Consider the following 47396-nt stretch of genomic DNA (forward strand, 5'->3'; position numbering starts at 1 on the left):
TCCGCGGCGAGGCCGGCCCGGGCCAGGTCACCAAGCCCGGCGACCGCCTCCCGGAGGTAGCCCTGGCCTCGGGCACGGGCGGCTGGTTCTGCTCGTCGGGGACGGTGATCCTGGGGCGGGGGTGAGGGGCCCGCTCCTGTGGCCCGCTCCCGTGGCCCGCTCCCGTGGCCCGCTCCCGGCCCGCTCCCGTGGCCCGCTCCCGTGGCCCGCTCCCGTGGCCCGCTCCCGGAGCCCGCTCCCGTGGCCCGGGCCGACCCGGACGGCCTTGATCCGTCGGGCCGCCTCGTGGTGTTCCATGGGTGGCATGACCCGTGAGATCGGCACCGACGAGTTCCGCGAGACCCTGCACTCCCTGCGGGTGTGGGACGGCCCGCTTCCCGGATTCGATGCCGGGCAGGCGCCCGAGGAGCCGTTGGCGCTGTTCCGGGAGTGGTTCACGCACGCCGCGCGGGCGGGGCAGGCCGAGCCGCACACCATGAGCCTGGCGACCGTGGACGGCGACGGGCGGCCCGACGTACGGACGCTGATGCTGCACGACGCCGACGAGCGCGGCTGGCACTTCGCCTCGCACGCCACCAGCGCCAAGGGCAGGCAGCTGGCCGGGCAGCCGGAGGCCGCGCTCGGGTTCTACTGGCCGGCCGTGGCCCGGCAGGTGCGGATCCGGGGGCGGGTGACCGCCTGCGGACCCGAGGAGAGCCGGGCCGACCTGGCCGTGCGGTCGCGCGGGGCGCTGGCCGCCGCGCTCACGGGCCACCAGAGCGAGGTCCTCGGCTCCGCCGAGGAGCTGACGCAGGCTTCGACGGCCGCCTGGGAGCGGGCCGGGGCCGAGCCGGACGCCCCGGCCCCGACCTGGACGCGCTACGTGCTCGACCCCGCGGAGGTCGAGTTCTTCCAGGGCGACGCCGCCCGCCGCCACGTCCGCCTGCGCTACCGCCGCACCGCCGACGGCTCCTGGGTCCGCGAACTGCTCTGGCCGTAGGACCTGCCCGGGAGAGCGATCGGCGCGGCGGCCCGGCAAGAGCCTGGTCCTGGCCCAACACGCCCGCATCACGGCCGACTGATGCTCAGTCAGGCGATTTCACGCCACGAGCCGGGGACTTGAGGTGCCCGCAATGTCCACCTGCCGAGGCGCGGGTGCAGCCCCCCTGACCGCTTCCCGCAAGGAGTCGCGCGTCGAACCGGTCTCACCCGGACGCTCCCATCGGGGATGAGATCAGGCCACAGGAAGAACAAACCCGAACGTCGATGAATTGGCGTGTTCCTTTCGCAAGTTGACCAAATCCAAAGAAAAGATCAAGATCATCTCCTGCTGGGTGTCGATGACGGCACGCAGTGCACAGACTCCACCGGGGAAGGTGGAGCAATCGGGAGGGAACCCCATGCGTACTCGCATGAAGTCGGCCGCGATGACGGCCGCGCTCGCAGCAGGACTCGTTGGCGCACTCGCGCCGAACGCCTTCGCCGCGTACACGCAGACCAAGTACTTCTCCTTCACCGACGAGGGCGTGGGTGCGGAGACCGGCCGTTGGTCGGCCCCGGGCAACAGCCAGGCGGCATCGCAGGACGCGTGCGCCACGAGCAACGGCGCTCAGGGCCGGGTCGGCTACGACTTCAAGATCGACAAGTCCTGGCAGCCCGACCAGTGGGTCGCCTGGCGTGACTGGTCCTGCGACAACGGCACGTTCTGGAAGGAGTTCAACAACGCCCCCGCCGGCAGCTACTACATGCAGATCGCGAACGCCCCGGCCTTCGTCCACTCGTCGGGTCGCGTCGTCTACGACTGGAAGTAATCTCAGACGATGAGCGTCCTTTCCTGTCACGAAGTGACCAAGAGCTTCCGGAAGCACTCCGTGCTGGAAGGGGTCCATCTCAGCCTGGAGGCCGGCGAGATCGTCGGCCTCCTCGGGCTCAACGGCGCGGGCAAGACCACCCTGATGCGGGTGATCACCGGGCTGTCCACCCCCGATTCCGGTGAGGTGCGGCTGTTCGGGGAGGCCTTGCCGATGCGGCCGCGGCAGCTCGACCGGCTCGGGGCCGCGCTCGACGCTCCCGCCTTCCACCGGTGGTCCACCGGACGCGCCATGCTGCGCACCCTGCTCGACACCGCCGGGCTTCCCGACGGCGGGCGCATCGCCCGCACGCTCGACCGCGTCGGGCTCAGCGGCGCCGCCGACCGGCGGCTCGGGACGTACTCGCAGGGCATGCGGCAGCGGCTGGCCATCGCCGCGGCGCTGCTCAAGCAGCCCGATCTGCTGATCCTCGACGAGCCCACCAACGGGCTCGACCCCGAGGGACTGCGCATGGTGCGGCGGATCGTGGCCGAGGAAGCCGCCCGCGGAGCCGCCGTCCTCGTCTCCAGCCACCAGCTCGACGAGATCCAGCGCATCTGCCACCGCGTGATCATGCTCGCCCAGGGACGTATCGTCGCCGCCGGCACCCTCGACGCACTCGGCTACGACCCCGAGAGCGGTCCGGCCGCCTTCGAAGACTGGTTCTTCGGGCTCGTCGGAGACGGCGGCCGCCGGTGAACCGCCTCGTCCGGGCCGAGACCCGCCGGCTGCTGCGGCACCCGCTGGCCCTCACCCTCGCCGCGCTGTTCGTCTTCGGCTCCCTCTACTGCGCCTGGGTGAGCCAGAACATGGCCTCGTACAACATCCAACAGGTGCAGTCCAACCTCGACTTCCTCCCCGCCTCGTGCGAGTCCAAGCGGAACACCCCGGAGCAGAAGGCCAAGTGCCTCGCCGAGGTGCCCCTGCAGGCCGTCGGGCTGGAGCGGATCCAGGACCGCTTCGTCGCGGAAGGGGTGCGTGCCGCGCAGGCCCAGCATCCCGCGGGTGCCCTGCTGTGGACCGTACGGCTGATGACGTCCGTCCCGGGGCTCGCGCTCCTCGTCATGCTGGCGGCCTTCTCCGTCGCGGGCGAGTGGACCCGGGGCAGCATCGTGCCGCTGCTCCTCTACGAGTCCCGCCTCAGCCGGCTCCTCGCCGCCAAGGCCCTGGCCGTCTGGGTGTGGAGCCTCGCGCTGCTGTGCGCGTCCGCCGCCGTGACGGCCGCGTTCGGCCTGCTGTACGGCCGTGGCGCCTATCCGCTGCCTTCGCCCGGCGCCCTCGGCACCGTCCTCGCCGACACCGCACTCGGCGTACTGGCCGGGGCTGCCGTGCTGGCCGGGGCCGCAGCCGTCGCGGTCGCCCTCGGCGCACTGCTGCGCCAGCCGATGCGCACCTTCCTCGCCGGGATGCTGCTGCTCGTCCTGGTGGTCCGCACCTCCGCCGCCCCGGGGCTGGGCGCCTGGCTTCCCGGCGGCGCGCTGGCCGACCTCGTCGGCTTCGGCGCGGTCGACGGGGTCTGGGACCACTTCTGGATCTCGACCGACCCCTCCACCGTCCCCGTCCTGCTCCGTGTCCTGCCGACCCTGGCCCTCATCGGCCTGCTCTGGCTCGGGCTGGACCGCCTCAACCGGACCCGGGACCGCGCCTGATGGCCGGTACCCGGCGGCGGCCGGTGCGCGGGGAAGGGGCCGCCTGGGCCGGCGAGCTGCGGGCCCTGTGGACCGTTCCCGTGTGGGGCGTGACCGCGGCCGTGGTGCTGCTGGCCCTGGCGCTCGTCGGCCGGCTCTGGATCTCGGGCGCCTCGTACGGGGTGCTCGACCCCTCGGTGTCGGCACTCACCTCGCTACCGTCCGCACTGCGGGCGGCGGCCTGGCAGTTCGCGACCCTGCTGGGGCTCGTCCTCACGGCGGTGGTCGTCGCGACGGGACTCGGCCAGACCCTGGAGGGCGGCACCTGGAGCGCCCTGCGCCTGTTCGAGAACCGCGTCGGGGTGCTGTGGGCGCGCAAGGCGGGCGCCGCACTCGCCCTGTCGCTCGCCGGTCAGATCGTCACCGGCGTGCTGCTGTGGCTGGCCGCTTCGGCGCTCGCCCGGCTGTGGCCGGTGCGGCCCCGCGCGGTGCCCCCGGGGTTCGGCGGCGGGGCCGTCCACACTCCGCCTCCCCTGCCCGTCGAGTCCGCGACCTGGGGCCAGGCGATCGGCGCCATCGCCGCCGCCCTCCTGGTCCAGGTCCTCTTCGTCTCCCTCGCCGGGCTCGCGGCGGCCCTGCTGCGCAGCGTCATCGGGACCCTCGCGCTCGGGGTCGGACCCCTGCTGGTGACCGCTCCGCTCGTGCTGCTTCCGGCGGCGCCGTTCCTGCCGCACCGCTGGATCGCCGATCTGCTGAACCTGCCCGCCGAGGCCCAGTACCAGCTGTACCTCTGGAACCAGGCCCCGCCCGATCCCTCGCCCCTGACCGGAGGCCTCGCCCTCGCCGCGGTCGCGGCCCTGGCCGCCGTGGCCGCCTGGGCGGCGCTGCGGTCCGAGCGGGCGCTACGGCCCGTCGACTGACCCCGTCGACTGACCCCGTCGACTGGCCCCCGGGGTCAGTCCGCCGGGCGGAAGACCGCCACCCACACCCCGTCCGCCACCTCGCGGAAGGTGACCGTGAGCGGCATGCCGATGCGCAGGTCCGCCGCCCCGCAGCCGACGACCTCCGTCATCATCCGCGGGCCCTCGGCCAGGTCGACGACCGCCGCCGTGTACGGGACGCGCGTGCCGAACGGCGGGAGGTCGTTGCGGTGGATCACCGACCAGGTGTAGAGGGTCGCCCGGCCGCTCGCCGCCTCCCACGCCACCCGGTCCTCCCCCGCCCAGCAGAACGGGCAGAACTCCCGCGGGTAGTGGTGCGCCCGCCCGCACTGCGCGCAGCGGCGCAGCAGGAGCCGGCCCTCGGCGGCCGCGTCCCAATAGGGGCGGGTGAAGTCGTCCGCCTCGGGGAGGTCGTACCGTACGGCGCTCGCGGGTGCGTTCACAGGAACAGTCCGATCGCCGCGTCGAGGGACCAGGTCTGCCAGGCCATCGCGAAGAGCGCGACGAGCGAGATGAGCGCCATCATGGCGTTCTGGCCCTGCTCGGCCCAGTCGTGGATCATCAGGACGAGGTAGAGCAGGTTCAGCAGCAGCCCGCCGATCAGCGCGACCGGGGTCAGGAACCCGAACACCAGGCCCAGCCCGAGGGCGAGTTCCGCGTAGACGACGATGTACGCCATCACCTTCGGCCGCGGCCCCACGACCAGCTCGAAGCCGCCCTTGACGAAGGTCCAGCGGTGCTTGCCCGCGACGTCGGCGGCCCAGGCGATGCCGGTGCCCCGCTCGAACCAGCCCTTCTTGTCCTTGTGCCGCCAGCTCTCCAGCCACCACAGGCCGAGGCCTATCCGGAGCACGGCGAGCCACTCTGCCCCACTGAGCCAGATGGTCTGCATCCCACCCTCACCCACCCAATCGATCTGACGGTACGTCAGTTCAGCGGATCGGAGGCGATCACGCAAGGGCCCGGCCGGGGTCGGGCGCCGCGACATCACGGACCCAGACCGGGAAGGGCGGGAACTCGGGCTCGGCGTGATCCGTTACGTCGTCGAGCTCCGACCAGGCGATGAGGCCGGGATCCTCGTCGGCGAGGAAGCCCTCCACGACGGGCCCGAGGTCGGTGACGGGCAGGTAGGCGCCCCCGAACGGCAGCTCGTCCGCGGCCACCGACCCGGTCGAGCAGCGCAGCTGGCCGGCCTGCTGGTCGTGCCAGACGTAGAACGTCGCCGCCCCCACGAAGCCCCGTTCGAGGACGCGGCGCCGGATGGCTCCGGCCGTCCGCTCGAAGGCGGCGGCCACGTCGGCGACCGACAGGGACCGCCGGTCCTCGTCCTGCGCGCTCAGCCACCAGGTGTTGGTGTCCCTCTCGGCCCGCCGGTCGGCCGGGTCCAGCACGAGGGGCTCGTCCGCTATTTCCGCGATGTACGTCAGAAGCACCGCAGCAGTATCCCGGCACGCCGGGGTCCGTGACCGATCCGCAATCGATTCCCTCCTCGTCCGAGACCCATCAACCCAGCGTGGCGATACGATCACACCTCATGCCAGGAGTCCCCACAGCACCCGACATGACCACCCAGCCCCGCCCCGTGTACGTCATCGGCGGCGGTCCCGGCGGTCTCGCCGCCGCCGCCGCGCTGCGCGCCCGCGGGGTCCGCGCCGTGGTCGTGGAGAAGTCCGACGAGGTCGGCGCCTCCTGGCGGCGTCACTACGACCGGCTCCACCTGCACACCACGCGACGGCTCTCGGCCCTGCCGGGTCTGGCCATGCCGCGCCGCTTCGGCCGCTGGGTCGCCCGCGACAACGTGGTGCGGTACCTGGAGAAGTACGCCGAGTTCCACGAGCTGGAGATCGTCACCGGCGTCGAAGTGAGCCGGATCGAGCGCGAGGCGGACGGCGGCTGGACCCTGCACGCGAGCGGCGGGCGGGTGCTCACCGCAGCGGCCGTGGTCGTCGCCACCGGGTTCAACCACACGCCCGTGCTGCCCGACCTGCCGGGCCGGGACACCTACACCGGACGGCTGCTGCACGCCGCCGACTACCGCAACCCCCAGCCCTACGCCGGCCAGGACGTGCTCGTCGTCGGCGTCGGCAACACCGGCGCCGAGATAGCCGTCGACCTCACCGAGGGCGGGGCCGCCCGGGTGCGGCTCGCCGTACGCACCGCGCCGCACATCGTGCGCCGCTCCACCGCGGGCTGGCCGGCCCAGCGCACGGGGATCCTCGTACGCCGGCTGCCCGTGCGGCTCGTGGACCGGCTGTGCGTGCCCGTCGCCAAGGCCTCCGTCCCCGACCTGTCGGCGTACGGGCTCCCGCGCCCCGGCCCCGGCCTGTACAGCAGGGTCAAGGAGGGGGCGATCCCGGTCCAGGACGTCGGCCTGATCGAGGCGGTCCGCGCCGGGCGGGTCGAGCCGGTCGCGGCCGTCGAGGCCTTCGACGGCGCCGAGGTCGTACTCGCGGACGGCTCGCGCATCACCCCGGACGCGGTGGTCGCGGCGACCGGATACCGCCGCGCACTGGAGGGCCTGGTGGGCCACCTGGACGGCGTGCTCGACGAGCGCGGACGGCCCCGGACGCACGGCGCCGGCACCCCTGCCCAGGCCCCCGGCCTGTACTTCACCGGGTTCACGAACCCGATCAGCGGGATGCTGCGGGAGCTCGCCCTGGACGCCGAGAAGATCGCCAAGGCCGTGCAGCGGCATCTGCGCAGGGCGGCCTGAACGGCACTCTGGACCCCACCAGAGGAAATCTGCCACCGTTTTACACACCACCTCCACCAGCTTTCCTGCGCAGCCCTGTTCCTGACGGCACGTCAGTTCAGTAATCTGACTACGCGTCAGTTATTGAGGTTCCATCGAGGTTCATCGAGCAGGAGCGGGCGGAACGATGCTTGGATCTACTCACGGCACCCTCACCACCGACTTCCGCGCACGTGTCGAGGCCTGCGGGGAGTCCCCCAGGACGGCCGTCCACTCGACCGCGGCACCGACCCCCGAGGACGCGGTCGCCGTGGACGTCAGCGGGCGGCCCCTGCAATCCGACGCCCCCGACCTGGACCGGTTCTTCCGGCCCGAATCGGTCGCCGTCGTCGGCGCCTCCGACGCCGAGGGCAGACCGAACACCGGCATCACCCGCCAGCTCATCGCCTGGGCGCAGCGCGTCGGCGCCCGGATCCACCCCGTGCACCCGACCCGCGAGAGCGTCTTCGGGCTGCCCTGCGCGCCCTCGGTCGCGGCCCTGCCCGAACAGGTGGACCTCGCCGTCCTGCTCGTCGCCGACCCGCTCCCCGTGATCGAGGAGCTCGCCGAGACCAAGGTGAAGTTCGCCGTCGCCTTCGCCTCCGGCTTCGCCGAGACCGGCGACGCGGGCGCCGCCGCCCAGGACCGCCTCGCGGCCGCCGTCGGCCGCTCCGGCCTGCGTCTGCTGGGCCCCAACACGAACCTCAACGCCTTCGAGGAGTTCCGCGACGACCTCGACGGCCCGGCCATAGCCCTGATCACCCAGTCCGGGCACCAGGGTCGGCCCGTCTACACCCTCCAGGAGCTGGGCATCCGCCTCTCCCACTGGGCGCCGACCGGCAACGAGGCCGACCTGGAGACCTCCGACTTCATCTCCTACTTCGCCGAGCAGCCCGAGGTCGGGGCCATCGCCTGCTACGTCGAAGGCCTCAAGGACGGCCGGTCCTTCCTGCTCGCCGCCGACCGGGCGGCCCGCAACGGGGTCCCGGTCGTCGCCGTCAAGGTCGGCCGCACCGAGACCGGGGCCCGGATGGCCGCCTCCCACACGGGGAAGCTGACCGGCGCGGACACCGTCGTGGACGCCGCCATGCGCCAGTTCGGCGTGATCCGCGTCGACGGCCTGGACGAACTCCAGGACACGGCCGCGCTCCTGGCCCGCGCCCGCAAGCCCAAGGCCGACGGCGTGGTCGTCTACTCCATCTCCGGCGGCACCGGGGCCCACTTCTCCGACCTCGCCTCCGAGGCGGGCCTGACCCTCCCCGCCCTCTCCCGGGCCAAGCAGGACGAGCTCCACCAGTGGATCCCGGAGTACCTGAACGTCGCCAACCCGGTCGACAACGGCGGCCACCCCGTCGGCGACTGGCGCGGCCGCAAGATCATCGACGCGATCCTCGCCGACCCGTCCGTCGGCGTGCTGATCTGCCCGATCACCGGCCCCTTCCCGCCCATGAGCGACAAGCTCGCCCAGGACCTGGTGGACGCCGCCGAAGCCACGGACAAGCTCATCTGCGTGATCTGGGGCTCCCCGGTCGGCACCGAGGAGGCCTACCGGACCACCTTGCTCGGCTCCTCCCGCGTGGCCACCTTCCGTACCTTCGGCAACTGCATCACCGCGGTGCGCGCCTACCTCGGCCACCACCGCTTCACCGCGGCCTACCGCTCCCCCTTCGACGAGGCCCCGCGCACGCCCTCCCCCTCGTACCGCAAGGCGCAGGCCCTGATGCGCCCGGGCCAGCAGCTCAGCGAGCACGCGGCGAAGCAGCTGCTGCGGGCGTACGGGATACGGGTCCCGCGCGAGCAGCTGGTGACGAGCGCGGCGGCGGCCGTCCGCGCGGCCGGTCTGGTCGGCTACCCGGTCGTCATGAAGGCCTCGGGCCCCCAGCTCGGCCACAAGACCGAACTCGGCCTGGTCAAGATCGGCCTGACCTCCGCCAGCCAGATCCGCGACGCGTACCGCGAGCTCACCGACATAGCCCGCTACGAGAACATCCCGCTGGACGGCATCCTGGTCTGCCAGATGGTCGAGCGGGGCGTGGAGATGGTCGTCGGCGTCACCCAGGACGACCTCTTCGGTCCCACGGTCACCGTCGGCCTCGGCGGGGTCCTCGTGGAGGTCCTGCACGACGCGGCGGTCCGCGTGCCGCCGTTCGGTGAGGACCAGGCGCGCCGGATGCTCACGGAACTCCGGGGGCACGCGCTGCTGGAGGGCGTACGGGGGGCGGCGCCGGCCGACGTCGACGCCCTGGTGGAGGTCATCCTGCGGATCCAGCGGATGGCGCTGGAGCTCGGCGACGAGCTGTCCGAGCTGGACATCAACCCGCTGATGGTCCTTCCCCGCGGGCAGGGGGCGGTGGCGCTGGACGCGCTCGCCATCTGCCGCTGACCCCGCGCGGGCCACCACCGGTGTTCCGCGCAGCGCCGACCCGCACCCATGGCGCGGCATCAACCACCCTAAGCAGAACGGGAGTTCGGAACATGACCAGCGCCCCTGCGGACGAAGTCCTGCACCGCTTGGACAACGGCGTCTCCTGGATCACCTTGAACCGCCCCGACGCCATGAACGCCGTCACCTGGGAACAGCGCGAACGCGTCATCGCGCTGCTCGCCGACGCCTCCGCCGACCCCGACGTCCGCGCCGTCGTCATCACCGCCACCGGCAAGGGCTTCTGCGCAGGCGCCGACCTGCGGGGCGGCCCCGCCGCCGGCGAACGCGTCGCCGGCGACGTCGCCCGCATGATCCGCCTCGGCGCGCAGCGCCTGATCACCGCGGTCCTCGACTGCGAGAAGCCGGTCCTCGCCGCCGTCAACGGCACGGCCGCCGGTATCGGCGCCCACCTCGCGCTCGCCTGCGACCTGGTCATCGCCGCCGAACCGGCCCGTTTCATCGAGGTGTTCGTCCGCCGCGGCCTGGTCCCAGACGGCGGCGGGGCGTACCTGCTGCCCCGCCTGGTCGGCCCGCAGAAGGCCAAGGAGCTGATGTTCTTCGGCGACGCCGTCCCGGCGGCCGAGGCCGAGCGCCTCGGCCTGGTCAACAAGGTGGTCCCGGCCGAGGAGCTGGAGGCCACCGCCCGCGACTGGGCCGAGCGCCTCGCCCAGGGCCCCACCCGGGCCCTCGCCATGACGAAGCAGCTGGTCAACGCCTCCCTGGACAGTGACCGGGCGACCGCGCTGGCCGCCGAGGCCACCGCCCAGGAGCTCAACATGACCACGGCCGACGCCAACGAGGGCGTGAGCAGCTTCGTGGAGCGCCGCACGCCCAAGTACCTCGGCCGCTGAGCGTGCCCCGGCGGGCTACATCCGCGGGCTGGGCTTCAGCAGCGCGAACACGGCGCCCGCCGGGTCCGAGGCCCACGCGATGCGGCCGACGTCCGGTACGTCCGCCGCGGGCATGAGCACCGCCCCGCCGTTGCCCTCGATCGCCGAGACGGTGGCGTCCACGTCGCCCACGTGGAAGTACGGCACCCAGCGCGGCACCATGGCCGACCCGCCACCCGCGCCCTCACCCTGCTCCGCGACCCCGCCGAAGGACGTCTGCTGCTTGTCGCCCTCGGCGAGGCTCAGCACCCGGTACGTCATCCCGGGCGCCTCCATCTCCTCGTGACGCCACCCGAACAGCCCGTAGTAGAAGGCGATGGCGGCGACCGGGTCCGGGACGTGCAGCTCCACCCACACCAGGGAGTTCTCGGCGGAGGCCAGCTCCAGCCCGCCGGTCTTCCCGGGCTGCCAGGCCGCGAAATCGGCGCCCTGCGGGTCGGTGAACTGCGCCAGCCAGCCCTCGCCCATGACGTCCATGGGCTCCATCCGCACCCGTCCGCCGCCGTCCCTGACGGCCTTGGTGGTGGCCTGGATGTCGCGGCTCATGAAGTGGACCATCCACGCGGACGTGGCCCCCTCCTCGGTGAGGGGGCCCAGCGCGGCGACGGTCTTCCCGGCCGCCTTGAAGAAGCCGTACCCGCCCGCCTCGGGCCCGGCCGATTCGAAGCGCCAGCCGAAGACGGCGCCGTAGAAGCGCGCTGCGGCGTCGGTGTCGGGGCTGCCGAGATCGAGCCAGTTGGGTGATCCGGTACGGAAGTCGGTGCCGAGCATGGTTCCTCCTGCGGGTGGGGTGGACGACGACCCGGGCCACGATGCCGACCGTCCGCTGCCGCCCGCCCGCACTTCCCCCGGCGGGGCGGTGGATTCACCCGTTGGGGGGAACCGCGAGGCTCACCACTCCAGCCGCGCGATCTCCTTCAGCAAGGTCTCCTCCAGGCCTTTGCGGCAGACGAGCAGGTCCGGCAGCCGGGGGTCGCGCCGGTTGTAGCGCAGCGGGGATCCGTCGAGCCGCGAGGCGTGGGCCCCGGCAGACAGCGCCACGGCGACCGGCGCGGCGGAGTCCCATTCGTACTGACCGCCGCCGTGGACGTAGGCGTCGACCATGCCGAGGACGACGGCCGAGATCTTGACGCCGGCGGAGCCCATCGGAACCATCTCGGCGCCCAGCGCGGCGCCGAGCTTCTCGACCGACGCGGGCGGCCGTGTTCGGCTCACCGCGATGCGCAGCGGGGCGCCGGCCGCCCCGGACACCGGCGCGGGCACCGACAGCCCGGTCCCGGTGGCGAGCACCCGGCCCCGGGCGGGCAGGGCGACGGCGCCCGCCGCGAGCCGGTCCCCCTCCCAGAGGGCGACATGGACGGCCCAGTCGTCCCGGCCGTCCTCGGCGTACTCGCGGGTGCCGTCGAGCGGGTCGATGATCCAGACCCGGGGCGCGGTGAGCCGGGCGGCGGAGTCGGCCGCCTCCTCGGAGAGCACCGCGTCGCCGGGCCGACGGGCCGCCAGTTCCCGCGCGAGGAACTCCTGCGCCGCCCGGTCCCCCGCCCCGCGCAAGGCGGCGGGATCCGCGAATCCGGCCTTGGCCCGCAGTTCCATGAGAACGCCTCCCGCGCGCTCCGCCAGGTCGGCCGCGCAGGCGTGATCGTCGTACGTCATCGAGCTCCCTCTCGTGTCCGTCATCCGTCCGACAGCCCGCGCCCGCGCAGCACCCTGCGGGTCAGGGGCGCGAACACCAGCAGCTCGATCCCGACCCCCACGAGCAGGATCAGCAGGATCGACGCCAGGACCAGCGGCATGTCCTGGTTGACCCGGGCGTTCTCCAGCAGATGCCCCAGTCCCATCCCCAGGTCCGGAGAGCTGGCGATGAGTTCGGCGGCCATGAGCGAGCGCCAGGAGAAGGCCCAGCCCTGCTTGAGGCCGGCCAGGTAGCCGGGGACCGCGGCCGGGAGCAGTACGTGGCGCACCCCGGCGAGGCCGGTCGCGCCCATGGTGCGTCCCGCACGCAGATAGATCGGGGGCACCTGGTCCATGCCGGAGATCAGGCCGTTGGCGATGGACGGCACCGCTCCGAGCAGCACCACCGCGTAGATCGTGGCGTCCGTCAGGCCGAACCAGACGATGGCGGCGGGCACCCAGGCCACCGAGGGAAGCGACTGGAGCCCCGACAGGATCGGGCCGATCGCCGTCCGTACCGGTGCGACGCGGCCGACCAGCAGGCCGAGCGGCGTCGCGATGACGGCCGCGACGGCGAAGCCGAGCGCGCCGCGCCAGACGCTCTCGCCGACGACCCCCAGGATCGTTCCCTCGTACCACTGGTCCTGCAGCGCCCGCCACACGTCGATCGGCGCCGGCAGCAGGTAGCGGGGCTTGAGCTCCGCCTCGCAGGCCAGCTGCCACACGGCGAGGAGCAGGGCGACGGCGATCAGCGGGGGCAGCAGCCGCGTGCGCAGGGTGCGCCGCAGTGTGGACCGGCGAGCGGGGACCAGGCCGGTCTCCAGCGCGTCGAGTCCGGCCTCCAGGCCCGCGAGATCACCGGCCTCGCGCCTGCGCCTGATGTCAGTGCTGACCATGGCGGCGGATCTCCTTCCGGAGCTGTTCGGTGATCTCGACGGACAGCTCCGCTACGGCGGCGTCCTCGATGCGGCGCGGCTGCTCGATGTCCACGACCCACTCCTGGGCGATCCGGCCGGGCCGCGAGGACAGCAGGACCACCCGCTGGCCGAGCCGTACGGCCTCGCGCACGTTGTGGGTGACGAAGAGGACGGACAGCGAGCCCGCGGCGGAGCCGCTCTTGTTCGCGACCTCCCAGATGCGGGTGAGTTCGCCGTGCAGCACGTCCCGGGTGATGGCGTCGAGCGCGGCGAACGGCTCGTCCATCAGGAGCAGCCCGCTGTCCTGGGCGAGTGCGCGGGCCAGGGCGACGCGCTGGCGCATGCCGCCCGACAGCTCGTGCACGCGCTTGCCGAAGGCGTCCTGGAGCCGGACCAGTTCGAGCAGCCGCTGCGCCTCCGCCCGTCGCGCGGGCTTGGCCCGGCCGGCCAGCTTCAGCGCCAGTTCGATGTTCTGGCCCGCGGTGAGCCAGGGGAACAGGGCGTGCTCCTGGAACATCAGCGCCGGGCGCTCGCCCACCACGTCGATGGCCCCGGCCGTCGGGCGGTCGAGCCCGGCGATCAGGTTCAGGAGGGTGGACTTGCCGCAACCGGACGCACCGAGGACGGTGACGAACTCACCGGCGGCGACCGCGAGGTTGATGTCGTCGAGGACGAGCAGTTCCCCGGCGGGCGCGGGGAACGACATCGACATGTGTTCGACGCGTACGGCGGCCTCGTTCATCGGACGGGCCCCAGACCGGCCGCCGCCTCGTCGATCTCCGGCCGGTTCAGCGACCGCAGCGCGTTGTTGAGCGGCCTCAGGTCGTAGATCCCCCGCAGGTCGGGGTCCTCCAGCAGGCCCACCGCCACGGCGTGCTGCGCCTGGGTGCGCAGTGTGGAAGCCAGCGGGTCGTGCAGGAACCTCAGGCCCCCGAACGCCGCGCCCAGCACGTCCTCGGGCAGGGGCTTGCCGGTGAGTTCCGCCAGGGCACTGTTGATGCGCACTTTCGCCTCCTGCGGGTGGCCGGCGATCCAGTCGTTCGTACGGATGGAGCCGCGCAGCACCGCCTCGACCACGTCGGGGTGCTCGGCGAGGAACTTCTGCGAGACGATCACGTTCGTCGTGACGAAGTCCCCGCCGGGCCAGAGGTCCTTCTCCTCAAGGAGTCGCCTGCCGCCCTTGGCGACCAGCAGCGACGCGGTCGGCTCGGGCACCCACGCGGCGTCGATGCTGCCCCGCTCGAAGAGCCCGGGTATCTCCTTGTTGTCCGCCCGCACCACGTTCACGTCGCCCCGGCCGGTGGTGGCGTCGACGGTGAATCCCTGCTCCGCGAGGTAGGCGAGGAGCGCGACGTCCTGCGTGTTGCCGAGCTGGGGGGTGGCGATCCTCTTGCCCGCGAGCCCGTTGCCCGCCCGCTCGGTCTTCTTCGGGTCGGCGACTAGGGAGACGCCTGCGGAGGCCGCGCCGGAGATGACGCGCAGCGCCTTTCCCCGGGACTTCGCGTAGCCGTTGACCGCGGGCGACGGGCCGATGAAGCCGATGTCGACCGACCCGGCGTTGAGCGCCTCGATCTCGGAGGGTCCCGCGTTGAAGACCTGGGTACTCAGCTTCGTACCGCCCAGCTCGGCTGCGAACATGCCCTCGCGGGTGCCCAGCAGGGCGGTGGCGTGGGTGAGGTTGGCGAAGTAGCCGATCCTGACGGCGGACGCGGACAGCGGCTTGCCCGTGCCGGCCACGGCGAGCGGCTCGTGCCGTGCGCGGTCCTTGGCGCGCGAGCCGTATCCGCAGCCTGCCAGCGCCGCGATCAGCAGCGCCGTCAGGACGATCCGGGCCGCTGCGGTCCGTCCGCTAGGAGAGCGCACCGGCGCCACCCCCGGGGTTCGGGGCGAAGGATTCGCCGGCCATGCCTGCCGCGAGGGTGGTCCCGTCGGCGGGGTCGATCAGGAGGAAGGATCCGGTGCGGCGGGAGTCGGCGTACGCGTCGAGCGCGAGGGGCTCGGCGGTGCGGACGACGACGCGGCCGATGTCGTTGGCGACGAGCTGTCCGGGATCGGGGTGCTGGGACAGGTCGTCGAGGGTGAGCCGGGAGGGGATCTCCTTGACGATGGCCTTGACGGTGCGGGTGGTGTGCTTGATCAGGACGCGGGCGCCGACGGCCAGGGGCTGGTCGGCGACGTGGCAGACGGTCGCTTCGACGTCCTGGGTGGTGGCCGGGGCGCTCGCGGTGGGTGCGATCAGGTCGCCGCGTGAGATGTCGATGTCGTCCGCCAGGCGCAGGGTCACCGACTGCGGTGCCCACGCGATGTCCACGGACTCGCCGAGCGCGTCGATGCCGACGACGGTGCTGGTGCGGCCCGAGGGCAGGACGGTGACCGGCTCGCCGACGCGCAGCACGCCGGAGGCGATCTGGCCGGCGTAGCCGCGGTAGTCGGGGTGTTCGGCGGATTGCGGGCGGATCACGTACTGCACCGGGAAACGGGCCGGGCAGGCGGTGAGGTCGTGGCTGACCGGGACGGTCTCCAGGTGCTCCAGCACGGTGGGGCCGCCGTACCAGTCCATGTTCGCGGACGGCTCGACCACGTTGTCCCCGGCCAGCGCCGAGATCGGGATCGCGGTACACCACTCTTCCTGGGGGCGCCCCCCAGACCCCCAGCCCGGGACGCCCAGGCCGGTGGCGTAGGCGGTGAACTCCTGCGCGATCGACGCGAAGACCGTCTCCCGGTAGCCCACCAGGTCCATCTTGTTCACGGCCAGCACCACGTGCGGGACGCGCAGCAGGGCCGCGACAGCGGCGTGGCGGCGGGTCTGCTCGATCACGCCGTTGCGGGCGTCGACCAGGACCACCGCCAGGTCGGCGGTGGACGCGCCGGTGACCATGTTGCGGGTGTACTGCACGTGCCCGGGGGTGTCGGCGAGGATGAACCGGCGCCGGGCGGTGGCGAAGTAGCGGTAGGCGACGTCGATGGTGATGCCCTGCTCGCGTTCGGCCCGCAGGCCGTCGGTGAGGAGCGCGAGGTCGGGTGCCTCCTGGCCGCGCTGGGCGGAGACCGCCTGGACGGCCTCCATCTGGTCGGTCAGGACCGACTTGGAGTCGTGCAGGAGACGGCCGACCAGGGTGGACTTGCCGTCGTCGACGGAGCCGGCGGTCGCGAAGCGCAGCAGCGTGGTCGCCGACAGATCGGCGAACTGCTCGGTGGTGGAGGTCATTTCTAGAAGTACCCTTCGCGCTTGCGGTCTTCCATCGCGGCCTCGGACATCTTGTCGTCGGCGCGGGTCGCGCCCCGCTCGGTGAGGCGGGAGACGGCGATCTCGGCGATCACGGCGTCCAGCGTGGTGGCGTCGGAGTCGACGGCTCCGGTGCAGGACATGTCACCGACGGTGCGGTAGCGGATCAGGCGGGTCTCGGGGACCTCGCCCTCCTTGGCGCCGCCCCACTCGCCGACCGTCAGCCACATGCCGTTGCGCAGGAACACCTCGCGCTCGTGGGCGAAGTAGATCTCCGGCAGCTCGATGCCCTCGCGGGCGATGTACTGCCACACGTCCAGCTCGGTCCAGTTGGAGAGCGGGAAGACGCGCACGTGTTCGCCGGGGGCGTGGCGGCCGTTGTAGAGCTGCCACAGCTCGGGGCGCTGGCGGCGCGGGTCCCACTGGGAGAACTCGTCACGCAGGGAGAAGACGCGTTCCTTGGCGCGGGCCTTCTCCTCGTCACGGCGGCCGCCGCCGAACACGGCGTCGAACTTCAGCTGCTGGATCGCCTCGGTGAGGGGGACGGTCTGCAGCGGGTTGCGGGTACCGTCCGGGCGCTCGCGGAGCTTGCCCGCGTCGATGTACTCCTGGACGGAGGCCACGTGCAGGCGCAACCCGTGCTTCTCGACCGTGCGGTCGCGGTACTCCAGCACCTCGGGAAAGTTGTGACCCGTGTCGACGTGCAGCAGCGTGAAGGGCACCGGCGCCGGCGCGAACGCCTTCAGCGCCAGGTGCAGCATAACGATGGAGTCCTTGCCGCCGGAGAACAGGATCACCGGCTTCTCGAACTCACCCGCCACCTCACGGAAGATGTGCACGGCCTCCGACTCAAGAGCGTCGAGGTGACCGAGCTGCCGCGGCGTTTCGGACGACGGGCCCGCCATGGCGGCCGCCGCCGGTATCGGCGGGGTCATCGGAGGAAGTGCCTTTCGGCCAGCAGGCCCAGCAGCATCGAGGCCGACTCGGCCACCGACTGGGCGTGCGCCGGAATGCGCATGTCGGGCGCCACCGGCACCTCGTAGGGATCGTCGACCCCGGTCAGGCCGGAGATCTCGCCGTCGCGCTGCTTGGCGTACAGGCCCTTCACGTCACGCTCCGAGCAGGTCGCGACCGGAGTGGCCACGTGCACCTCCAGGTAGGGGGTGTCGCTCTTGGCGTGCCGCTCGCGGACCGCCGCCCGGCTGTCCGCGTACGGTGCGATGACCGGCACGAGGACGATCACCCCGTTGCGCGCCAGCACCTCGGCCACCATGCCGATCCGCCGCACGTGGGTGTCGCGGTCGGTGCGCGAGAAGCCGAGCCCCTGCGACAGCGTCTCGCGCACCGCGTCGCCGTCCAGCACCTCCACCCGGCATCCCTCGGCGCGCAGCCGCTCGGCGAGCACCTCCGCGATCGTCGACTTGCCCGCGCTCGGCAGTCCGGTCAGCCACACCGTCACACCGCAGTCGCACGGCCTGGCCGAGGCGGCGCGGGTCGTGTCCGGCCGGGCGTCGTGCTGCAGCCCATGACGTACCACCATGTTCGGTCGACCTCTTTCTGTCCTAGGCGGTTTGACCGGTGAGACGCTCGAAGTGCGTCGAGGTCCGGGCGGAGAGGAACTCCATGACCCGGTGCAGAGCGGCGAGCCGGTCGGCGTCGGGGGTCCAGAGCCAGGTCTCCCGAGGGGAGAGCCGCGCACCGCGCCGCAGCTTGGCGCTGAACGCCTCGAATCCGAGACGTACGGTGCGCAGCCCGTGGTCCGCCGCGTGGCGCAGCGGCTCGTAGAAGGTCAGGCACGGGTAGACGGGGCCGGCGTCGGAGACGGTTTCGTCCGCCCCGTACATGAGGATGCAGTAGCTGTCGTCGTCGGCCATGTGGATCCCGCAGGCGACCAGTTCGCCGTCCCCCGCGCCGGTCCGGACGGCGACCGGGACCCGGAGGTGGTCGCCCAGCAGGCCCGCCATGGCGGACCGGGCGGCGATCAGTGCCTCCCGGTCCGGGCGCCCGCCGTGCTTGGCGATGTTGCGGGTCTCCAGCTCCACGACCCGCTCCACGTTGCCGTCCAGGGGCCACACGCCGAGGCTGAGGGCGGAGTCGGCCACGGCCTGCTCCTCCTTGCGGTACATGCGGCGACGGCGGCTGGGGAGCGCGTCCAGGTACGAGTCGTACGAGGAGACCGCGCTGAGGTCGAAGTCCGAGACGCCCGTCAGCACGGCCGGGCGGAATCCGAGCTCTGCCAAGGCCGTCCGCAGGTCCGTGTCCTGCGGACGTACGTAGGGCAGGCAGACCGCCCCGGCGAGCCCGCCCCGCACGGCGTCCTGGGTGTGCGCCAGCAGCGCGTGCAGCGCGCGGCGCCGAGCCGGTGCGTCCAGGCCCTCGCGCAGTCCGGCCTCGGTCGAGTCGAAGCCACGGAAGACGACGGCCTCGCCGAGCGCGGCTGTGAGCGCGGCGGCGTCGGGGACCGCACCGGCCGGCCCGGCGGCCTCACCGGTGACCGCCCGCAGCAGTTCGGCGTGGGTCTCGCGCGCCTGCTGCCCGCCGTACTCCTCGGGCCGGCGCAGTTGCTCGGCGGTGAGCAGTTTCCAGGGGTGACTGAAGAGCGCCGACGCCGGTGTCGTCACCGCGCCGTGCAGTGCGGCGCACCACCCGGTGTCGTCCGCGGCCGTGACGAGGGCGGGCGGGCCGGCTTCCACGCGTTCCCGGAACCGGGCGTATCCGTGGCCGCGGTCGGCGCGCCCGCGGCCGTACAGTGCTTCCCACTGCGCGGTCGTCGGGTGCGCCGCGCTGTCGTACAGGTGCGTGTCCACCGGTCACCCTTCCCGTTCTTGTACCGGCTGCGGCTGCTGGGCGGCGGGGGCCGGTACGTAGGCCCGCAGGTCCGCCCCCGCCTCCTCGACCCGGCGTACGCCTTTGACGGGCGAGGCCAGCAGTGGTAGCGAGGACACCGCGAGCGAGACGGCGATGACCAGCAGCGCGTCACCCGCCCCCAGTGCGTCGGCGAGAGCGCCGCCGATCAGGGCCCCCAGCGGATTGGGCCCGAGGGCCACCAGCCGGTAGCTGGCGGTCACCGAGCCGAGGAACTCCCGCGGCGGGATGGTCTGCCGCAGGCTCATCACGTAGACGTTGTACGCGCCCAGCGCCAGGCCGTTGCTGAGGAACGCCAGGCCGTACGCCACGACCGGTGGCAGCAGCCCCGAGAGCAGCGGGCCGAGCAGCAGTGAGCCGGAGGCGATCAGCAGCCCGGTCGTGAGGGTCTTCCCCGCGTGCAGCCGGGAGGCCAGGCGTCCCACGCCCACCGAGCCGGCCAGCGCGCCGATGCTGGCGACGCCGATGATCAGGCCGACGGCGCCGGTGGACAGGTCCGCCTGCCGCACCCCGTAGATCATGAAGGCGGTGAGGAAGGCCTGTTCGTGCAGGTTGAAGAGACCGGACTGGACGCACAGGTCCCGGATGGGCCGGCAGGTCCAGGTGAACTTGAGCCCGGCGAGCAGCGCGCGGCCGCCCGGCCGGGACGGCGGCGGCACCGCGTCCTCCGCGATCCGCAGCGACCAGAAGCTGATCCCCGCGCCGGCGAACAGGGCGCAGGTCACCGTGACCGCGAACGGCAGCCCGGCGAGCTGGACGAAGACGCCGGCGAGCGCGGGCCCGGCCATCTGGGTCGCGGAGGTGCTGGCCTGGAGGATGCCGTTGCCCTCCGCCAGTTCCGCGGGCTTGAGGAGTTTGGGTACGGCCGACTGGTATCCGATGTCGTAGAAGACGGTGGCCGATCCCACGACGAAGGCGATCGCGAGGAGCATCCACAGGTTCAGGCCGAACAGGGCGTATCCGACGCCGAGCAGGGCGAGCGCGGCGCCGCGCACCACGGTGCACACCACGATGAGCGTGCGGGTGGGCGCGCGGTCCGCGAACACTCCGGCGACGAGGGAGAGGACGACCACCGGCACGAACTGCGATGCCGACACCAGTCCCGCCTGGGCGCCGCTGCTGTGCAGTTCGACGACCGCCAGCAGCGGGAAGAGGAAGAGGGCGACCTGGTATCCCAGCCGGGACACCGCGTCCCCGATCCACAGCCTGCGGAAGACGCCGAGCCGCATCAGTGAGCGGGGCTCGTGCGCCGCCGCCGAGGTCTGCCGGTTCTCCTCCATGGTCCCCTCCCCCTCCTGTGGTCCTCGTCGTCAGTTGATGAAGGGCTGCCACTCCCGCGACTGCCGCAGGGTGACGCCTTCGGTCCGGAAGTACGGGTCGGCGGCGATGAGTTCGTCGAGTGCCGGCCGGTCCGGGACGTCGAACACGAGCACCGCGCCCGAGTCGTCGGCGAGCGGGCCGGCCATCCTCAGCAGGCCCTTCTCGTGCAGAGCGGTCAGCTTCTCGCGGTGCGCGGGGCGCGCGGCGAGCCGCTCGGGGGCCTGGGTGAAGGCGAGTTCAACGATCCACATGTCTGGCTTTCCCTTTCCATACCGTGACGGACCCGGTCGCCGTCACGGCTGTGCCGGGGCGATCGAGACCTCGATGGAAGCACGTACGTCAGCCTCCAGGCGGTCCAGTTCGGCCACCGTCGGTGCGTCGATGAGGAAGGTGACCACGCGGTCCCCGGACTCGGTGAGCGGGCCGACGCGTGAGCCGCGGCGCTTGAGCGCGAGCACCGCCCGCAGGGCGGCGGGCCCGTCGGGGTCGCCCGGCTCGATCTCGGGCCAGGGTTCGCCGTTCGCGGTCCAGGTCACGTCGGTCGCCTGCGGGTGGCGTACCTTCACGTCCTCCAGTACGCCGTGCGCCGTCTCCAGGTACACCTGCCGGGCGTACCGTACGGGCGCGGTCCGGCTCACCGGCTCGCCCAGCGCGATCCGCAGGATGTCCGGTTCCACGGGCCGGCCGGTGGCGAGGTGGTACAGCGGCAGCAGTCCGTCCCCGGGCGTGCGCGCCGCCAGTTCCATCAGGACGACGCGGCCGTCGCCGGTCAGCCTCAGCTCGGTGTGGACGATGCCGTTCTCGAAGGCGAGGCGCTCCACCATGGCCCGGTTGGCGGCGAGCAGACGCTCGTTGTCCGGGGACGGGGGCGCGGGGACGGTGTGGCCCAGTTCTACGAAGAAGTCGGTCGACTCCTCGTTGGTGCGCTTGTGCGTCACCGACTCGAAGACGATCCGCCCGCCTTGGATCAGCGCTTCGACCGAGTACTCCTGGCCGGTGACCTGCTCCTCCACGAGCAGGGTCTCCGCCGGCGCGTAGCCGTCGCCGGAGATCAGGTCCAGGAGCTGCTCCCGGTCCTCGACCACCCGCACGCCGGAGCTCTCGCGGCGGCCCGACGGTTTGAGCACCGCCGGGAAGCGGACCGTGTCGTACGGTGCGCCCTCGCGCCCGCCGGGCGGGATCACCACGGTGCGCGGGCTCCACTCGGAGAGGTAGGCGCGCTGGAGGTACTTGTTGCGGCAGACCCGCGTGGCCCGCAGACCGGGTGAGGGCAGGCCGAGCAGGTCGGCGACGATGCCGGTCTGCTCGACGAGCATCTCGCCAGCCGCGAACACTCCGACGATGTCGTAGCGCTCGCGCCAGGCCATGACCTGTGCGACGACGCCGCCCGTGAAGCCCCCTTCCGTCCCCACCGTGCCGGTGACGAATCCGGCCTCCGCGATGAGCGAGCCGGGCCGCAGCCCGGACGCCATCTGGCGCGAGGTCTCCTCGCGCCACTGCTCGGAGGTCAGGACGAGGGGTGCGATGCCTCGCTGTTCCAGCTCGGTCAGGTAGCGCCAGTTCCGCAGGATGACGCGGAGCCCGCCGAGGAGGACGAAGGCGCGGGGGCGGTCACGGGCGGCGTCGTCCATCACTCGTAGCCGTACTGTTCGAGGAGATCACCGAACTGCTCGTTGAAGCGCGCCACGTTGTTCGCGGTGAAGTGTTCGCGCCACGCGCCGGAGCGGCCCCGGAAGAAGCTCCAGGAGTCCTGGTTGTAGATCTTGTCGGCGACCTGCTCCGGGTCCTCGCCCGAACCGATGTGCGTGAGCAGCCGGCCCAGCGCGTCCACCTGGCGCTCGCGGGATCCGCCGCCCTTGGGTCCGACCAGGTCCTCGAAGCGGACCTTGCACACGTCCGGGTGGCGCAGCAGCCACATGGAACGCTCGAACTGGTCGCGGCCCAGGAACGAAGGGTCGCGCAGGGCGTAGTCGATCTTCTCCTCCCACGTGGGGAGGGATCCCAGGATCTTGTGGAAGACGTCGAACTCGTAGAAGTTGCCGTAACCGGCGGCGGTGCGTCCCTCAAGGAAGTTGATCATCGAGATGACCGTGTCGCGCGGGTCGCGGTAGTTGAAGACGAGCGGCGGGGCATCGGTGGCCACCCACTCGCTGAGGAAGGTGCCGTCCACCTTGTCGATGTCCAGCTCGTGGAAGATCCAGCACAGTCCGCGCGGGGTGTCGGCGAACTTCGAGTACGAGATGTGCCGGTTGCTGATGACCTCGCGGGAGAAGTCGACGCGGGTCTGTCCGTACCGGTTGACGACGCGCTGGCCGAGCCGCTGCTGCCAGTGCCAGCCGAGGGCCGCCCAGTCGTCCCGGGTCGCCTTGCGCAGCGTCTCGGAGTCGAGGCCGAGCAGCCCCTCGTACTCCTCGCGGGAGCGGGTGATCGAGGCGATCTCCAGCAACTGCGCGTCGTCGAACTCGGGCGTGTTGCCGGGCACGGGCCGGGGCACACCGGTCATCTTGTAGCCGAGCTTGACCATGAGTCCCTGCATAAGGTGCGTGCCGGCCTTCTGCAGGGAGATCACCATGGTGCGCGGTGCCTGGGGCATGACTCTCCCTTCCTACTTCTCGTTGCCGAGGCGGCCGTCGTGGCCGACCGACCGGCGGTACAGGACGCCTTCGGACCACACCATGTCGACCTGGCCCCACTCGATCGCGGAGGCGACGTCGGGGAAGAAGCTGCGGCCGTTGTAGTTGGCGCTGGTGTTGCAGAGCACCGGGATGCCGCTCCACTTCTGGTACTCGCGCAGGATCGCGGCCAGCGTCGGGTCGTCCTCCACGCTGACGGTCTGGAGCCGCGCGGTGCCGTCCAGGTGCATGATCGCGGGCACCTTGTCGACCCACTCGGGGCGGACCCGGTGCTCGAAGAGCATGTGCGGGTCGGGCGTGCCCGGGTCGAAGATCGTGGGCGCGTGCTCGACCAGGCACAGCGGCGCGACGGGCCGGAAGTGCTCGCGCTTCTTGGCGTCGTTGAGCCGGACCTTCATCTGCGGGTCCACGGCGGGCGCGATGATGCTGCGCGCCCCGAGCGCGCGGGGACCGAGCTCCGCGGGGCCGTTGAGCAGCACGACCGGCTCACCGGTGTGGTGGATGAGCCGGGCCAGCTCCTCGGGGCGGCACGGCGACACGGTCCAGCCCTGCGGCACGTGCGGGGTGCGGACCAGCTCGGGACCCTGCCGGGTGCCCCATTCGAGGGGCCGCAGGCCCTTGCCGTCGGCGGCCCGCAGACAGGCGGTGCCGATCGAGGAGCCGGAGTCGTCGGGGAACGGCGGCACCCACATGGCCTTGATGATCGGGTGGGCGCGCAGCGCGCTGTTCCACTTGATGTTCAGCGCGCAGCCGCCGGCGAAGCACAGGTTCCACGCCTCGCCGCCCTTCCACGCGCGGATCTTGGCGGCGACCCGCTCCAGGAGGAGCTCCTCGATGAACGTGTGGACGGACGCGAGGACGTCCTCGTCGGAAACGCCCATCTGCTCGGTGCGCCCCGCCACCTCCGTGAGGAAGGCGTGGACGTAGCCGTGCGAGGGCTCGCCCGTCGAACCGCAGCCGATGATCTTCTCGCGGTACTCGCGCACCCGGGGCGTGTCCGCCTCGAAGTGCTCGTGGAACAGCTCCTTGAAGACGGCCTTGATCTCCGCCCGGGGCGTGCCCAGCGCGATGTACGCCATCATCTTCCCGGCCACCGAAAGGTCGTCCACGTTCGTGGACTTGTTCTTCCGGGCGTACGGGCCCCAGTGCTGGGAGGCCATGGAGTACGTGTGGCCGATCAGCGGGAAGACCTCGCCGCCCGGCTCGATCCGGCCGTCCGCGTCGACGCAGTACAGCCTCGGGAAGCAGCCGCCGTCCCAGACCATGACCATCGACGGCTCGCCGCGACGGGCGAACGGGCTGGTGCAGTACGCGGCCGCCAGGTGGCTGGCCACGTGCACGTAGCTCTGGTACTCCTTGGACTCGCCCGCGATGACGATCTTCCCGCTGTAGCCGGGCATGGCCGGATCGGGCACCTTGCCGGTCTCGTGGTAGGGCGCGACCATCAGGTCCAGTGGAACACCGCCGCTGAGGGTGGAGACATGGCCGTTGACGGCGCCGTCCCAGCCGTCGATCACCCACTGGCCGACGTCGCCCACGGCGTAGCCGTAGCGAGCAAGGATCTTGGTGATGTCGTCGAGTTCGTCGACGTTGCTGTAGCGGCGGCCGTTGTCCAGCTTCTGCATCTCGACGTTGAACTCGAGCTTGTCGCCGTTCAGCAGCGCGACACCACCGCTCTGGGTCAGCTTCAGACCCGCAGTAATCATGCTCGTCCCTTCACGTGAACAGCCAGGCAGCTCATGGCGTCGTGGCTTTCATGTCGTCATGGGTGTGGCGCACCGCGCAGGTTGCGGCGACCACGGCGGACCGGGCGGTGCCCAGCGCCTCACGTGCCGCTTCCAGGTCCCCGGCCCTGCTGCCCAGCAGGGCCGAGGCGTCGGCCGCGCAGTCGATCAGGTGCAATGCGACGCGTGCCAGTTGGCCGTCCGGCCCGTATGCGTCGTACGCGTCGTCGATGAACTGGCGCGCCTGCGCCAGCCTGGCCAGAACCTCGCCCAACGCCGGGTACGCATCGAGTTCGATGCGCTCGGCGGCCGCTTCAGGGCTCCTCATGGCCGGCGGGAGTCGCCACCGCGGGTGGCCGAAATCATGACCATCTCCCACAGGGCCATCTCAGGGAAACAGGAAATCCTTGGTCCCGAGTAGATGATTCGCATCACTGTCGCCACTCCCGCCATTGATTGCGTGGGCCGCTTCTTGATCACCGACTGGATTTGATCCTGCCTTGCCCCCTCCCGCCGCATCAACGAGTCGAGGCATCATGATCCGGCACTTCCGAAACAAGAAGGGGGCTCACAATGGGAATTTGTGAGGCAAATTCGGACGATACGGCCTGTAAAACGGTCTGCGAGGAGGGGGTCGCCAAATACCGCGAAGCGTGGCGGAGAGGAGGTCTGTCGGGCCGTGTTCCCCGGTGCCTGGTCAACCTCGGCCTGTTACGCCGCACGCAAGGCGCCACGGAAGCTCCGGGCGACGCGTCGGCGGAGGCGGCACCCGACCACTACCTCCCCGTGCCACCCTCGATCGCCGCCATCACCCTGGCCCGGCCCATCGACGAGGCCATTGAGAAGCTGCAGGCGGAGCTCGACGCGGTGACCGCCTCACTCGCCCCGATGGAAGCCGTCTACCAGCACGAACAGCAGCAATGGGACACCCACGTGCAGCCGGTGCACGGCCACGAGACGATCAGCGCGGCGATCCGGCTGGCCGTGGAGTCCTGCGACGGCGAGCTGCTCACCGCCCACCCGCGAGGCGGCCGCCCGGCCGAGACCCTCGCCGACGCCCTTCCTCGCGACCTGGCGCTGATCTCGCGTGGCGTCCACCAGCGGACCCTCTACAGCCACACGGTGCGCTCCCACGGCCCGACGCTCGGCTACATGGAACAAGTCACCAGCGCGGGGGCCGAAATACGTACGACCGGCGAGACTTTCGAGCGGATGATCGTCTGCGACCGGTCCGTCGCCTTCATACCGGTACTCGGGTCCGACGGAAATGAACAGCGTGCCCTGGCCATTCGCGATAATGGCTTGATTCAGTACCTTGTCAGCACGTTCGAAGCGCTCTGGGAACGGGCCGACCCGATCGAGTTCGACGCGACCCACCATTTTCCGCCACAGCTCACCGATGAAATCCAGCGGACGATTCTGGAACTCATGGTGAAGGGGCACACCGACGAGGCCATTTCGAAGCGGCTCGGTCTGAGCGCGCGCTCGATCGGCACCCACATCAAGCGCGCCTCGTCGCTGTTCGGCAGCCGCAGCAGGGCCGAGCTGGGCTACAGCCTCGCGAAGGCCGGAGTGCTCGGCATCGACTGAGGCCGGCTGAGGACGACCGCGTGGGGATCGCGGAGTGCGTCCCCGGGTCCGTCAGATCCCCACGCGGTCCAGTGCCGGCAGGAACTGGTCGTAGAAACTCACCTTGACCTGGAGCGACCGCTCCTCGGACTCCTTGAAGGCGTCGACCGCCGCCTCGCCCCCGCTCAGCAGGAATTCCCTCAGCCGGGTGGCCAGCCGGTCGGGGTGGGCCGTGGACAGCATTCCCCCGGCCGTGAGCGTGCGCGTCTTGGCGTCGTGGACGTGGTGCGGGTGGTAGAAGCGCGAGAGGTTCTCGCCGTCCCGGGTCAGCGAGGGTTCCATCCGCTGCCACAGCCGCCCGTACTCGACGGACACCAGGATCTCGCCCCAGAAGCGCAGGACCGTCAGCAGCCGCAGGTCGGCGTCGTCACGGGTGCCCGCGTCGGCGATCAGGTCGAAGGTGTCGCCGATCGCCCGCTTCGTCGCCGCCGTCGGCCTCGTGTGGACGAGATCGGTCCGCGAGACGCCGAGTGCGGACATGTCCCGCGTCATGTCCTCGCGGTGCGAGGGCGTGTTCCCGCGCCGGTCCGGATACTCCTCGCGCAGGATGACCCGGGCGATCCGCAGCCCCACCTCGTCACGCAGGAGATCGATCGCCAGGTCGTAGGCCGGCGTGAAGGCCAGCGAGAGGAAGCGCCGCTGCAGCAGGATCGCGGCGAAGTCCTCGTCCGGGAGCAGCGCGATGTTCGCCAGGACCGGGTGCTGCTCGTACCGTTCGATCAGTTCGTCCTCGAACCTGTCCAGTTCACGCACGACCGTAACCCCTCTTCCGCATCACTGATTGGTGCTCTCGATCGACCTGTGCCAGTCCCTGAGGTCCACATCGCTGCCGATGCCCCACAACGTGTTCAGCTCGTTCTGGACCTCCCGGCCCATCACGGTGTCGCACCCTTCGATCTCGGTCTGGGTGGACTCGATCGCGAGCCGGCGGTGCAGGAACGAGCTGACCAGATAGCGCTCATCGGCCTTGTACACGGCGATCGACGGCAGGGAGTTGTAGACCTTCACCCGCAGCTTGCCCCTGAGGTCCGGCGGAAGCTGGCTGTGGATCACTCCGAGGATCCGCAGACTCGCGTCCACGTCCACCACCCCGGAGCTCGGTTCGCTGCCCAGCGCCTCGTCGCGCAGCCCCGCCACGGGGGACGACGGATGCAGCAGCAAGATGTTCACCTCGACCTGCCGCTCCCTGACGGCCTGCGCCAGCTCGTCCTTGAAGCTGGTGAGGTTGGGGATCCAGGTCTGGAGAACGGCCACCTCGCGTTGGGCGGATCGCACGAGCCCGATGAACGCCTGCTCGGGGAAGGACTCGTGCACCTGGACCACGCCGAGGTAGTGCCGGCGCCGGAGGTCGCCCGTCAGGCCGTCGATGGTGAGCCCGGAGATCTGCCGGTTGATGTTGTCGAGCACCTTCAGGCGGTCGAACTCCATCAGGAGGAACAGGGTGACCGTGCTCAGGATGAGCAGCGTGATCTTCGGGAGCGTGCCCCCGGGGGCCATCTTGTCGAGCCACCCGAGGAGATCGGCGACCAGGACGGCGATGCCGGCCGCCGCCATCGTGCCCAGTGAGATCCGCTCGGCCCGGTAGCGAAAACCGTTCCCCATGCCCACCCCAGCCCCCGACGTCGTTGTCGTTGGCGACGACTGTACACAGGCACCGTCACGGGCATGAGCGGGGGCCATGTCTCTTTCGCCACAACGGAGTTGACCGTCGAGAGGCGGGGGCGGGTCCCACGCGATGCGGACGCCACACCCCTTCCAATCTGACGAACCGTCAGCTTCAATCGTCGATGTGATGGGACATGCAGGGATGGCGGCCACCGTCGTCCGGTACCTCAGGTCAGTCGGCGCCCCCACCTCCGCCGCGGCGGGTCCGGAGCCCGTGGACGTATCGCCGCGCCCGGACCTGCGGGCCGTCGGCGAGGACGAGCGCGCGCCGGTCTCTCCCGCCGATTTCCGGGCCGTGCTCGGGAACTTCGCCAGCGGGGTCACCGTCATCACCGCGCCGCCGGGCGAGGACGAGGACGGCCCGGCCGGCTTCGCCTGCCAGTCCTTCGCCTCGCTGTCCCTCGACCCGCCCCTGGTCACCTTCATGGTGGCCCGTACGTCGACCACCTGGCCGCGGATCGCCCGCGCCGGGGTGTTCTGCGTGAACGTCCTCGGCGCCGAGCAGGGCGAGCTGTGCAGGTCCTTCGCCGTCAGCGGCGCGGACAAGTTCGCCGGGGTGGCCCACGCCCCGGCCCCGGTCACCGGGTCCCCGCAGCTCGACGCCGTGCCCGCCTGGATCGACTGCCGGATCCACGCCGTCCACACCGGGGGCGACCACCTCATCGTGGTCGGGCGGGTCGTGGCCATGGGCGCGGCGGGAGAGGGCGACCCGCTCCTCTTCCACAAGGGCCGCTTCGGCCGCTTCAGCGACTGACCCGGCGCCCCGGCAGGCCCGACTGACCCGGCGCCCGGCGGACCCGGCGCCCCAGCACCCCGGCAGACCGGGACCGCTCCACCCAGGACCGTGACGACCACCCGGACCCGGGTGAGGCGGCGTTCCCTGCGCCCGCCCCGGCTAGAACGTGAGCACCCCGCGCGCCACCCTCCCGTGGTGGGCGTCGTCGGCGGCCTTGGCGAAGTCCTCGACCGGGTAGACCTCCGTCACCAGCTCGTCCAGCAGCAGCCGGCCCTGCCGGTAGAGCTCGGCGTACAGCGCGATGTCGCGCTGCGGGCGGGAGGATCCGTACCGGCAGCCCATGATCGTCTTGTCGAGGTACATCGACGAGACCAGGAAGGAGGCCTCCTCCTTGAAGCCGGGCACCCCGAGCAGGATCGCCTGACCGTGCCGGTCGAGGAGGTCGATCGCCTGGCGGATCAGTTTCACGCTGCCCACGCACTCGAAGGCGTGGTCGGCGCCGGTCGGCAGGATCTCCCGGACCGCCGCGCCCGTGTCCGCCACCGCCGACGCGTCGATGAAGTGCGTGGCCCCGAACTGCCGGGCCACCGCCTCCTTCGCCGGGTTCGCGTCCACCGCCACGATCGTCGTCGCGCCCGCGATCCGGGCGCCCTGGAGCACGTTCAACCCGATCCCGCCGGTGCCGATGACGACCACCGACTCGCCGCGGTCGACCTTCGCCCGGTTCAGCACCGCGCCCACCCCCGTCAGCACCCCGCAGCCGATCAGAGCCGCCGAGGTCAGCGGGATGTCGGCCGGGATCTTCACCGCCTGGACGGCCTTGACGATCGTCCGCTCGGCGAAAGCGGAATTGGAGGCGAACTGGAACAGCGGCTTCCCGCCCCGCGAGAACGGCTGCCCCGGCATCCCGATCGCCTTGCGGCACATCGTCGGCCGGCCCCGGTCGCAGTCCGCGCACGCACCGCAGTTGGCCAAGGTGGACAGGGCCACGTGATCGCCGGCCGCCACGTGCGTGACACTGGCGCCCACGGCTTCGACCACCCCGGCCCCCTCGTGCCCGAGCACCACCGGCGACGGGAACGGAATCGTTCCGTCGATCACCGACAGGTCGCTGTGGCAGAGTCCGGCCGCGCCTATCGCGACGAGCACCTCCCCCGGTTCCGGATCGCGGATCTCCAGGTCGTCGACCACCTGGGCCTGCTTGCCGTCGAACACGACGCCTCTCACCTGGACTCCTTAGGCAGGCCGAGCACGCGCTCGGCGATGATGTTCCGCTGGATCTCGTCCGAGCCGCCGTAAATGGTGTCGGCACGGGTGAACAGGAAGAGCCGCTGCCCCTCGTCGAGTCCGAGCTCGTACGGGAGCCCGGGCGCCCAGCCCGCCGGTCCGGCCGAGGCCGCCGCGCCGCGGACCTCCACCGCCAGCTCGCCGAGCCGCCGGTGCCACCCGCCCCACAGCAGCTTCGCCACGCTCGGGGCACCTGGATCGTCCCTGGTGCCGAGGGTGCGCAGCGCGTTCCAGCGCATCGTGCGCAGCTCGGCCCACTGGCGTACGAGGCGGCCCTGGACGATCGGATCGGCCGCGCCGGACGCCGCGTACAGTCGCACGATCCGCTCCAGTTCGGCGGCGAAGCCGATCTGCTGGACCAGCGTGGAGACCCCGCGTTCCAGGGCGAGCAGCCCCATGGCCACGGTCCAGCCGTTGCCCTCCGCACCGACGACCTCGGCCGCGACGGCCCCGTCGAAGAAGACCTCGTTGAACTCGGAGGTCCCCGACATCTGCCGGATGGGCCGTACCTCGATGCGGCCCGGCTGGTCCATCCGTACGAGCAGGAACGACAGCCCGCGGTGGCGGCGCGAGCCGGCCTCGGTGCGGGCCAGGACGAAGCACCAGTCGGCGTCCTGGGCGAGCGAGGTCCAGATCTTCTGCCCGGTGACGCGGAAGAGCCCGTCGGCCGGGTCCCGTACGGCGGCGGTACGGATGCCGGCGAGGTCGGAGCCGGCCCCGGGCTCGCTGTAGCCCTGGCACCACAGCTCCTCACCGCGGGCGATGCCGGGCAGGAAGCGGCCTTGCTGCTCAGGGGTGCCGTAGGCGATGAGGGTCGGCGCGAGGAGGTTCTCCCCGATGTGCCCGACCCGGCCGGGCGCGCGCAGCGCCGCGTACTCCTCGGCCCACACCACCTGCCCGGTCAGGGAGAGCCGGCGGTTCCCGAACCCCTCGGCCTCCCAGCCCTGCCCGATCCAGCCGCCGCGGCCCAGCTCGCGCTCCCACGCGCGCCGGACGTCGACCCCCTCGTGCTCGCTGCCCGGGCCGCCGAGGCCGAGGGCGTGCGCGTACGGGCCCACGAGGTGCTCCGTCAGCCACGCCCGGGCGCGCCCGCGCAGCTCCTCGTCCTCGGCCCCGAAGCTGAAGTCCACGCTGCTGCGCCCCTCTACGCGTTCGGGCGGTCCTTGGCGGCCGCCGCCTTGGCCATGGCCTCCAGCTGCGCGAGCATCGGCATCGGGTCGGTGCCCACCGTCCCGGGCAGGAAGTCGGCGATCTTCTCCGGGGTCCAGGAGCCCTCGGCGTAACCGGCGCGCAGCTCGCGCGGCTGCGCCCAGACGGCGATCTTCGGGCCGGCGATCGTGTAGACCTGACCGGTGATCTTCTCTCCACCGACGGCCATGGCCTTGTCGCTGAGCAGGTAGGTCACGAGCGCGGCGACGTCCTCGGGCTCGCCGATCTCCTTGAGCTCCATGGGCACGTTCGCGGACATGCGGGTACGGGCAATCGGGGCGACGGCGTTGGACGTGATCCCGTACTTGGCCAGGCCCAGCGCGGCGGACCGGACGAGGGAGATGATCCCGCCCTTGGCGGCGCTGTAGTTGGCCTGCGCCACCGAGCCCTGGTGGTTGCCGCTGGTGAAGCCGATCAGGGTGCCCGAACCCTGCCGGCGCATGACGGCGGAGGCGGCGCGGAAGACGGTGAAGGTGCCCTTGAGGTGGGTGGCGACCACCGGGTCCCACTCCTCCTCGGACATGTTGAAGAGCATCCGCTCGCGCAGGATGCCGGCTACGCACACGACGCCGTCGATGCGCCCGTAGCGGGCCAGTGCCGTGTCGACGATGCGCTGGCCGCCCGCCATCGTCGAGATGTCGTCGGCGACGGCGACGGCCTCCCCGCCGGCGGCGAGTATCTCCTTCACCACTCCCTCGGCGATCTCGCTGGTGGGTTCCCCGCCCTCGATGCCGACGCCGTAGTCGTTGACGACGACCTTGGCACCCTCGGCGGCCGCGGCGAGTGCCACGGCCCGCCCGATGCCCCGGCCGGCGCCGGTGACGGCGACGACCTTGCCTGCCAAGAAGTTCCCCACGTCCGGCCCCTTCCCGCGTTTTCTGACGGTCCGTTAGATTCTATGGGCACCTCGATACGCGAGCACAAGCCCTCGTTGCCGTTTCCACGCAAGGAGCTGTTGAGGCCCATGTCACTGCCCGCCGAGTTCCACGACATCGCCAAGCGCGTCAACAACTGGGGGCGCTGGGGCGCCGAGGACGAGATCGGCACGTTGAACCTCGTCACCGACGAGGTGGTCCGGGCCGCCGCCGCCGAGGTGCGCAGCGGCCGCCGCATCCCGCTCGCCCTCCCGCTGAAGGAGGACGGGGTGCAGGCCGGCCTGATCCCCGGCCGGATCAACCCGCTGCACACGATGGTGCAGATCAACCAGGAGATCTTCGGCCCGGGCACGGTGGCGTGCAGCGACGACGCCGTGACCATGGGCCTCCAGGCGGGCACCCACTGGGACGCCCTCACGCACGTCTCGCACTCGGGGAAGATCTACAACGGCCGCCCGGCCTCGTCGATCACCCCGCACACCCGAGCCCAGTACAGCGGCATCGACAAGGCGGGGCACATCGTCTCGCGCGGCGTCCTGCTGGACGTGGCGCGCGCCAAGGGACTGGACCGGCTGCCCGGAGGGCACGCGGTGACCCCGGAAGACCTGTCCGAGGCCGAGGAGTTCGGCGGGGTGACGGTCCGGGCCGGCGACATCGTGCTGGTCCGCACCGGCCAGATCCAGGTCTACCTGGCGGGCGACAAGCACGGCTACGGCTTCCCGTCGCCCGGGCTGTCCGTGCGTACGCCGCAGTGGTTCCACGCCCGCGACGTGGCGGCGGTCGCGAACGACACGCTCACCTTCGAGATCTTCCCGCCGGAGCTGGAGAACCTGTGGCTGCCGGTCCACGCCCTGGACCTGGTCGAGATGGGCATGCACCAGGGCCAGAACTGGAATCTCGAAAAGTTGTCCACAGCCTGTGTAGAAGAGAACCGGTACTCGTTCCTCCTCTCCGCCATGCCGGAACCCTTCGTCGGTGGAACCGGCACCCCGGTGGCTCCGGTCGCCGTCCTCTGACCCGCTCCCGGTCGCCGCGGCGCGCTTCCCGGCCGCCCCCTTCCACTCAACCCACCCTCCGGGACGCGGGGTTGGGCACTTGCCGCCGCGCTCGCCGCGCCCGCCGCGCCCGCTGCCGGACTGGTCGGCCACCGTGTTCGGCCACCGTGTCGGCCACCGCGCCGTGCGCCGGTCCGCGCGCCGGTCCGCGCATGCGCGGCTGATGCGGATCGACTCGCCGAACGGCATCGACGGGCAGGGGGTCGTCCGCATCGGCGGGGATCGACCAGTGGATCTCGATCCGCACCTCCGGGAGGATCGGACCGACCCCGTCCTCCTGGAGGTGCACGGCGGGCCCGGGGCCGCCGACTCCCCCCTACGGGGCCCGCACCCGGGAGCGGGAGAAGCACTTCACCCTCGTCCGGTGGGACATGCGCGGCGCCGGCCTGACCTTCACCCGCGGCGGCGCCGAAGGCCAGGGCCGGCCGGCCGGCCGCTCACCTTCGCCCGGTTTTACGAGGACGCCCTGGAGGTCACCCGGTACGTCCTGGACCGGATGCGCGTGGACCGGGTGGCGCTGATGCCGCACTCACTCGGCACGACCTTCGGGCTCCGCCTGGCCCGCAACCACCCCGAGCTCTACTCGGCAGGCAGGCCGGGACACCTCCGCCCACCAGGGCACGCTGGTGCGGCTGCGGGCCGCCGGGAAGGCCAAGGACGTGGCGACGGTCGAGACGACGGGCTCCGACCCGCGCCGGTGGACCTCGACGCAGCGCTCCTCGTACGACAAGCTGTGCGCCGGCAGCGACCCGCTGGTTCCCGGAGCTCCTGCTGACCCACGTCCGCGCGGCGGTCACGAGCGTCAGGCGCTAGGAGATGCCGGGAGCGGCCGCGGGCACCTGACGCTAGGCGTCCGCGGCTCCCGTCTCGCCGAGGATCTCCAGGTAGTGCGCGTTGTACATGACGCCAAGGACGTTGCCGAAGGGGTCGATCACCGAAGCGGTGACGAACCCGGGTCCGCGCTCCACCGGGGCCTCGTACTCCTTCGCCCCCATGGACAGCAGCTTCTCGAAGACCGCCCGCACATCGTCCACGTGCCAGTACACGACCGCCCCGCCGGGACCTGCCGACGCGGTGTCGCCGGGCGCGTAGCGGGCGTCGATCAGGCCCAGTTCGTGCTGGTAGTCGCCCAACCGGAACTCGGCGTAGCCGGGGCGCTCGAAGTACGGCTCGACGCCCAGCAGTTCGGAGTACCAGCGCTTCGCCGCATCCAGGTCGGCGGCCCAAAAACTGACGGTGGTGAGTCCTCGCAACATGCCTGCCTGCCCCTTCGCCGCCACGGAAATCGCGTGTCCTGGCCGCGTTCTCTGTCACGGCCAAGCCCGACTCTAGCCAGCAAGCAGGACAGATCCTGTCCTAGTTGGAGCGTGTTGCCGAGGGGCTGCGGACGGCGCGGTTCCGGTCCGGGGGCCGCCGGTCAGGCGCGGGTCCCACACCTGGAACCATGAGGTGGACATGACGCGTCCCCGTTCGCGCGCGCCACCCCCCGGCCCCCCCTCCCCGCACCCTCAGCAGCAGGAGAAAACCATGACGAACCCGTACCAGGTCTCGCCGCCGCAGCAGCCCCAGCCCCCCAGACGCCGCTCGGGCGGCGGGCTGGCCGGATTCCTGACCGTCGCCCTGATCGTCGGCGGCATCTACGGCCTCTCCCAGTGGCTCGGCAACGACGGCGGCAAGAAGCCGTCGGCCTCCGCCACCGCCTCGGCATCGCCCTCGGCCAAGCCTTCCGACCCCGGGAGCCCCGAATCCTCCTCCGACACCTCCAGTTCGTGGAAGGTGGGCGACTGCGGCGGTCCTGACCCGGCCAACAAGCCCGACGGGTACCGTCCGCAGCGCTGTTCCGACTCCGGCGCCACCTTCAAGGCCATCGACATCAAGGAGGCCAGCATCCTGCCGGGCTCGATCCAGTGCCCGGCCGGCACCGACCTGATGATCGAGGTGAGCATCTCCTACGGCGGCAAGAAGAGCGGCATCCCCACCAACACCGTCTGCGGCCGGAACCTGTCCAACGACCACCCCGGCGACGCGGGCGCCGGCGGCGGGCAGCTGGTGAAGGGCGACTGCGTGACCGACCAAGCCCAGGAAGTCGCGTGCGGCGGCTCGGGTGCGCTCAAGGTGCTCGGCCTGGTCAAGCAGAAGAGCGAATGCCCGGCGGGCACCACGGAGCCGATGCAGCTGACGATGGCCGTCGGCCGCCCCTACGACGTGATCTGCACCGACGGCTGACCCTCGGACCCCACGGGTGGCGGCGTCCACCCATCCGCCCCGATCCCACCGCCGCCGCCCCTTCCCCGCCACCCGCCACACCCGGGGGGCAGCCCCGCCACACCGACAGCAATGGACGCGGCGGGGCCGGAGGCCGGCCGCTGGTTCGGCCCCACTTGGGCATCCACGGTCGACCAGCGCCTGGAGATCGACGAGGAAGGCATCATCCTCGTCCGCGAGGACGGCAGCCTGCTCGCCTACCCGCACCCCGCCGAGCCGGGTGTCCCCGTAGTTCCGGCCCACGGACAGCGCCGGCCCCTCACCCTGGACTCGCACGGCGGCTACACGGTCACCGACCCCGAGTCCGGTCACATACGCCATTTCTCGGACGAGGGTCTACTCACCCAGCTCGACGACCGTAACGGCGCCTGGATCTCCTTCACGTACGACGAGTTGGGCGCCCCCGCCGCCCTCTCCCACAGCGGCGGCTACGAGGTCCGCTTCACCTCGTCCGAAGGCCGAATAACCAGCCTTTCCCTCGCCGGCGGCACCGAGATTCTCCGCTACGCCTACACGGACGGCCATCTCACCCACGTCACCAATTCCTCCGGTCGTCCGCTGCGCTTCGGCTACGACGAGCTGGGCCGGATCACCTCCTGGACCGACACCAACGACCGCCACTTCGATTACGTCTACGACGAACGGCACCGCTGCGTCGCACAGTCCGGCACGAACGGCCACCTGAACGTCCGTTTCACCTACGAGGACGGCGTCACTACCCTCACCGACTCCCTCGGGCACGACACCCGGTTCCTGGTCAACGACCGCGTCCAGATCACCGCGGACATCGACCCGACGGGCGCCACCACCCAGTTCACGCACGACGCGTACAACCGCCCGCTGACCCGCACGGACCCACTGGGCCACACCACCCGTTTCACCTACGACGATCAGGGCCGGCTCACCACCATCGTCCGCCCGGATGGCCGCGAGGTACTCGCGGAGTACGACGCGCTGGGCCTGCCTCTCAAGGTGATCCAACCGGACGGCCGGGTGGCCCGAATGACATACGACACCCGGGGCAACCGCACCTCCGCGACCTCCCCGGCCGGCACCACGACCCACTTCACGTACGACTCCCGTGGCCACCTCACCTCGGTCACGGACGCCCTGGGCACGGTGACAACCGTCCACTGCGACCCGGCGGGCCTGCTCCTCGAAATCACCGACCCGCTGGGCGCGACGACCCGCTACACCCGCGACGCCTTCGGCCGCCCGGCAACCGTCACCGATCCCCTCGGCCACACCACCCGTCTCACCTGGAGCGTCGAAGGCCGCCTCCTCCGACGGGAGAACCCGGACGGCACCACGGAGTCCTGGACGTACGACGGCGAGGGCAACTGCACCACCCACACCGACGCCGTGGGCGGTGTAACCGTCAGCGAGTACGGAGACTTCGACCTCCTCACCGCCCGTACCGGCCCGGACGGTGTCCGCTACTCCTTCGACCACGACACCGAGCTGCGCCTCACCGAAGTCACCAACCCCCAGGGCCTCACCTGGACCTACACCTACGACCCGGCCGGCCGCCTCGCCACCGAGACGGACTTCGACGACCGCACGCTGACCTACTCGTACGATGCCGCGGGCCGCTTGACCTCCCGTACGAACGCCCTCGGCGCAACGACCACCTACGCGCACGACTCCCTCGCCCAGCTCCTGCGCAAGGAAACGGCGGACGGGATCACGTCGTACGAGTACGACGTCTTCGGCGAGCTGGCCCGTGCCGTCTCCCCGGACGGCACCATGCTGAGCCGTGCGCGCGACTCCTACGGACGCCTCCTCTCGGAGACGACGGACGACCGCACCGTCTCGTACACCTACGACGCCCTGGGGCGCCGCACCGGCCGCACCACCCCCACCGGGGCGCAGTCCGAGTGGACGTACGACGCCGCCGGTCGCCGCACCCAGCTCATCACCTCCGGCCGCACGATCACATTCGAGCGGGACGCCGCAGGCCGCGAACTCAGCCGCACCCTCGGCCCGGACCTGTCCCTGCTGCAGGATTACGACCAGCTCGGGCGCCTCACCGACCAGCACCTGGTCGGCCAGGACGGCCGCACCCTCCAGCGCCGCGGGTACAGCTACCGCGCTGACGGCGCCCTCACCGCGGTAGACGACGCGCTGGCCGGTCCCCGCACTTTCACCCTGGACTCGGCGGCCCGGGTCACCAGGGTCGACGCCGCGAACTGGTCGGAGCGCTACGCCTACGACGAGGCGGGCAACCAGACCTCCGCGTCCTGGCCGGACCGCCACCCGGGCGGCGAGGCCCAGGGCGCTCGTAGCTACTCCGGCACCCGCATCACGCAGGCCGGTTCGATCCGCTACGAACACGACGACCTCGGTCGCGTCGTCCTCCGCCAGAAGACCCGCCTCTCCCGCAAGCCGGACAATTGGCGCTACGAGTGGGACGCGGAAGACCGCATGACCGGGGTCACCACGCCCGACGGCACGCGGTGGCGCTACCGCTACGACGCCCTCTCCCGACGCACGGCCAAACAGCGCCTCACCCCCACTGGCGAGGTGGCGGAGGAAACCCTCTTCACGTGGGACGGCACCACCCTGTGCGAGGAGACCACCGGCCCGGTCACCCTCACCTGGACCCACGACGGCCTGCACCCCCTCACCCAGGCCGAAAGCGTCCTCGGCACCACCGACGACCGCTTCTTCGCCATCGTCACGGACCTCATCGGCACGCCGAGAGAACTGATATCCGAATCAGGCGAGATCGCCTGGCGCGCCCGCTCCACCCTGTGGGGCTCCACCACGTGGACCCGCGACGCCACGGCGTACACACCCCTGCGCTTCCCGGGCCAGTACTTTGACCCCGAGTCGGGCCTCCACCACAACTACTTCCGCACGTACGACCCCGAAACGGCCCGCTACCTCACCCCGGACCCCCTGGGCCTGTCCCCGGCCCCCAACCCGGCAACGTACGTCACCAACCCCCACACCTGGGCAGATCCGCTCGGCCTCGCGCCCGGAGACTGCCCAGAGCTGGGGCTGAGCGATGCAGCTCAGCGAGCGATAGAGAAGTTGGAGAACATAAAGGTAGATCCAGTAGGTGAAATCAACTCCCAACCGAATCACAATCACTATGACGCCGCCCGAAGAGAAGCCGGTGGGGAAGTAGTAGCAAGAAAGAAGGATGGGACCCCATTTGATCACATAGCCGACCTGACGCAGGCCCGAAATGGACTCGATCACGTAAGGAGGACACTGGAGCGTGAGATTTCAAATCTCCCCGACTCCATAACCGATCGAGGACTCGAAGTATTGATCAACAAGCGGAAGGAGACAATTCAAATCCTAGATCGCCTGAATGGATTCCTTCATTCAATCGGACATAGATAGACCCCTACTGCATGCGAAGGCTGTCATGAGCAAGGAACGTGAGCGCAACCTCACCCTCGAAGACCTAGAAGGGGAAAGGTGGCCTGAGCCATCGGCCGAGTCGACGGGATTGGTCAAGACCGTCCACAGGCTGCGGCGGCGCCCGGTCGGCGAGCTGACCGCGTACGAACTAGGGCGCCTCATCGGGCAAGATGTGGGACTCCGATGGACACTTCCACCCGCGCTTGAGATTCTCCGCGAAACGGCACCCGCTCAGAACGACGGCGGCTTCTACGACGATGACTTGCTGTCGGCGGTACTCACCCGGAAAGCGTCGACCTGGGCCGCGCACCCCGACCTCACGAGGGAAATGCGGGAGATCCTGCATCTGCTCACTGATCTTTCGCCGTACATTGAGCGCGACGTGAAGAAGTTCCTGGAGGCTTCCGAGGGGATTGCTTGACTTGAGCCCCGTGAACACCGGCTGCCCGCCACCAGGGTGAGGGGGAGCCCGACGGGTCGGCTCGGAGTGCGACACCCCTCCACCCGGCATCGGCAGAGGTACTGCGGGTGGCGGCGGCGCGGGTGCACGCCCCGAGCGCGGCACCGCGGCCGCCACCCCGCGACCCGCACTCGTCAAGGCAGGCCCTTGGCGTCCCCTCGCGTCGAATCGCTCCACACCAGGGTGATCAAGATGTGACGGAACGTCAACACCTCGTTAGAGGTACACGCGCGGTTCCCTCACCGGAGGGTGAATTTCCGACGGGCCGTCCGAGGCGCAGTCCGCCGCGCAGTCCGCCGCCGCCTTCTCCGCTCGGTCGATCTCGCACCAGATCCGCTTCCCCGCACCCTCGCGCTGCCAGCCCCAGCGGTCCGCCAGGCCGTCCACCAGCTCCAGGCCGCGGCCGCCCGTGTCGTCCCCGGCGGCCTGGCGGGGGGCCGGCGCCCGGTCGCTCGCGTCGGCGACCTCGACCCGCACCCCGGGCTCGCCGAACAGCATTCTCAGCACGGCCGGACAGCCCGTGTGCACGACCGCGTTCGTGACCAGTTCGGAGATCAGGAGGATCAGGGTCTCGGCGAGCGGCTCGTCATCCCCTATGCCCGACCCCGCCAGCCGGGACCGGGCCCACCGGCGCGCCCGGCCGACTTCGGCGGGGTCCGGTCCTACCTCCAGCTGAACCTGAAGCACCTGCACCGCTCACACCATCCGAACCGGCGGACACTTCGCCTCGCGACAGGATGGAATCACCGAGTGTGATCCCCTTGCGGAGCAGCATGGTTGACATACAGTCACCACAACAAGCGCTTCGGGCATATTCCCGCGCGAAGGAGTGGGCGTGGTGCATACTGTGCGACGCCTGCGCCGCTCAACCGCTCGCATTCGTGGGAGCGTACCGGAGCAGCCCCCTGCCTTTGGGCTGCAAAGGCGTGGGCGAAGGACACAAACCGATATCAACTCTCTGTAATCGGACATGCGTCCCTCGCCGTTCCTGCCGTGCCCTCCGGTGACAACGAGCTACGAGAGAGCTAGGGCAGCGAGCCCAGCAGTTCCGCCGCCAGCAGCTCCTCCGCCTCCGCCGCGGTCCGCCACTGTTCGGCCCGCACCCAGGCCCGCTTCAGGTGCAGGTGAACGTCCGCCTCCCACGTGAAGCCCATCCCGCCGTGGATCTGGAGACAGTCCCGGGCGCCCAGCACGGCGGCCTCGTCCGCCAGGAGTTTCGCGGACGCGATCTCCCCGCCGTCCTCCGTCACCGCCGCCGCGTAGACCGCCGTACGGGCCACCTCCGCCCGCACCAGCATCTGCGCGCACAGGTGCTTGACCGCCTGGAAGCCGCCGATCGGCTGCCCGAACTGCTCGCGCTCCCCCGCGTACCGCACCGCCAGCTCCACCGTGCGCAGCGCGCTCCCCACCTGGAGCGCCGCCGTAAGCAAGGCCCCCGTGGACGCGTACGAGGACACGTCGCCGGAGGACGGCGGCGAGACCCGGTGCAGCGGGGTCAGGGGGTCCGCCGAGCGCACCGGCTGCCCCGCCGGCAGGTCCGCCGCGCCCAGCACCGCGTCCGCCTGAGCCAGGTGGGTCACCAGGCCCCCGCCCAGGTCGAAGGCGGTCACCACGGCCGTGCCCGCCGCCGCCCCCGGGACCACCCCGGCGGCCAGGTGCGTGGCCACCAGCGGCCCCGGCAGCAGGACCCGCCCGGCCTCCTCGAAGACCAGGACCGCCTCCGGCAGCCCCAGCCCCACGCCCCCGGCCGCCTCCGGCAGCCGCAGCGCGAAGAACCCGGCCTCGCCCAGCTCCCGCCACAGCCCCCGGTCCACGACGACGCCGCCGCCGTCCACCGACGCCCGCAGCGCCTCCCGCCCGTACCGCCCGGCCAGCAGGTCCCGTACGCCCGCCCGCAGGGCCCGCTGGTCCTCGGTCGGCTGGAAGTCCATGCCCCTCACCGGCCCTTCGGTAGGCCGAGGATCCGCTCGGCGACGATGTTCCGCTGGATCTGCGAGGTGCCCGCGGCGATGGTGTACGAGAGGGACGAGAGCCGGTCCAGGACCCACTCCTCCTCCATCACCAGCGAGTCCGCCCCCAGCACCTGCGCCGCCACCTCGTACAGCTCCTGGCGCGCATGCGAGTACGCCAGCTTGAAGACCGAGCCTCCGATCCCCGGGACCCCGCCGGACCGCTCCGACTCGCTGACGTTCCACTGCGTGAGCCGCCACAGCGCGCCGAACTCCCCGTGCAGCCGCCCCAGCCTGCGCCGCAGCACCGGGTCGTCCCAGCGCCCGTTCGCCCTGGCCCTGCGCGCGAGCTCGCCCAGGGTGCGGCGGCAGGCGACGACCTCGCCGACGAAGGCGGTGCCCCGCTCGAAGGACAGGGTCACCATGGTGACCCGCCAGCCGTCGTTCTCCGCTCCGACCCGGTTGGCGACCGGGACCCGTACCCCGTCCAGGAACATCTCCGCGAACTCGGTCGATCCTGCGAGGGTGCGCAGCGGCCGTACGGTGACGCCCGGCGCGTCCATCGGCATGGCCAGCCAGGAGATCCCCCGGTGCTTCGGGGCCGCGGCGCTGATGGCATCCGTCCGCACCAGCAGCTCGCACCAGTCGGCCACCTCGGCGTGCGAGGTCCAGATCTTCGACCCGGTGATCACGTACTCGTCGCCGTCGCGGACCGCCCGCGTGCGCAGGGAGGCCAGGTCGGAGCCCGCGTCCGGCTCGCTGAAGCCCTGGCACCACACCTCGTCGCCCCGCAGTACGGGCGGCAGCCAGCGCGCCCGCTGCTCCGCCGTGCCCTCGGCGGCGATGGTCGGGCCCGCGTGCAGCAGCCCGACGAAGTTCGCGCCGACGTACGGGGCACCCGCGCGCTCCGTCTCCTCCAGGAAGATGAGGTGCTGGGTCGGGGTGGCCCCGCGCCCGCCCGCGTCCACCGGCCAGTGCAGGCCCGCGTACCCGGCGTCGTACAGCCGGCGCTGCCAGCCGAGGTCGTACGCGCGGCGCCCCGGCCAGTCGTCCGGGGACGGCTTGGCGGGCAGCTCGGGCAGCACCTTGCCGAGCCATTCGCGCAGCCGCGCCCGGAAGTCCCGTTCCTCCTCGGTGTAGGTCAGGTCCATCAGCGGCTCCCCAGGTCCTGGTCGAAGGAGAGGCCGAGCATGCGGATGGCGTTGCCGCGCATCAGCTTGTAGACCGTCTCCTCGTCCAGTCCCTTCACGTGGTCGAGCGCGACCTCCTTGGTGTGCGGGAAGGTCGAGTCCACGTGCGGGTAGTCGGTCTCGAAGGTGGCGTTGTCGCGCCCGACGACGTCCAGCGAGGCGATGCCGTGCTTGTCCCGGAAGAAGCAGCAGAACATCTGCCGGTAGTAGTACGTGGACGGCGGCTCGGGGATCAGGTCGCGGACCCCGCCCCACGCGCGGTGCTCCTGCCACACGTCGTCGGCGCGTTCCAGGGCGTACGGGATCCAGCCCATCTGCCCCTCGCTGTAGGCGAGCTTCAGCGTCGGGAACTTCACCAGCACCCCGCTGAACAGGAAGTCCATCATCGAGGCCATCGCGTTGTTGAAGCTGAGCGAGGCCTGGACGGCGGGAGGCGCGTCGGGCGAGGCGGCGGGCATCTGGGAGCTGGACCCGATGTGCATGTTGACCACCGTCCCGGTCTCCTGGCAGACGGCGAAGAAGGGGTCCCAGTAGCCGGAGTGGATCGACGGCAGCCCCAGGTAGGTCGGGATCTCGGAGAAGGTCACCGCCCGTACGCCCCGGGCGGCGTTGCGGCGGACCTCCGCGACCGCGAGGTCGATGTCCCACAGCGGGATGATGCAGAGCGGGATCAGCCTGCCGCCGCTGTCGCCGCACCACTCCTCGACCATCCAGTCGTTGTAGGCGCGCACGCAGGCGAGCGCGACCTCCTTGTCGTGGGCCTCGGCGAAGGTCTGGCCGCAGAAGCGCGGGAAGGTCGGGAAGCACAGCGAGGCCTCGACGTGGTTGAGGTCCATGTCGGCGAGGCGCGCCTTGGGGTCCCAGCAGCCGCGCCGCATCTCCTCCCGGGTGATCCCCTCCAGCGTCATGTCGTCGCGGTCGAAGCCGACGGCGGCGATGTTGCGCTTGTACGGGAACTTCAGGTCCTCGTAGATCCACCAGTCGGTGGGCGGGCCGTCGGGGTCCATGGAGATCACGTACTTGCCGCCCGTGTACTCGAGCTCGCCGATGCCGGCGGTGAGCGCCTTGGGCCCGCGGTCCCGGTACTTGGCCGGCAGCCAGACGTCGAACAGGTGGGCGGGCTCGATCACGTGGTCGTCGACGCTGATGATCCGAGGCAGTCCCAGTTCCATGACAGTCTCCCCATTCCACATCTGATGGATCGTCAGAAACAAGCTAGCCCCGCCACCCCTGGACCGACAAGCGTCGGCCGCCTACGCTCTGCGCTTGATCTGACTAGCCGTCAGCTACGTCTGGCAAAGGGGAGGTCCGGGATGACGGACACCGCGACAGAACTGAGCCGCTGCGCGACCCTGTGGGAACTGATCACCCGCCGGGCCGCCCTGACCCCGGACACCACCGTTCTCGTCGAAGCCGCCGAAACGCCCCGGGCAGACCCGTCGACCGACCGCCGGCTGACCTTCGCAGAACTGCGCGACCGCTCCGAACGCGTCGCCGCAGGCCTGCACGGGATGGGCGTACGGCCCGGCACGGTCGTCGCCTGGCAGCTCCCCACCCGCATCGAGACCGTGCTGCTGTCGGTCGCCCTCGCCCGGATCGGCGCCGTCCAGTCCCCCGTCATCCCCTTCTACCGGGACCGCGAGGTCGGTTTCGCGCTCCGCGAGTCCAAGGCCGAGTACTTCGCCGTCCCGGGCACCTGGCGCGGGTACGACCACACCGCGATGGCCGCCCGGCTCGGCGCGCGGGGCGTGTTCGAGGCGTACGAGACCCTGCCCGACGGTGACCCGGCCGTACTCCCGCCGCCGCCCGCCTCCGGCACGGACGTCCGGTGGATCTACTGGACCTCCGGCACCACCTCCGACCCCAAGGGCGTCCTGCACACCGACCGCTCCCTGATCGCGGGCGGCTCCTGCCTCGCGCACGCCCTGCACCTGACCCCGGCCGACGTCGGCTCGATGGCCTTCCCCTTCGCGCACATAGCCGGGCCCGACTACACCGTGATGCTGCTGCTGTACGGCTTCCCCGCGGTCCTCTTCGAGAAGTTCGCGATGCCCGACGCGCTGGACGGCTACCGCCGCCACGGGGTCACGGTGGCCGGCGGGTCAACGGCCTTCTACTCCATGTTCCTCGCGGAGCAGCGCAAGCAGCCCGCCGCCAAACTCATCCCCACCCTCCGCCTCCTCGCGGGCGGCGGCGCCCCCAAGCCGCCGGAGATCTACCACGCGGTCGTACGGGAGATGGGCTGCCAGCTGACCCACGGCTACGGCATGACCGAGGTCCCGATGATCACCATGGGCGCCCCGGACGACACCCCGGAACACCTCGCCAACACCGAGGGCCGCCCGCCGGCGGGCATGTCCATCCGCATCACGTCCGCCGACGGCACGCCGCTGCCCCCGGACACGGACGGGGAGGTCCGCCTGCGGGGCGAGGCGGTCTGCCAGGGCTACCTGAACCGGGACCAGTCGGCGGAGGTCTTCGACGCCGACGGCTACCTGATCACGGGCGACCTCGGCCACCTGACGCAGGACGGGTACCTGGTGCTCACGGGGCGCAGCAAGGACGTCATCATCCGCAAGGGCGAGAACATCTCGGCGAAGGAGATCGAGGACCTGCTGCACCAGTTGCCCGGAGTGGCGGACGTGGCGGTCATCGGGCTTCCGGACGCGGAGCGCGGCGAGCGCGTCTGCGCGGTGGTGGAGCCGGTCCCGGGCGCGGCCCCGCCGCTGACCCTGACCGCCCTGACCTCGTACCTCCGCGGTCAGGGCCTGTCCCCGCACAAGCTCCCGGAACAGCTGGAACTCCTGGAGTCCCTCCCCCGCAACGACGCCTTGCGCAAGGTCCTGAAGTACCGCCTCCGCGAGCGCTACTCCTGACCCGGCCGGCCGGGGGCAGCCGGGCCCAGGCCCCGCCGAGCCCCCGGCACGCACCGGAAGTACCGGATGAACCGGCTACATCCGGCCGGAACCGGCTGGAACCAGCCGGAACAGCTACATCCGGCTCAGCGACGCCGCCGCGAACAGTACGTCCCGGATGGCCTCTCGGTCGCCGTGCTGGCCCACCGCCGCCTCCTCGGGGGAGATGTGGCCCGCCGCCAGCTGGCAGAACTCGATGCCGTCCAGAGCGATCTCCGCCACCGTCCGCTCCGGCGACGGCTTCGCCGCAGGCGAGTCGAGCGCGATGTCCCAGCCGCCGCCACCCGCGCCCTCGATCTCCAGGTGCAGGGTCCGCCCGGGCGCGCCCGCGGCGACCAGGCCGCGCGCCGGGGCCGCCAGGCCGTCGCGCCGCCGCTTCGCCAGGGCCCGCGGCAGGAGCCGCGCCGCCAGGTCGATCATCCGGTGCAGATGCGGCCCGGACGGCAGCCCGTACGGGTAGTCCACGGCCTCGGCGATGTCCGTCGCGTGCACCCAGCACTCGAAGGCCCGCTCCAGGAACGCGTCCCCGAGCGGCAGCACGAAGCCCCCGTAGTCCACCGCCAGCTCGGCGACGCCACGGCCCGCGAAGGAGACCGTACGCACGAGCGTGTGGCCCTGCTCCCGCCACGGCTCGCGGACCTTCCGGGTGGCCGGGTACTGCGCCGCGTTCCAGAAGGCCCGCGTCCGCGCGGCCGTGCCGCCGCCCTCCGGCGCCTCCTTGCCCAACGGGTCGTCCAGCCCCAGCGCGGCGGCCACCAGCCCGTCCACCGTCAGCAGGTGGCCGATCACCCCCGCCACCGTGGTCCGGTGCGTCATCCGCCGCTCGTCCTCGAACCACTTCAGCCGGACCGGGGTGTGCCACTCGGAGTCGCCGAAGTCCTGCAGCAGCGCGTCGAGCCGCGCGGTCTCGGTGTCGTACGGGTTCGCCCACACCGGCACCGGAATCCGGGCCGGCCGCTTGCCGAGGCAGTCCTCCAGCACCCGCGAGCGCAGCAGCGGCCCCAGGTCCAGGTTCTCCTCCGGGTGCAGCAGCCCCACCGCGTCGCGCAGCCGCAGCGCCTCGTCCGCGCAGGGAGCGCACTCGGTGAGGTGGTCCTCCACCGCCTGCGTCTCCTCGGCGGAGCACGCGGCCAACGCCCACGCCCCGAGCAGGGACTTCAGCACGGCGTGCGTGGGCGGCGGCACCGGAGCCGCCGACGGCTCGGGGACCGGCGGCGCGTGCCGCGGATCCAGGTCGTCGGCGGCCCCGCGCGGACCCGGTATCCACGCCTGGCCGCCGGGCCGCTCGTATCCGTCGTCGTGGGACTCGGCGGGACCGTTCATCGGGGCGTTCCGTACTCGCGCGGGCCGTATCCGGGCTGGTCGGGGTCCTCCAGCGGGAGGGTGTTGGCGGTCGACAGCAGCTGCAGCCCGAGCCGCAGCCGGCGCCGCGCCTCGTCCTCGCTGATGTGGAGGTCGGCGGCGGCCTGCCGGTAGTCGCGCCGCTTGAAGTACGCGAGTTCGAGCGCGGCACGCAGCGGCGTGGGCATGGAGGTGACGATGTAGTCCGCGCGGGCGGCGGCGTTGGCGCTGCGCACCTTCTGCTCCAGCTCCTCGCGCGAGCCGCGGCCCAGTTCGGCCTGGCGCAGCCGGGCCACGGCCTGGCCCTGGGCGATCCGGGCGACCCAGGAGCGCATGGAGCCCTGTTTGGGGTCGTAGGCGTCCGGGTTCTCCCAGATGTAGCCGAAGACCTCGCGGGTGATCCGGTCCGCCGCCTTCTCGTCGCCCAGCACGCGGTGCGCCAGGCTGTGCACGAGCGAGGCGAACCGGTCGTACAGCTCTCCGAGCGCCGCGGCCTCCCCGCGCGCCAGGCGTTGCTGCATGCGGCGGTCCCAGCGCGGTGGTACGTCCTTAGAGCTCGTAACACGATCATGAATCGTGCTTCTTGAGGCGTCGCCAGCAGATGAGGCTGCAGGCGAGCGAGATGAAGGCGTTGTGGAGTTCGGT

General features: G+C 71.4%; 45 protein-coding genes and 1 pseudogene (1 of these 46 running past the window's edge). 16 read left to right on the forward strand and 30 right to left on the reverse strand.

The annotated features are described in order from the left end of the window. The 6 genes from ACFYOB_RS15820 to ACFYOB_RS15845 form a co-directional block, all read left to right on the forward strand. Nucleotides 1-125, forward strand: the end of a protein-coding gene (locus ACFYOB_RS15820) for an acetyl-CoA acetyltransferase (RefSeq protein WP_388560130.1). The gene continues 1105 nt to the left of window position 1, outside the view; only the last 125 of its 1230 coding nucleotides appear in the window; the start codon falls outside the window, past its left edge; its stop codon occupies nucleotides 123-125. A gap of 179 nt (nucleotides 126-304) precedes the next feature. Beyond that, a complete protein-coding gene (locus ACFYOB_RS15825) occupies nucleotides 305-979 on the forward strand; it encodes a pyridoxal 5'-phosphate synthase (protein ID WP_388560131.1) in 675 nt (224 codons plus the stop codon). 400 nt (nucleotides 980-1379) lie between these two features. Next, nucleotides 1380-1790, forward strand: a complete 411-nt coding sequence (locus tag ACFYOB_RS15830; protein WP_388560133.1) for a hypothetical protein — start codon at nucleotides 1380-1382, stop codon at nucleotides 1788-1790. 9 nt (nucleotides 1791-1799) lie between these two features. Then, the gene (locus ACFYOB_RS15835) at nucleotides 1800-2528 is read left to right on the forward strand and encodes an ABC transporter ATP-binding protein (protein ID WP_388560135.1); all 729 of its coding nucleotides are present in this window, start codon (nucleotides 1800-1802) and stop codon (nucleotides 2526-2528) included. Next, nucleotides 2525-3478: a hypothetical protein gene (locus tag ACFYOB_RS15840; RefSeq protein ID WP_388560137.1), complete on the forward strand. Its 954-nt coding sequence runs from the start codon at nucleotides 2525-2527 to the stop codon at nucleotides 3476-3478. The genes ACFYOB_RS15835 and ACFYOB_RS15840 overlap by 4 nt, the downstream gene beginning before the upstream one ends. Then, nucleotides 3478-4377, forward strand: a complete 900-nt coding sequence (locus tag ACFYOB_RS15845; protein ID WP_388560139.1) for a hypothetical protein — start codon at nucleotides 3478-3480, stop codon at nucleotides 4375-4377. Before ACFYOB_RS15840 ends, ACFYOB_RS15845 begins: the two co-directional genes overlap by 1 nt. A 35-nt stretch (nucleotides 4378-4412) precedes the next feature. Here ACFYOB_RS15845 and ACFYOB_RS15850 read toward each other — a convergent pair whose 3' ends face one another. Genes ACFYOB_RS15850 through ACFYOB_RS15860 form a run of 3 tightly spaced genes read right to left on the reverse strand, consistent with a single transcriptional unit; the run spans nucleotide 4413 to nucleotide 5831 of the window. Beyond that, nucleotides 4413-4841, reverse strand: coding sequence for a Zn-ribbon domain-containing OB-fold protein (locus ACFYOB_RS15850; protein ID WP_388560141.1), 429 nt, complete (start codon nucleotides 4839-4841; stop codon nucleotides 4413-4415). Continuing rightward, nucleotides 4838-5290 (reverse strand): DoxX family protein, encoded by a 453-nt coding sequence (locus ACFYOB_RS15855; RefSeq protein WP_388560143.1) that lies wholly within the window; start codon nucleotides 5288-5290, stop codon nucleotides 4838-4840. Before ACFYOB_RS15855 ends, ACFYOB_RS15850 begins: the two co-directional genes overlap by 4 nt. Before the next feature lie 58 nt (nucleotides 5291-5348). Continuing rightward, complete coding sequence (locus tag ACFYOB_RS15860) at nucleotides 5349-5831, reverse strand: hypothetical protein (RefSeq protein ID WP_388560145.1); 483 nt, start codon at nucleotides 5829-5831, stop codon at nucleotides 5349-5351. Between the two features lie 128 nt (nucleotides 5832-5959). On the opposite strand from ACFYOB_RS15860, the gene ACFYOB_RS15865 reads away from it, so the two are divergent. From ACFYOB_RS15865 to ACFYOB_RS15875, 3 genes are all read left to right on the forward strand, one after another. After that, a complete protein-coding gene (locus tag ACFYOB_RS15865) occupies nucleotides 5960-7111 on the forward strand; it encodes a flavin-containing monooxygenase (protein ID WP_388560147.1) in 1152 nt (383 codons plus the stop codon). Between the two features lie 166 nt (nucleotides 7112-7277). Then, nucleotides 7278-9512 (forward strand): acetate--CoA ligase family protein, encoded by a 2235-nt coding sequence (locus ACFYOB_RS15870; protein ID WP_388560149.1) that lies wholly within the window; start codon nucleotides 7278-7280, stop codon nucleotides 9510-9512. 92 nt (nucleotides 9513-9604) lie between these two features. Further along, entirely contained in the window at nucleotides 9605-10405 is an 801-nt protein-coding gene (locus ACFYOB_RS15875; protein WP_388560151.1) for an enoyl-CoA hydratase/isomerase family protein, read from the forward strand. A gap of 15 nt (nucleotides 10406-10420) precedes the next feature. On the opposite strand, the gene ACFYOB_RS15880 is transcribed toward ACFYOB_RS15875, so the two are convergent. From ACFYOB_RS15880 to ACFYOB_RS15950, 15 genes are all read right to left on the reverse strand, one after another. Beyond that, nucleotides 10421-11215, reverse strand: coding sequence for a VOC family protein (locus tag ACFYOB_RS15880; protein WP_388560153.1), 795 nt, complete (start codon nucleotides 11213-11215; stop codon nucleotides 10421-10423). 120 nt (nucleotides 11216-11335) lie between these two features. Continuing rightward, nucleotides 11336-12097, reverse strand: coding sequence for a 3'(2'),5'-bisphosphate nucleotidase CysQ (locus tag ACFYOB_RS15885; protein ID WP_388560155.1), 762 nt, complete (start codon nucleotides 12095-12097; stop codon nucleotides 11336-11338). Between the two features lie 20 nt (nucleotides 12098-12117). Then, entirely contained in the window at nucleotides 12118-13011 is an 894-nt protein-coding gene (locus tag ACFYOB_RS15890; protein WP_388560157.1) for an ABC transporter permease, read from the reverse strand. Then, entirely contained in the window at nucleotides 12998-13774 is a 777-nt protein-coding gene (locus ACFYOB_RS15895; protein WP_388560159.1) for an ABC transporter ATP-binding protein, read from the reverse strand. The genes ACFYOB_RS15890 and ACFYOB_RS15895 overlap by 14 nt, the downstream gene beginning before the upstream one ends. Beyond that, nucleotides 13771-14904 carry an ABC transporter substrate-binding protein gene (locus ACFYOB_RS15900; RefSeq protein ID WP_388560161.1) on the reverse strand — a complete coding sequence of 378 codons (1134 nt, stop codon included), beginning with the start codon at nucleotides 14902-14904 and terminating at the stop codon, nucleotides 13771-13773. Before ACFYOB_RS15900 ends, ACFYOB_RS15895 begins: the two co-directional genes overlap by 4 nt. Beyond that, on the reverse strand, nucleotides 14882-16240 hold the full coding sequence (locus tag ACFYOB_RS15905) for a sulfate adenylyltransferase subunit 1 (RefSeq protein ID WP_388560163.1): 1359 nt from the start codon (nucleotides 16238-16240) through the stop codon (nucleotides 14882-14884). Before ACFYOB_RS15905 ends, ACFYOB_RS15900 begins: the two co-directional genes overlap by 23 nt. A gap of 2 nt (nucleotides 16241-16242) precedes the next feature. Continuing rightward, nucleotides 16243-17163, reverse strand: coding sequence for a sulfate adenylyltransferase subunit CysD (gene cysD, locus ACFYOB_RS15910; protein WP_388560249.1), 921 nt, complete (start codon nucleotides 17161-17163; stop codon nucleotides 16243-16245). A gap of 26 nt (nucleotides 17164-17189) precedes the next feature. After that, the gene (cysC, locus tag ACFYOB_RS15915) at nucleotides 17190-17798 is read right to left on the reverse strand and encodes an adenylyl-sulfate kinase (protein ID WP_388560165.1); all 609 of its coding nucleotides are present in this window, start codon (nucleotides 17796-17798) and stop codon (nucleotides 17190-17192) included. Between the two features lie 22 nt (nucleotides 17799-17820). Further along, on the reverse strand, nucleotides 17821-19065 hold the full coding sequence (locus tag ACFYOB_RS15920) for a GNAT family N-acetyltransferase (RefSeq protein ID WP_388560166.1): 1245 nt from the start codon (nucleotides 19063-19065) through the stop codon (nucleotides 17821-17823). Between the two features lie 3 nt (nucleotides 19066-19068). Then, nucleotides 19069-20403, reverse strand: a complete 1335-nt coding sequence (locus tag ACFYOB_RS15925) for an MFS transporter (RefSeq protein ID WP_388560168.1) — start codon at nucleotides 20401-20403, stop codon at nucleotides 19069-19071. A 30-nt stretch (nucleotides 20404-20433) separates the two neighbouring features. Beyond that, on the reverse strand, nucleotides 20434-20694 hold the full coding sequence (locus ACFYOB_RS15930; protein WP_388560170.1) for a YciI family protein: 261 nt from the start codon (nucleotides 20692-20694) through the stop codon (nucleotides 20434-20436). A 42-nt stretch (nucleotides 20695-20736) separates the two neighbouring features. Next, nucleotides 20737-22074: an acetyl-CoA carboxylase biotin carboxylase subunit family protein gene (locus ACFYOB_RS15935; protein ID WP_388560172.1), complete on the reverse strand. Its 1338-nt coding sequence runs from the start codon at nucleotides 22072-22074 to the stop codon at nucleotides 20737-20739. After that, complete coding sequence (locus ACFYOB_RS15940) at nucleotides 22074-23036, reverse strand: hypothetical protein (RefSeq protein ID WP_388560174.1); 963 nt, start codon at nucleotides 23034-23036, stop codon at nucleotides 22074-22076. The genes ACFYOB_RS15935 and ACFYOB_RS15940 overlap by 1 nt, the downstream gene beginning before the upstream one ends. Nucleotides 23037-23048: 12 nt before the next feature. After that, nucleotides 23049-24782, reverse strand: a complete 1734-nt coding sequence (locus ACFYOB_RS15945; RefSeq protein ID WP_388560176.1) for a carbamoyltransferase N-terminal domain-containing protein — start codon at nucleotides 24780-24782, stop codon at nucleotides 23049-23051. Between the two features lie 31 nt (nucleotides 24783-24813). Next, nucleotides 24814-25128 carry a hypothetical protein gene (locus tag ACFYOB_RS15950; protein ID WP_388560178.1) on the reverse strand — a complete coding sequence of 105 codons (315 nt, stop codon included), beginning with the start codon at nucleotides 25126-25128 and terminating at the stop codon, nucleotides 24814-24816. A gap of 458 nt (nucleotides 25129-25586) precedes the next feature. On the opposite strand from ACFYOB_RS15950, the gene ACFYOB_RS15955 reads away from it, so the two are divergent. Beyond that, a complete protein-coding gene (locus tag ACFYOB_RS15955) occupies nucleotides 25587-26390 on the forward strand; it encodes a LuxR C-terminal-related transcriptional regulator (protein WP_388560180.1) in 804 nt (267 codons plus the stop codon). Between the two features lie 51 nt (nucleotides 26391-26441). Here ACFYOB_RS15955 and ACFYOB_RS15960 read toward each other — a convergent pair whose 3' ends face one another. Beyond that, a complete protein-coding gene (locus tag ACFYOB_RS15960) occupies nucleotides 26442-27182 on the reverse strand; it encodes a hypothetical protein (RefSeq protein WP_388560182.1) in 741 nt (246 codons plus the stop codon). A gap of 21 nt (nucleotides 27183-27203) precedes the next feature. Next, nucleotides 27204-28031 (reverse strand): hypothetical protein, encoded by an 828-nt coding sequence (locus ACFYOB_RS15965; protein WP_388560184.1) that lies wholly within the window; start codon nucleotides 28029-28031, stop codon nucleotides 27204-27206. Nucleotides 28032-28236: 205 nt separating this feature from the next. Here ACFYOB_RS15965 and ACFYOB_RS15970 point away from each other — a divergent pair, with 205 nt between their 5' ends. Next, nucleotides 28237-28848 (forward strand): flavin reductase family protein, encoded by a 612-nt coding sequence (locus ACFYOB_RS15970; protein WP_388560251.1) that lies wholly within the window; start codon nucleotides 28237-28239, stop codon nucleotides 28846-28848. A gap of 141 nt (nucleotides 28849-28989) precedes the next feature. On the opposite strand, the gene ACFYOB_RS15975 is transcribed toward ACFYOB_RS15970, so the two are convergent. Genes ACFYOB_RS15975 through ACFYOB_RS15985 form a run of 3 tightly spaced genes read right to left on the reverse strand, consistent with a single transcriptional unit; the run spans nucleotide 28990 to nucleotide 32182 of the window. Continuing rightward, entirely contained in the window at nucleotides 28990-30057 is a 1068-nt protein-coding gene (locus ACFYOB_RS15975; RefSeq protein WP_388560186.1) for a Zn-dependent alcohol dehydrogenase, read from the reverse strand. After that, nucleotides 30054-31247: an acyl-CoA dehydrogenase family protein gene (locus tag ACFYOB_RS15980; protein ID WP_388560188.1), complete on the reverse strand. Its 1194-nt coding sequence runs from the start codon at nucleotides 31245-31247 to the stop codon at nucleotides 30054-30056. Before ACFYOB_RS15980 ends, ACFYOB_RS15975 begins: the two co-directional genes overlap by 4 nt. 14 nt (nucleotides 31248-31261) lie before the next feature. Beyond that, nucleotides 31262-32182, reverse strand: coding sequence for an SDR family oxidoreductase (locus ACFYOB_RS15985; RefSeq protein WP_388560190.1), 921 nt, complete (start codon nucleotides 32180-32182; stop codon nucleotides 31262-31264). A 108-nt stretch (nucleotides 32183-32290) separates the two neighbouring features. On the opposite strand from ACFYOB_RS15985, the gene ACFYOB_RS15990 reads away from it, so the two are divergent. Next, nucleotides 32291-33217, forward strand: a complete 927-nt coding sequence (locus tag ACFYOB_RS15990; RefSeq protein ID WP_388560192.1) for a cyclase family protein — start codon at nucleotides 32291-32293, stop codon at nucleotides 33215-33217. A gap of 884 nt (nucleotides 33218-34101) precedes the next feature. On the opposite strand, the gene ACFYOB_RS15995 is transcribed toward ACFYOB_RS15990, so the two are convergent. Further along, the gene (locus ACFYOB_RS15995) at nucleotides 34102-34512 is read right to left on the reverse strand and encodes a VOC family protein (RefSeq protein ID WP_388560194.1); all 411 of its coding nucleotides are present in this window, start codon (nucleotides 34510-34512) and stop codon (nucleotides 34102-34104) included. A gap of 271 nt (nucleotides 34513-34783) precedes the next feature. Between ACFYOB_RS15995 and ACFYOB_RS16000 the strand changes: the two genes are divergently transcribed. The 3 genes and pseudogenes from ACFYOB_RS16000 (at nucleotide 34784) to ACFYOB_RS16010 (ending at nucleotide 39317) form a co-directional block, all read left to right on the forward strand. Beyond that, nucleotides 34784-35482, forward strand: a complete 699-nt coding sequence (locus tag ACFYOB_RS16000; protein ID WP_388560196.1) for a hypothetical protein — start codon at nucleotides 34784-34786, stop codon at nucleotides 35480-35482. An 81-nt stretch (nucleotides 35483-35563) separates the two neighbouring features. After that, nucleotides 35564-38875 (forward strand): annotated as a pseudogene (locus tag ACFYOB_RS16005) (polymorphic toxin type 28 domain-containing protein); the annotation flags it as partial. Between the two features lie 25 nt (nucleotides 38876-38900). Continuing rightward, entirely contained in the window at nucleotides 38901-39317 is a 417-nt protein-coding gene (locus tag ACFYOB_RS16010; RefSeq protein WP_388560197.1) for a contact-dependent growth inhibition system immunity protein, read from the forward strand. A gap of 255 nt (nucleotides 39318-39572) precedes the next feature. On the opposite strand, the gene ACFYOB_RS16015 is transcribed toward ACFYOB_RS16010, so the two are convergent. The 4 genes from ACFYOB_RS16015 to ACFYOB_RS16030 all read right to left on the reverse strand — a co-directional run bounded on the left by ACFYOB_RS16015 (nucleotide 39573) and on the right by ACFYOB_RS16030 (nucleotide 43667). After that, nucleotides 39573-40049 carry an ATP-binding protein gene (locus ACFYOB_RS16015; protein WP_388560199.1) on the reverse strand — a complete coding sequence of 159 codons (477 nt, stop codon included), beginning with the start codon at nucleotides 40047-40049 and terminating at the stop codon, nucleotides 39573-39575. A gap of 332 nt (nucleotides 40050-40381) precedes the next feature. Next, nucleotides 40382-41287 (reverse strand): acyl-CoA dehydrogenase family protein, encoded by a 906-nt coding sequence (locus ACFYOB_RS16020; protein ID WP_388560201.1) that lies wholly within the window; start codon nucleotides 41285-41287, stop codon nucleotides 40382-40384. 5 nt (nucleotides 41288-41292) lie between these two features. After that, a complete protein-coding gene (locus ACFYOB_RS16025) occupies nucleotides 41293-42456 on the reverse strand; it encodes an acyl-CoA dehydrogenase family protein (RefSeq protein WP_388560203.1) in 1164 nt (387 codons plus the stop codon). Further along, nucleotides 42456-43667, reverse strand: a complete 1212-nt coding sequence (locus ACFYOB_RS16030; protein WP_388560205.1) for an amidohydrolase family protein — start codon at nucleotides 43665-43667, stop codon at nucleotides 42456-42458. The genes ACFYOB_RS16025 and ACFYOB_RS16030 overlap by 1 nt, the downstream gene beginning before the upstream one ends. Nucleotides 43668-43808: 141 nt before the next feature. Between ACFYOB_RS16030 and ACFYOB_RS16035 the strand changes: the two genes are divergently transcribed. Then, entirely contained in the window at nucleotides 43809-45371 is a 1563-nt protein-coding gene (locus tag ACFYOB_RS16035) for a class I adenylate-forming enzyme family protein (RefSeq protein WP_388560207.1), read from the forward strand. A 114-nt stretch (nucleotides 45372-45485) separates the two neighbouring features. On the opposite strand, the gene ACFYOB_RS16040 is transcribed toward ACFYOB_RS16035, so the two are convergent. Further along, a complete protein-coding gene (locus tag ACFYOB_RS16040; protein WP_388560208.1) occupies nucleotides 45486-46733 on the reverse strand; it encodes a zf-HC2 domain-containing protein in 1248 nt (415 codons plus the stop codon). Further along, a complete protein-coding gene (locus ACFYOB_RS16045) occupies nucleotides 46730-47272 on the reverse strand; it encodes a sigma-70 family RNA polymerase sigma factor (protein ID WP_388560210.1) in 543 nt (180 codons plus the stop codon). Before ACFYOB_RS16045 ends, ACFYOB_RS16040 begins: the two co-directional genes overlap by 4 nt. Between the last annotated feature and the right edge of the window lie 124 nt (nucleotides 47273-47396).

This window comes from Streptomyces sp. NPDC006463 (assembly GCF_042870715.1).
Classification (GTDB): domain Bacteria; phylum Actinomycetota; class Actinomycetes; order Streptomycetales; family Streptomycetaceae; genus Streptomyces.

What these genes read in the sequence shown, in the direction of transcription:
- ACFYOB_RS16000 (WP_388560196.1), top strand. Translation starts at nt 34,784, where the DNA reads ATGACGAACCCGTACCAGGTCTCGCCGCCGCAGCAGCCCCAGCCCCCC.
- ACFYOB_RS15950 (WP_388560178.1), bottom strand. Translation starts at nt 25,128, where the DNA reads ATGAGGAGCCCTGAAGCGGCCGCCGAGCGCATCGAACTCGATGCGTAC.
- ACFYOB_RS15945 (WP_388560176.1), bottom strand. Translation starts at nt 24,782, where the DNA reads ATGATTACTGCGGGTCTGAAGCTGACCCAGAGCGGTGGTGTCGCGCTG.
- ACFYOB_RS15855 (WP_388560143.1), bottom strand. Translation starts at nt 5,290, where the DNA reads ATGCAGACCATCTGGCTCAGTGGGGCAGAGTGGCTCGCCGTGCTCCGG.
- cysC (WP_388560165.1), bottom strand. Translation starts at nt 17,798, where the DNA reads ATGGTGGTACGTCATGGGCTGCAGCACGACGCCCGGCCGGACACGACC.
- ACFYOB_RS16020 (WP_388560201.1), bottom strand. Translation starts at nt 41,287, where the DNA reads ATGGACTTCCAGCCGACCGAGGACCAGCGGGCCCTGCGGGCGGGCGTA.
- ACFYOB_RS15880 (WP_388560153.1), bottom strand. Translation starts at nt 11,215, where the DNA reads ATGCTCGGCACCGACTTCCGTACCGGATCACCCAACTGGCTCGATCTC.
- ACFYOB_RS15875 (WP_388560151.1), top strand. Translation starts at nt 9,605, where the DNA reads ATGACCAGCGCCCCTGCGGACGAAGTCCTGCACCGCTTGGACAACGGC.
- ACFYOB_RS15935 (WP_388560172.1), bottom strand. Translation starts at nt 22,074, where the DNA reads ATGGACGACGCCGCCCGTGACCGCCCCCGCGCCTTCGTCCTCCTCGGC.
- ACFYOB_RS16010 (WP_388560197.1), top strand. Translation starts at nt 38,901, where the DNA reads ATGAGCAAGGAACGTGAGCGCAACCTCACCCTCGAAGACCTAGAAGGG.
- ACFYOB_RS16030 (WP_388560205.1), bottom strand. Translation starts at nt 43,667, where the DNA reads ATGGAACTGGGACTGCCTCGGATCATCAGCGTCGACGACCACGTGATC.
- ACFYOB_RS16040 (WP_388560208.1), bottom strand. Translation starts at nt 46,733, where the DNA reads ATGAACGGTCCCGCCGAGTCCCACGACGACGGATACGAGCGGCCCGGC.
- ACFYOB_RS15905 (WP_388560163.1), bottom strand. Translation starts at nt 16,240, where the DNA reads ATGACCTCCACCACCGAGCAGTTCGCCGATCTGTCGGCGACCACGCTG.
- ACFYOB_RS15895 (WP_388560159.1), bottom strand. Translation starts at nt 13,774, where the DNA reads ATGAACGAGGCCGCCGTACGCGTCGAACACATGTCGATGTCGTTCCCC.
- ACFYOB_RS16035 (WP_388560207.1), top strand. Translation starts at nt 43,809, where the DNA reads ATGACGGACACCGCGACAGAACTGAGCCGCTGCGCGACCCTGTGGGAA.
- ACFYOB_RS15990 (WP_388560192.1), top strand. Translation starts at nt 32,291, where the DNA reads ATGTCACTGCCCGCCGAGTTCCACGACATCGCCAAGCGCGTCAACAAC.
- ACFYOB_RS15965 (WP_388560184.1), bottom strand. Translation starts at nt 28,031, where the DNA reads ATGGGGAACGGTTTTCGCTACCGGGCCGAGCGGATCTCACTGGGCACG.
- ACFYOB_RS16045 (WP_388560210.1), bottom strand. Translation starts at nt 47,272, where the DNA reads ATGCAGCAACGCCTGGCGCGCGGGGAGGCCGCGGCGCTCGGAGAGCTG.
- ACFYOB_RS15830 (WP_388560133.1), top strand. Translation starts at nt 1,380, where the DNA reads ATGCGTACTCGCATGAAGTCGGCCGCGATGACGGCCGCGCTCGCAGCA.
- ACFYOB_RS15890 (WP_388560157.1), bottom strand. Translation starts at nt 13,011, where the DNA reads ATGGTCAGCACTGACATCAGGCGCAGGCGCGAGGCCGGTGATCTCGCG.
- ACFYOB_RS15825 (WP_388560131.1), top strand. Translation starts at nt 305, where the DNA reads ATGACCCGTGAGATCGGCACCGACGAGTTCCGCGAGACCCTGCACTCC.
- ACFYOB_RS15870 (WP_388560149.1), top strand. Translation starts at nt 7,278, where the DNA reads ATGCTTGGATCTACTCACGGCACCCTCACCACCGACTTCCGCGCACGT.
- ACFYOB_RS15835 (WP_388560135.1), top strand. Translation starts at nt 1,800, where the DNA reads ATGAGCGTCCTTTCCTGTCACGAAGTGACCAAGAGCTTCCGGAAGCAC.
- ACFYOB_RS16025 (WP_388560203.1), bottom strand. Translation starts at nt 42,456, where the DNA reads ATGGACCTGACCTACACCGAGGAGGAACGGGACTTCCGGGCGCGGCTG.
- ACFYOB_RS15970 (WP_388560251.1), top strand. Translation starts at nt 28,237, where the DNA reads ATGGCGGCCACCGTCGTCCGGTACCTCAGGTCAGTCGGCGCCCCCACC.
- ACFYOB_RS15865 (WP_388560147.1), top strand. Translation starts at nt 5,960, where the DNA reads ATGACCACCCAGCCCCGCCCCGTGTACGTCATCGGCGGCGGTCCCGGC.
- ACFYOB_RS15925 (WP_388560168.1), bottom strand. Translation starts at nt 20,403, where the DNA reads ATGGAGGAGAACCGGCAGACCTCGGCGGCGGCGCACGAGCCCCGCTCA.
- ACFYOB_RS15845 (WP_388560139.1), top strand. Translation starts at nt 3,478, where the DNA reads ATGGCCGGTACCCGGCGGCGGCCGGTGCGCGGGGAAGGGGCCGCCTGG.
- ACFYOB_RS15940 (WP_388560174.1), bottom strand. Translation starts at nt 23,036, where the DNA reads ATGCCCCAGGCACCGCGCACCATGGTGATCTCCCTGCAGAAGGCCGGC.
- ACFYOB_RS15885 (WP_388560155.1), bottom strand. Translation starts at nt 12,097, where the DNA reads ATGACGTACGACGATCACGCCTGCGCGGCCGACCTGGCGGAGCGCGCG.
- ACFYOB_RS15995 (WP_388560194.1), bottom strand. Translation starts at nt 34,512, where the DNA reads ATGTTGCGAGGACTCACCACCGTCAGTTTTTGGGCCGCCGACCTGGAT.
- ACFYOB_RS15930 (WP_388560170.1), bottom strand. Translation starts at nt 20,694, where the DNA reads ATGTGGATCGTTGAACTCGCCTTCACCCAGGCCCCCGAGCGGCTCGCC.
- cysD (WP_388560249.1), bottom strand. Translation starts at nt 17,163, where the DNA reads ATGGCGGGCCCGTCGTCCGAAACGCCGCGGCAGCTCGGTCACCTCGAC.